Below are 47985 nucleotides of genomic sequence, written 5' to 3'. Positions count from 1 at the left end.
CGCCGCACCGCCATGAAGATCCGCGGCATCAACGGGAAGTGGAACGCCATGTGGCACTCGTCCCCGCCCACCGCCGGGTCACCGAAGTACTCCACGACGTCGGACGGCCACTGGTTCGCCTCGGCGAGCAGGATGCGGCCGGGGTACTCGTCGTCGACGACCTTGCGGCACTTGCGGAGGAAGTCGTGCGTCTCCGCCAGGTTCTCGCAGTTGGTGCCCTCGCGCTCGAACAGGTACGGCACCGCGTCCAGGCGGAACCCGTCGATGCCGAGGTCCAGCCAGAACCGCAGGGTGTCGATCATCGCGTCCTGGACGGCGGGGTTGTCGTAGTTGAGGTCCGGCTGGTGGCTGAAGAAGCGGTGCCAGAAGAACTGCCCGCGCACCGGGTCGAAGGTCCAGTTGGACGACTCGGTGTCGACGAAGATGATCCGCGCGTCGGAGTAGCGCGAGTCGTCGTCGCTCCACACGTAGTAGTCGCCGTACGGGCCGTCCGGGTTCTGCCGCGACTCCTGGAACCACGGGTGCGCGTCACTGGTGTGGTTGAGCACCAGGTCCGTGATCACCCGGATGCCCCGCCGGTGCGCCTCCTCCAGCAGGTAGACGAAGTCCTCCACCGTGCCGAACTCCGGCAGCACCGCGCGGAAGTCGCTGATGTCGTACCCGCCGTCACGCAACGGCGAAGCGTAGAACGGCGGCAACCACAGGCAGTCGACACCGAGCCACTCCAGGTAGTCCAGTTTGGACGCGAGGCCGCGCAGATCGCCGGTGCCGTCGCCGTTGGAGTCGCTGAAGGCCCTGACCAGGACCTCGTAGAAGACAGCGCCCCTGAACCAGTTCGCCTCGTGCTCCATGGCACCTCTCGCTCGCAACGTCGTCGGATTGCGGCAGAGTGGGGCACGAGGGGCGCCAAGATCAAATCCTTCACACGGTCGTGTGAACCTGCCGGCACGCACTTCGCCTGAACCGGCGGAAACGACGACCTTTCAGGCAGAGGTGAGCGGGAAGCGCACCAGCACGTCGCCGAGCCCGGCGAGCGGCCACGCGACCACCAGGTCGAGCCACCCGTCCTCCGGGCGCCGCAGGACGAGCTGCTGGAGGCAGGAGAACGTCTGGTCGCCACCGGAGGCGACCAGCTCCCCCCGCCGCACCCAGAACGCCCCGCTCCCCTGGACGACCGCCACGGCGGCGCCGGGGCCACTCGTCCGGACCCGGGCCGGGTCGTCCGGCGCTGCGTCCTGCCGATCGGAGAAGGCGTGCTCGTTGACCACGTCAGCGGCGTGGCCCCTGGCGACGCAGAGCAGCTCCGCGGACAGCACCGGACCCACGACGGTCAACCGGGTGAGCACCACGGCGGCGCGGTGGACGCGGCGGTGCAGCACGAGCGGTGGCGCGGCGATCGTGCCCGTTTCGAGAGCCGGTGCGTCGTGGTGCGGTGCGACGTGGTGGGTCAGGCCCTGCGGCAGGGGCCGGACGTCCACCGGCGCCCGCCAGATCGAGGTGGTGGTCCGCTCGACGGTGGCCCGGTCCGGCAGCGGCAGGCGAACGACCGTCTCGGGGAAGCCGATCTCCGGCCACGCGAGGACGAGCGACATCTCGTCGAACACCGGCGGGAAGCGGAACACGACCCGATGGCCGGAGGTGCCGCCCACGTGGTCGCCGCTGTCGGACCACGACGAGAGGGCGTACTCCCAGTGCGCGTGCCCGGTCTCGTCGAGCCGGCCCACGCGCAGGTCCACGCCCTCGTCGTGTGCGGGCAGCAACCGGCGGGGTGCGACTTCGGCCGCGCCGCGGTGGTCGAGCGAACGGCGGGCCTGCAGCTCGATCTCCAGGGCCCAGGGCGTGGAGATCGCGCGCACGACGCCCACGACGAGTTCCGGGTGGTGCACCAGCAGGCCGCCCGGATGTGCCACGGCACCGAGAACCTCGGTCGTGTCCACGGGTCCACCGTCCCACGCCGTCACCGCCCGATGTCCTCGACGCCGAGCCGCGACCACTCGTCCCCGGCGAACACGTGCAGGTCGGAGCCCCGGCCGACGACCTCGGCCGTCCTGGGCAGCGACCGGCCGTCGGGCAGGACCAGCCGGAACTTCCCGGTCACCTCGACCCGGCCGTTCGCCAGCACCCCCACGACGAGCCGGTGGCGGTCCGGTCCGTACCCGCCGTACAGGGCGATGCGGTCACCGGCCACGGCGAGCGCCTTCGCGCCGCGCACCTCGTTGTGCCACCCGGACACGGCGTCGTCGTCGATCCGCACCACCGGGAAGTCGGTGTAGTAGCAGGCCCACGCCGCGCTGTCGCCGACGTTGAGCGCGTAGCAGTCGCTGATGGCACCCCACTCGTCTTCCCAGTGCGACGGGTACCGCCACTGCCGGGTGAGGTCGGCGGAGAACCGGATCAGCCCGCAGGACCCGACGGGCGCCGGGGAGTCCGCTTCGCCCCAGCCGAAGTTGCCGTAGACGCCTTCGTCGAAGTACGCCACCCACACCTCGCCGTCGCGCGTGGCCTGCACGTGCTCGATTCCGTCGCCGAAGGTGTGCGCGGCCTCCACCGCGCCGGTGGCGTCGTACACGAACGCGTTGCGCTCCGGGTCGTTCTTCCGCCACCGGCACCGCGCACCCACCACCAGGAAGCGGCCGCCGGGCAACGGCTGCACCGACGGGAAGTCCACCTTCAGGCCGGCGAGCCGGACGGTGAGCACCTGGTCCGGCTGGTGCACGGTCACGTGGGCCGGCACCGAGGGCTTCACCCTGCTGGCGGGTCCTGCGCCCTCCGGCAGGTCACCGGCCGCCACCCACAGCGCCACGGCCTCGCCCGACGGGCCCGCGGACACCGACTTCAGCACGTCGCCGGGTCGTGGCGCGGTGAGGTGCGCGTGGTGCCGGGTCCGGACGGTGGTCGAGGAGCGCTTGCTGGTCACCGGCGCATTCGACCACGCCACCGCTCCCCGTTCCCACCGATTTCCCGTGGTCAGCTCTTCAGGAACCGCAGCAGCTCCGCGGTCACGAACTCCGGGTTCTCCTCCACCAGCCAGTGCCCGGCCCGCGGAACGTCCACCGCCCGCACGATGTTCGTCATCCGGGTCGCCGCAGTGCCGCGGATGGCCTCGACCTGCCCCTGCGCGGCGAGCACCAGTGCGGGCGTGGCGACGGGGGCGGCTGCCGTGGTGTCGCGGACGTCGCGGTCGAGGGTGCGGTACAGGTCGAAGCCGCCGGACAGGGCCGAGGGCCTGCGGTAGGTGCGGGCGTACTCGTCGATCTCGGCGGCGGTGAACGGCGAGCGGTCCGCGGTGCCGCCGAACGCGCTGCCGCCGAAGGAGACCTGCGGGTAGAACAGGGCGAGGTAGTCGCGGACGTCGTTGCCCACCACGGCCTCCGGCACGCGGGGCTGCATGTGGAACGCGATGTGCCAGCTCAGGGAGCGGTAGGCGGCGGCGTCGACGGCGGGACCGGGCAGGGGCAGGTCGAGGTAGCCGAGGCGGGCGGTGTCGGCGGGGAACTGCGCGGCGTACTGGAAGGCGACGGCGGCACCGAGGTCGTGGCCCACGACGGTGGCGTCGCGGACGCCGAGCCGGGTCATCAGGGTGTGGACGTAACGCGCGAGGGTGGCCTTGTCGTAGCTCGCCGGCGTGCCGGTGCTGTCGCCGAGGCCGGGCAGGTCGACGGCGTAGACGGTGTGGTGCCCGGCGAGCGCGGGCATGACCTCCCACCACCCGTACCAGGTCTGCGGCCAGCCGTGCAGCAGGACGACCGGGGTGCCCTCACCGCCGGTCACGTAGTGCATGCGGATGCCGTCGACGTCGGCGAACCCGTGCTGGAACGTGCGGGAGAAGACCGGGTCGTCGTGGGTGACAGCAGCGTGCTCGGGGACTTCGGCGGGTGGTGAGGCGCAGGCGGTGACGAGGGCCAGGACGAGGACGAGAGCGCGGATCATGCCGGGGAGTCTTGTGGCGGACCGGCCGTTCTGGCACGAGAACTTGCTGTATCGGCAAGACCTGCGACGCAAGTACACGATCGAGGAATGTTCGGGCTCAACCCACCGACCGCACAATCGTGCGATGCCGGAGAGAGCCAGCGTGGTCGTGGTCGGAGCGGGTATGGCGGGGCTGGCCGCGGCGCGCGCGTTGCACGACCGGGGGCACCGGGTCACGGTGCTGGAGGCGCGCGACCGGGTCGGCGGGCGGATCTGGACCGATGGGCACGGCGTCGACCTGGGTGCGCACTGGATCCACGGCACCGACGGCAACCCGGTCACCGAGCTGGTCGAGGACCTGGGCATCCCGTACAGCTACGTCGGCGGCGACAGCGCCTACACCGGCGGCTTCGACAGCCTCGACCTGTTCGGCGCGGACAACCGGGTCGTGGGCCACCGCTACAAGAGCCGCACGCTGGAACTGGCCGACGACGTGCTGCACGAGCTCGAACAGCGCGCCGCGCTCGCCCGCAGGGACGAGCTGCCCGACGTCGCGCTCGGCCAGGCGTTGCGCGAGGTCCTCGCCGGGAGGGCGTTGTCCGCCGAGGACGAGCAGGCGGTCCGCTACCACCTCAACGTGCTGCTGCGCGAGGACGCGGCGGAGGACCCGGACCGGCTGTCGCTCCAGCACTGGGAGGAGGGCTACCTGGTGTACGGCTACGGCGACAGCACGTTGCACCGGGGTTACCAGTCCGTTGTGGACGCTCTGGCCGAGGGGCTGGACGTGCGGCTCGGCCACGTGGTCTCGCTGGTCGAACCGGGCCGCGTCACGACGGGGCAGGGGGTGTTCGAGGCGGACAGGGTCCTGGTGACGCTGCCGCTGGGCGTCCTCAAGGCGCGGGCGGTGCGGTTCGACCCGCCGCTGCCCCGCGACAAGCGGACGGCGATCGACAAGCTCGGCTTCGGCACGCTCAACAAGATCGCGCTGCACTACCCGGAGCCGTTCTGGCCGCGCGACCAGTACGTGTTCGGCTACCTGTGCCGCGACACCGACCGCTACCCCACCGTCGTCATCAGCATGTGGAAGTCGCACGGCAAGCCGATCCTGGTGATGCTGCTCGGTGCGTCGCTGGGCCGGGAGCTGGAGACGTGGACCGACGAGCACGTCGAGGCGTACGCGACCACGGTGGTGCGGGACGTCTTCGGCCCGGACGTGCCCGCACCGCAGCACATCTCGCGCACGGCGTGGACGGCCGACCCGTTCGCCCGCGGCTCCTACACGTGCATCGGCGTCGGCTCGTCGTCGAAGGACGTCGCCGCGCTCGCCGAACCGGTCGGCGACTGGCTGCACTTCGCCGGCGAGGGCACGAACCCCTACCACTGGGGCTGCGTGCACAGCGCCTACGAGTCCGGGCGGCGCGAGGCAGCCAGGATCAGCGGTGACGCGACGCTGTTCGCACCGCCGAGCGCCGGCACGCCGCGCCGCCAGACGCGCAACGTCGACCGGATGCTGCGGTTCGTGCGGATGCGGATGACGCACCTGAGCGAGCCCGAGCTGACCGAACGGGTGGCGTGCCTGCGCGACAGCACCGACCCGCACGGCGTCCGCCTGTTCACCGCGCTGGCCGACGCCGAACTGGAGACGCTGGCGTCGATGTTCGACGAGATCCCGTTCAGCGCCGGTGACCGGTTGTTCCGCGAGGACGACCCGGCCCACGGCGTGTTCCTGGTGCGCGCCGGTGAGGTCGAGGTCGACTTCGGCGGCATCTACGAGCGCGCGCGGCTGGGCAGGGGCGCGCTGCTCGGCCACCACGACCTGTTCTTCAACGCCCGCACCACGTCCGCGACGGCGCTGACCGACGACGTGGTCGTGTACTACCTGGACCACTACCGGTACCAGAGCTTCCTGTACGCGTTCCCCGACGTGCTCATGGTGATGATGTCGGACCTGGTGACGCGCTGGGAGCAGCTGGAGACGGCACTCGGCGCCGCTCCGCTGATCAGGCGCTGAACGGTGGTAAGGTCAGGCCCTTGCCCGCCACGGCCAATCAGAGCAGTGCGCGCAGCCCGTCGCGGTCGGCGGGCAGACCGGCCCTGCGCAGCCACAGCACCCGGTTCGCGATCGAGCCCCAGCAGCGGTCGTTGTCCACCACCGCGCCGAGAAAGCGCCGCTGCGCCTCGGAGAGCCGATCACCTGGACCGCCGCGGAACGCCCTGAGCAGCAGCGGTCCCCAGTCCGCGTCCACCGTGTACTCGTTGGTCATCCGGGCGACCGCCACGGCCTCGTCGGCGATCTCGTCGAACTCGGTCGTGCGCCGCAACAGCGCCGCGACCAGCTGGAACCGCAGCTTTCCCTCCAGCTGGGGCGGGTGCTCGCCGAGCAGGTCGTCGGCTGCCTCAGGGTCGCGCAACGCCGCCCGGACCTCCGCGAGCGCCGCGGGATCGCCGTCGTGCACGGTGGTGACGGCCGCGCACGCCCGCACGCCGGGGTGGTCGTCGGTCAGCAGGGCCGGGATGCCCCAGCCGCCCAGGCTCAGCGCGATGCCCGCGCGCTCCGCCGGGGACGCGTCCTGCGCCGCGCGCAGCAACCGGTCGGCCACGGCGCCCCGCCGGTCGGCGAGCTCGTCGGCCTGGAGCAGGTGCGCCACGGCACCGGTGGCCGCCTGGCGCACGGCGGGGTCGGTGTCGTCCAGGAACGGCGCGACCCGGTCGAAGAGGTCCGGCAGGAGGAGCCGGCCGGCCACCCACGGGTCGTCCTCGGCCTCTTCGTCGTCCTCGTCCTCGTCGTCCCACGTCACCGACTCCGCGAACGCGCCGAGCCACTCCAGCAGAGCGGCGCGCAGCGGGCGTTCCCTTTCATCCCACGGCAGAGCGCTCTCACACGGGACACCCACGCGCGGGTCGTCGAGGACCGCGGCCACGAGCTCGGCGGCCGGGAGGGTCGCCGAGCAGACCGAACCCTGGTGCAGCAGCGCCGAGTCGAGGAAGCCGAGGGCGTCTCCGCAGGCCTCCGGGTCCTCGCTGAGCAGGGCCGCCAGCCGACCGAGGGCGTCGGAGGCGGGACCGCAGGCGTGTTCCAGGTCGTCCCAGCCGGTGTCCCGCAAGATCGCTTCCGCTGTGCGCACGGCGGCATCATGTCAGGCCGAATTCCCTCTTGATCGGTCCACCCGGGCAGGCCAGGGTGTGTGCAAGAACCTGAACGACCCTCGCACGCCAACGTTGTCAACGAGGAGACCCGATGCGGAAACGCACGACAGCACTACCTCTGCTGGCACTACTGGGCCTGGTCCTGCCGATTCCGGCGACCGCACAGCCGACGGACACGGTCGTGTCCGGGCAGGCCAGGTTCCAGGTCCTCTCCCCCACCCTGGTGCGCACCGAGTACGCCGGTGACCGCCGCTTCGAGAACGCGGCCACTTACAACGTTGTAAACCGCGCCGGCTTCCCCCGCACTGCCTACCGCTCGCGCACCGAGAACGGCTGGCTGGTCATCACCACCTCGGCGATGACGCTGCGCTACCGGGTCGACTCCGGGCCGTTCCGCGCGGACAACCTGGAGGTCAAGACGGCGAGCACGACCGCGTCCCCGTGGCGGCGGGTCGTGTGCGCGACCGGGCAGCTCTGCGAGGTCGAGGACCAGCAGCGCGAGGGCCTGCTGATCGCGGCCGACCACCCCGGTCACACCGGCAGCGGGTTCGCAGCCGGGTTCCAGTACCTCAACAACGGCGTCACGGCGACCGTCCGCGCCACCGCGGCGGGCAAGCACCGGATCGTCGTGCGCTACGCCAACGGGCAAGGCGGTGACGGCAAGCACGAAAGCCGCACGCTCGGGATCGGCGTCGACGGCAAGGCGCCGAAGCAGGTCACGCTGCCCAGGACCGCGGACTGGCGGGACTGGCAGCTGGCCGAGACCGAGGTCGACCTCACCGCCGGCGAGCACCGCGTCGCACTGACGCGAGGAGCGGGCGACTCCGGCAATGTCAACGTTGACAGCCTCGCGGTCCTCACAGCCGGCCAGGCGTTCCCGACGCAGCGGGCGACCGACGAGTGCCGGTTCGGCACCACCTGCGAGGCCGAGAACAGCGTGACCGACGCCGACATCGCCGACGAGCACGCCGGGTACGCGGGCACCGGGTTCGTCGCCGAGCTGGTCGGCGGCAGGAGCGTGAGGCAGCGGGTCAGCGGGGTCCCGGCGGCGGGCACCCACGCGGTCCAGCTGCGCTACGCCAACGGCGTCGGCGGCGACGGCAAGCACGAGGCGCGCACGGTGTTCGTCAACGGCACGGCGGTCTCGTTGCCGGCCACGGCGAACTGGGCGACCTGGGGCACGGTGACGGCGCAGGTGCCGTTGCCGGCAGGCAGCTCGGAGCTCGCCGTCACGTGCCCGGCGACCGGCTGCCACGTCAACCTCGACACCATCGGGATCGCCTCGACGTCGCAGCACCTCCAGCTCGGCGGCTACCGGCGTTCGCTCGACGGCTACTCCGGCGACGACGGCCCGCCGAGGCTGTACGCCGGTCTGCTGCACCGCGACGGCTGGTACCTGCTCGACGACACGACCTCCGCTCTCGCCACCAGGGCCGTGCGGCCGGACCGGGGCGCACAGCCCTACCAGGACGGGTACGTCTTCGGTTACGGCCAGGACTACAAGGCCGCGCTGGGTGACCTGGCGACGCTGACCGGTGGCCCGAAGCTGCTGCCGAGCTGGGCCTACGGCGTCTGGTACTCGGAGTACATCGACCGGACCGCGGCCGACTTCCGCGACCGGATCGTGCCCGCGTTCCGCGCGAACGGCGTGCCGCTGGACGTCCTCGTGATCGACACGGACTTCAAGGCGCACAACGCGTGGAACGGCTGGCGGGTCGACCCGGCGAAGTTCCCGGCCGACTTCCAGGACTGGGTGCACGGGCAGGGCCTGCACAGCACGCTGAACATCCACCCGAGCATCCAGGCCGACGACCCCGACTTCGCGCAGGCCCAGGCCACCGCGAAGGGCAAGCTGGCGAAGAACGGCAGCCGCGGCGGTGTCGACAGCTACGCGTTCGACTGGGCGGACCCCGACCAGCTGCGCGCGTACCTGGACCTGCACCGGCCGATGAAGACGGACTTCTGGTGGCTCGACTGGTGCTGCGACGGCTCCGGCTCGTCGGCACGCGGCGTCACGCCGGACACGTTGATCAACGAGGAGTACGCGAAGCTGTCCACCCTGGACCGCGGGTTCGCGTTCTCCCGCGGCTACGGCTCGCTGCAGGCGGGCGGCTACAGCGGGTCCGGCCCGCTGCCGACCGGTCCGTGGGCGGAGAAGCGGCACACCCTGCACTTCACCGGCGACACCTCGTCGACGTGGGGTGCGATGAAGGGCACCATCGGCCTCACCTCAGCGGAGGGCGTGGCGACCGGCATGTCGAACATCAGCCACGACATCGGCGGTCACAACGACACCACCGGGCTGCGCGGCTCGGAGACCTACCTCGACAACGGCCAGCTCCGCCACACCACCAAGCTGCCGGACGACCTGTACGCGCGGTGGGTGCAGCTGGGCGCGTTCCAGCCGATCACCCGCTTGCACAGCAACCACGGCGACCGGTTGCCGTGGCAGTACGGGCCGGCGGCGCAGGCCTCGGCGACGAAGTTCCTGAACCTGCGCGAACGGCTCGTGCCCTACCTCTACACGCTGGCGGAGCAGGCCAACCGGACCGGTGTGCCGATGGTGCGTCCCGCGTACCTGGAGTACCCGAGCAGCCCGGAGGCGTACTCCACCGTGGACACGCAGTTCCTGCTGGGGTCTGACATGCTGGTCGCACCGATCACCACCCCGGGTGAGGTCGGCGAGACGCGGGTGTGGTTCCCGCCGGGCCAGTGGACCGACTACTTCACCGGCCGGGTGTACCAGGGCAACACCTGGGCGACGGTGAGCGCGGGCCTCGACACCATGCCGGTGTTCCTGCGCTCGGGCGGCCTGCTGGTGGAGCGCACCGGGAACGTCGCCAACCACGTGCAGAACAAGGCCGACGCGCTGACCGTGCACGTCACGGAAGGCGCTCGCGGTGAGTTCTCGCTCTACGAGGACGACGACCGCAAGCTGTCCGCGCGCACGCGCATCAAGCACGAGGACGGGAAGGTGACGATCGACCCGGCGCGCGGCTGGTTCCCCGGCAAGGTGTCCCAGCGGGACTGGACCGTCGTCGTGCACAGGGCCGACGGCACCACGCGCACCGTGCAGGCGATGGCGAAGTCGGCGCACCGGCGGGTGGTGGTCGACCTCCGCTGACGGTCAGTCCTCCGGGACCCAGTCCAGGAGCCTGACCTTCGCGACCGTCCGCACGTGCCTGCGCATGGCCATCGCCGCCTTCTTCGGTTCACCGGCGGCGATGGCCTCGTAGATCGCGGTGTGCTGGGCCAGCGACCGCGACGGGCGGCCGGGCTGGCGCAGCGACTCGGTGCGGCTCTCGGTGATCTGCGTGGCGATGGTCCGCATGAACTCGGCCAGCAGCGCGCTGTGCGCCGCGGCGGTGACGGCGGCGTGGAACCGGCGGTCGCCCTCCACGCCGGCCCCGCCGTCCGCGATCTCGTCGCGCATGAAGTCCAGTGCCAGCCGGATGTCCTCCAGCTCGGCGGCGGTGCGGCGTTCGGCGGCGAGCTCGGCCAGCTTGGTCTCCATGGCCTCGCGGGCCTCCAGCACGTCCGGGAGGCGCTTGCGGCGTTCGACGAGCTGCTCGACCGGCTCCACGTCGAGGGTGTCGCGCACGAGGTAGGTGCCGCCGCCGTGGCGGGCCTCGACCAGGCCCTGTACCTCCAGCACCACGATCGCCTGCTTGACCGACGCGCGGCTCACCCCGAGGCCGGCGGCGAGGTCGCGTTCGGGCGGCAGCCTGTCCCCCGCCTTCAGACCCGCCTCGGCGACGTGGGCGCGCAGGCGTTCGAGCACCTGCTCGTACAGGCGGGACTTCACCACCGGCCGCAGCGCCTCGGACATCTGCCCAGGGTAACCGGTCAAGTGGCTCAGCCACTAGGCCACCTCTTGACAGCCGGTGGACCGCGGGCGGAAAGTGGCTGAGCCACTCGGCCACTGACCCGGACCACCGGCCCAGCTCGGACAGCACCGACGACGGGAGCCCCGCATGTCCGCCGAACTGATCTCGATCCTCGTGCTGGTCGTGGTGTTCGTGATCGCCACGACCCGGTCGGTCAACATGGGCGCGCTCGCGTTCGCCGCGGCCTTCGGGGTCGGCACGCTGGTCGCCGGCATGAAGGCCGACGACATCTTCAAGGGCTTCCCCGGTTCCCTGTTCGTCGTGCTGGTGGGCGTGACGTTCCTGTTCGCCATCGCGCGCGCCAACGGCACCACGGACTGGCTGGTGCACCAGGCGATCCGGGTGGTCGGCGGGCGGATCGCGCTGATGCCGTGGGTGATGTTCGCGATCACCGGCGTGCTGACGGCGATCGGTGCCGTGAGCCCGGCGGCGGTGGCGATCATCGCGCCGATCGCCATGGGCTTCGCGGCCAAGTACCGGATCAGCCCGCTGCTCATGGGCGTGATGGTCGTGCACGGCGCGCAGGCCGGTGGCTTCTCCCCCATCAGCATCTACGGCACGATCGTCAACGGCATCGTGGCCAAGGAAGGCCTGCCGGGCAACGAGGTCGTGCTGTTCCTGGCCAGTCTCGTGGTGAACCTGCTCATCGCGGCCGTGGTGTTCGTGGTGTGCGGCGGCCTGAAGCTCGCCCGCCAGCCGCTGGAGACACCCGCGCTGGTGCGGACCGGCAGTGGTGGCGACGTCCCCGGCGACAGCGGTGGGACCGAGGAGCGGACCACCCTCACCGCGCCGCGGATCGCCACCCTCGCCGGCCTGGTCGCGCTCGTCGTGGCCGCGCTGGTGTTCGACCTCGACGTCGGCCTGGCCGCGATCACCGTGGCGGTGCTGCTGAGCGTGGTGTGGCCGGAGCAGAGCAAACAGGCGATCAACCAGATCACCTGGCCGACCGTGCTGCTGATCTGCGGCATCCTCACCTACGTCGCCGTGCTGCAGACGATGGGCACGATCAAGTGGGCCGGCGACTCGGTGGCCGGTGTCGGCGCACCGCTGGTCGCCGCGCTGCTGATCTGCTACATCGGCGCGATCGTGTCGGCGTTCGCCTCGTCGGTCGGCATCATGGGCGCGCTCATCCCGCTCGCCGTGCCGTTCCTGCTCCAGGGCGAGGTCAGCGCGGTCGGGCTGATCGCGGCACTCGCGGTGTCGGCGACCGTGGTCGACGTCAGCCCGTTCTCCACCAACGGCGCGCTGGTGCTCGCCGGCGCGCAGGACGTGGACCGCGACAAGTTCTTCAAGCAGCTCATGGTCTACGGCGGGATCATGGTCGCGGCGGCGCCGCCGCTGGTCTGGCTCGCCCTCGTCGTCCCCGGAATCTGGTGAGTGCCTTGTTCTCGTCGCCCTCGAACCGCGTCGCCCTCCGCTTCGGCGACCAAGCCCTGACCCACGCCGAGCTCGCGTCCTGCGCGGGCGCCCTGGCACAGCGGCTCACCGGCCTGCCGCGGGTGGCGGTGTGGGCCACCTCAACGATCGAGACGTGCGTGGCCGTCGTCGCGGCGCTGCTCGCCGGGGTGCCCGCCGTGCCGCTCAACCCGAAGGTCGGCGAACGGGAGCTGGCGCACATCGTCTCGGACAGCGCACCGGCCGCGGTGCTCGCGGCGCCGGGTGTCGAGCTGCCGCCGGGCCTGCGGTCGGTGCCGCGGCTCGACGTGACCCTCGGCGGTGCTTCCGCCGAGACGTTCGCGGAGCCGGGTGACGACGCGCCCGCGCTGATCGTCTACACCTCGGGCACGACCGGGTCCCCCAAGGGCGTGGTGCTGCCCCGCCGCGCCATCACGTCCACGTTGGACGCGGTGGCCGACGCGTGGCAGTGGACGGGGGACGACGTGCTGGTGCACGCGTTGCCGTTGTTCCACGTGCACGGCCTGATCCTCGGCGTGCTCGGGCCGCTGCGGCGCGGCGGGACCGTCGTGCACCTGGGCAAGTTCTCGACCGCCGCGCTCACCGAGGCGTTGTCCGGTGACGGCACGATGATGTTCGGCGTCCCGACCATGTACCACCGCATCGCCGAAGAGGTCGGTGACAACCCGGCGCTGGCGGCGGCGCTGCGGGGTGCGCGGGTGCTGGTGTCGGGTTCGGCGGCGTTGCCGGTGCGCGACCACGAACGCATCGCGGCGGCGACCGGGCAGCGGGTCGTGGAGCGCTACGGGATGACCGAGACGCTGATGAACACCAGCGTCCGCGCCGACGGCGACCGCAAACCCGGCGCGGTCGGCCTGCCGCTGGCCGGTGTGGAGGTCCGGCTGGTCGACGACGGCGGTGCCGTGCTGGACGAGACCGGTGCCATCGGCGAGATCCAGGTGCGCGGCCCGAACCTGTTCACCGAGTACCTCAACCGCCCGGACGCGACGGCGGAGGCGTTCGCGGACGGCTGGTTCCGCACCGGTGACGTCGGCACCCGCGACCCGGACGGCTACTACCGGATCGTCGGCCGCAAGGCCACGGACATCATCAAGAGCGGCGGCTACAAGATCGGCGCCGGCGAGATCGAGAACGCGCTGCTCGAACACCCGGCGGTGAAGGAGGTGGCGGTGACCGGCGAGCCCGACGACGACCTGGGCGAGCGGATCGTCGCCTGGGTCGTGCCGGCCGGTGCCGCGCCGTCCGAACGCGAGCTGGCCGACCACGTCGCCCGGCTGCTCACCCCGCACAAGCGCCCGCGGCGGGTGCGGTTCGTGGAGTCGTTGCCGCGCAACGACATGGGCAAGGTGATGAAGCGTGCCCTCCGGCCGTGAACCGGCCAGGGCGCTGATCGCGGCGCTCACCACGTCGTTCACCGAGCTGCCCGGCGACCTGCCCGGGGTGTCGGACGGTCCGCTGGGGTGGCCCGGCTACGGCTCCTCGCTGACCGCCGCCGCGGACCGCACCGGCGAACGGGAGTCCGTCGTGTGCGGCGTCGCGTCGATCGGTGCCGTCCGCGCGGTGGTCGTGGCGTTCGAGTTCGGCTTCCTCGGCGGCTCGCTGGGCACCCATACCGGCACGCGCATCGAGCAGGCGTTCTCCCACGCCCGCTCGTCGGGCCTGCCGGTCGTGTCCCTGGTCGCCACCGGCGGCAGCCGCATGCAGGAGGGCACCGTCGCGCTCACCCAGCTGCACCGCATCGCGCGCCAGCTCGTCCTGACCCGCGCCGCCGGCCTGCCGCACCTCTCGGTCCTGCGCGACCCGTCGACCGGCGGTGGCTGGGCGACGCTCGGCGCGGGCGCGGACGTCGTGCTGGGCCTGGAGGACGCGCAGGTGGGGTTCGCGGGCTCGCGGGTGCGGCCGCCGGGGTACGCGGTGGCCCAGCAGTTCGCAGCGGGTTCGGTCGACCAGCTGGTGCCGCCGGGCGAGCTCCGGCCGCGCCTGGAGCGGTGGCTGCGCCTGCTGACCACCCCGTCGCCCGTTCCCGCCGCGGTGCCGCCGGCGTTGGGTTCGGCGACGCTGCCGCGGACCGGCTGGGAGGCGGTGGAGAACGCCCGCGCGCCGGGCCGTCCCCGTGCCGCCGAGTACCTCGTAGCGTACTTCGACTGGTACGAGCCGATCAGCGGCGACCGCTGCGGTGGCGTCGATCCGGGTGTGCTGTGCGGCTTCGGGTTCCGCGAGGGCGCTGCCGTCGCGTTCGCGGCCCAGTGCGGCACGGCCACCCGTCCCGCGGGCTTCCGCACGGCGGCACGGCTGGTGCGGCTGGCCGACCGGCTCGCGATCCCGGTGCTGACGCTGGTGGACACACCGGGCGCGGCCAACGACCTGGCCGCGGAGGAGGCCGGGGCCGGGCCGGCGATAGCGGACATGTTCACGGCGGTGGCGTCGGCGTCCGCCCCGGTCACGACGCTGCTGATCGGCGAGGGCGGATCGGGCGGTGCACTGGCGTTCGCGGCACCGGACCGGACGTGGGTGACGCCGGACAGCTACCTCGCCGTGATCTCGCCGGAGCTGGCGGCGGCGATCCTGAAGCGCGACCGGGACCAGGCGCGGGAGACGGCGGACCAGCTGCGGTTGCGGCCGCAGGACCTGGTGGAGCTGAAGATCGCGCGGGGGATCGCGGACCGCTCCTGACTCACCGGCGACAACGTGCGGCACGGGCTCAGCTCCGCCCTCGGGTTCAGCGCCGCCGACCGGGCCGAGAACGTCCGGCGGATCGCCGAGGTCGCCGCGCTGATGGTCGACGCGGGCCTGATCGTGCCGGTCTGGTTCATCTCGCCGTTCCGCACCGAATGCGCGCGCTGGCACGGGACCTCATCGTCGAGAACGAGTTCTACGAGGTCTCCGTCGACACCCCGCCGGCGGTGGCGGAGCAGCGCGACCCGAAGGGCCTGTACCGCAAGGCCCGACGCGGTGAGCTGCCGAACTTCACCGGCATCGACTCCCCTTACGAGGAACCGGAACGACCGGAGGTCCGGATCGACACCGCGGCGCTGACGCCGGAGGCCGCCGCGGCGGAGGCGCTGGCGGGACTGCGTGCGCTCGGCGTCTGTTGAACGTTGTCCAGAATCGGGTATCTTCGACTAGAACACGTTCTAATCGGGAGGTCGGTGTGCCGGATCAGGCGTGGTCGAGGTTCTGCCGGGCGCTGGAGGAGGCAGGCCGGGTGGTGCTGTCGGAGCACGCGCCGGACACCCCGCTCGACCGCGCGGAGGGCTACCGCTACCTCGCCCGGCTGACCCGCGAGATGCTGTACTCCTGCCTGGACAACGCCGACCCCGACTTCCCGCGGTTCCACGAGCTCGACTTGGTGAAGATCGGCGCCGACAACCCGGACAACGTCTACCTGTCCGCGAACATCCGCGGCGACCGCACCTACCGCATCACCGGGACGCGCGGCAGCATCGCGTACTTCAGCATCGGCTCGAAGGCCAACCGCTATGCCAAGGACGGCACGATGGCCTCCACCGGTGAGCTGTCCGACGCCGACCTCGTGACCGCGCCGGACGGCACCGTCGAGATCATCGCGAGCACACAGGAGCAGGGGCCGAACTGGCTGCCGCTGGCCCCCGACTCGACCGGTCTCGTGGTTCGGCAGACCTACCTCGACCGCACGACCGAGGTACCCGGCCGGTGGCACGTCGAACAGGTCGGCGGGCCTGCCGAGCCGGCCCCGCTGACGCCCGAGTTCCTCGCCAAGGCCCTGCACCGGGCGGCCCTGTCGGTGCACGGCACCGCGGCCACGTTCGCGCACTGGACCCGGACGTTCATGGCCCGCCCCAACGAGCTGCCCGACTTCGGCCAGGAGGTGTTCCAGCGCGCGGGCGGCGACCCGGAGATCTTCTACCTGCACGGCTACTGGACGCTGCGGCCCGGCGAGGCCTGGGTGGTCGAGACCGACGTGCCCGACTGCCCGTACTGGAACTTCCAGCTGGGCAACTGGTGGATGGAGTCGCTCGACCACCGCCGCAAGATCACCGTCAACAAGCACACGGCCGTGCTCGACCGCACCGGCCGCCTCACGATCGTGGTGGCCGAGCGCGATCCCGGCGTGGGCAACTGGATCGACACCTGCGGTCACACCTCCGGCACCGCGCTGCTGCGCTGGCTCGGCGCCACCGAACACCCGATCCCGAAGTGCCGTGTCGTCGCCCTGGAGGAGCTCCGATGACGGTCACCACCGCGCTCGACGTCGACGAGCTGCTGACCGGGGCCGCCGCCAAGACCGGCCTGGACGACTTCGGCGACGACTGGTTCCGCGAACCGCTCGGCGTGCTCGTCGCGAGCCTCAACGCGGAGGCCTCCCTGTCAGCGCCGGGGGTGCGGCTCACCCGGCACCGGCTCACCGCGCTGCTGGCCGACCGGTTGCGGCTGCGCGCCCTGCAGCGCGAGCACCCCGAGGTCCTCGACGTCGAGGTGCGGGTCGCCGCGGAGATCTGCGGCCTGCCGCGCACCGGTTCCACGCTGCTGCACCGGCTGCTGGCCGCGTCGCCGCAGCTCACCTCGACGCTGTCGTGGGAGGTCGCCTACCCGGTGCCGTTCCCCGGTGAGGGCTCCGATGCCGCCGAGCGCAAACGCCGTGCCCAGGAACGCATGCGGGCCTTCGCCCAGCTCTCCCCCGAGTTCGGCGACCTGCACACGGTCGTGTGGGACGGGCCGGAGGAGGACGTGCTGCTGCTGGACCGGACGTTCGTGTCCATGAGCTTCGACTCGTTCTACCGGGTGCCGTCCTACGGCGACTGGCTGCGCACCGCCGATCAGACGCCGGCCTACCGCGAGCTGCGCGAGTGGCTGCAGGTGTTGCAGTGGCAGCAGGAGGGGCGCACCCGGCCGTGGGTGCTCAAGTCGCCGCACCACCTCACCGCGGTCGACACCGTGCTGGACACCTTCCCCGGCTGCAAGGTCGTGATGACCCACCGCTCACCCGCGCGGGCCGTGCCGTCGTACGCCTCGATGGTGCGCACGATGTCGTCGCAGTACAGCGAGAACGTCGACCCGCTGTGGATCGGCCCGTACTGGTCCGGCCGGTTCGCGCAGACGCTGCGGGGTTTCGCCGCGGCCCGGCAGGCCCGCCCCGAGCGGTTCGTGGACGTCCGGTTCGCCGACACCGTGGCCAAACCGCTCGTCGTCGCCCACGACGTGCTCGGCGAGCTCGGCCTGCCCGCGGGCCCGGCCGACGACCAGGCGTTCGCCGCCTACCTGCGGCAGAACCGCGCCGAACGGCACGGCGCGCACTCCTACGCCCCGGAGGACTTCGGCCTGACCGAGGACCGCCTCGAACGGGACTTCGCCTTCTACACGGAGGTCTACCCGTGATGCTCCAGGACGAGGTGGTCGTGATCACCGGCGTCGGACCGGGCCTCGGCTCGAAGCTCGCACTCCGCGCCGCCGCCGAGGGCGCCAAGGTCGTGATGGCCGCTCGCTCCACCGACGTGATGGACCGGGTGGCCGAGGACGTGGCGGCTGCCGGCGGCGAGGCCGTCGGGGTGTCCTGCGACGTCCGCAGACCCGACCAGGTGGCGCGGCTGGTCGAGACCGCCGTCGACCGGTTCGGCACGATCACCGGCCTGGTCAACTCGGCGTTCGGCCACCCCGGTTTCGCCGACCTGCTGGACACGCCGGAGAAGGCGGTCCGGCGGTCGATGGACATCATCCTGCACGGCGCGCTGAACGTGACCCGCGAGGTCGTGCCGCACATGAAGGCCGTGGGACGCGGCTCGATCGTGAACATCGGCACGATGACCACCCGCAAGCCGATGCGCGGCGAAGGCGGCTACGCGGTCGCGAAGGCCGCGATGGCCACCGCGACCCAGTTCCTGGCGCTGGAGCTCGGCGAGCACGGCATCCGCGCCAACCAGGCCGTCATGGGCTGGCTGGACGGCCCCGGCGTGCGGTTCTACCTGAAGTTCACCGCCGACGCTCGCGGCGTGAGCGAGCAGGACGTCTACGACGAGATCGCCGCCCGCAACCCGCTGGGCCGCATCCCCACCGACGAGGCGTGCGCGGGTGCGGTGCTGTTCCTGTTGTCCCGCTTGGCCTCCGAGGTCACCGGTGCGACGCTCGACGTCAACGGCGGGGAGCACATGCCGGCATGACCCACCTGATCGAGTCCGTCGTCGTGGAGATCGGCGCACCCGCCGAGTTCGTCTGGCAGGTGCTGGTCGACTACGCCGGCTACCCGCAGTGGAACCCGTACACGCTGAGCGTGGCCACGACGCTGGAGGTGGACTCGCCGATCGACCTCACCCTGCCGCGGCCGGACGGCTCGCCGGGCACGTTCGTGAGCCGGGAGTTCGTGCGTTCCGTCGTGCCACCGAGGTTGTTGCGCTACGACACCGGGGACACGTTCCCGGGACTGCTCGGGGTGCGGGACCAGTGGATCACGCCGCTGGGTCCTGCCCGGTGCAGCTATCACACCTGTGAGACGTTCAACGGCAAGTACGCCGACGCCGTGGTGGCCGCTCAGGGTGCCTACGTGAAGCAGGGTTTCGACGCCGTGGCGCACGCGTTGCGCGACCGGGTGGCCGCACTGGTCAAGGCCTGATGCCCACGAGCCACGCTGCGAGGGAAACCTGACTCAGCACGGTGTGCTCGCCTGTGGCGACGTCCAAGAGGGTGACCTGGAACGGGCGGCCCGACGTCCAGATGATTCGATTGCCTGCCTTGGACCAGCCGACGAGGCTCACATCTCGGCGGCCGATCATCTCATCGTCTTGCCCGTGCGCGGCGCTGGTGAGCACTTTCCCGTGCGGCACCGACAAGGCGCGGATTTCGTCCCTGTTCGTGACCGCGAGGCTCGCACTGTCGGAGGACCACACGAGTGACGCACCGTCAGACGCCACAGGCACCAGAGTGAACGGTGAGATCGGCTGGCCGTCATCGGCTCTCCACAACTGCACGACCTCTTTAGTTGTGTCCGCCACCGCCAACCAGGTGCTGTCCGGTGACCACTGGAGATCGTCGACGGAGTTCGAATCGCGTGTGAAGCCAAAGTCGGTGCTGGACGTGAAATGGCCGTCCTCGACCTTGTGGAACACCAGGTTCTCGTTCCAGGTGATCGAGGCGAGCCGACTCCCGTCCGGAGACCAGACGACCTTGCGGACGGCGTTGCGGTGGCCGGTGAAGGAATCCACGACCGACAGGTTCGTCGACTCAAGGCGCAGCAAACCGACCGTGCGGCCACCACCCACGGCGATCGTGTCGGAGTCGTGTGGCGCCCATGCCAGTAAGCCGACCCCAGCTCGTTCCCCCAAGACGACGGTCTGACTCACGACCGGGTTCTCCTCATCGGTTCGCCAGATCCGAACAGCACCGAAGCGGTCGCTGGTGGCGATCCTCGAACTGTCGGCGGACCAGGAGATGTCGTTGAGCGATCCCTGGTGCCCTGACAGCGACCGGACGAACTGCAGGCTCGCCGCCTCCCAGAGGTACATCACTCCGTCGGAAGTGTTGGCGGTCACCAGCCAGCGCCCGTTCGGAGACCACCGGATCAGCTCGGCGGCTCCTTCCGCGTGAACGCCCAGATCACCCGCGCTATCGCCCCACACGCCGCGCTCGACGTCCCAGGTCCGCAGCTGACCGCAGAACACGGTGGCGATGAACCGCCCGTCCGGTGACATCTCCGCTCCGCTGATCGCGCGCTGGGGATAGGTGGTCTCCGTCAGATGGCTCCACCCGAACGGGGCCAGCAAGGCCAGCACGAACGCGATGGCTCCAAGACGGTTGGCTCGGCGCGCCCGCGGATCTCTTCTCACGGAGTCGCGCAGGTGTTGTCTCTGCAGGTCCTCCACCTGCAGAGACAACTGGTGGCAGTCGTCGGCGAAGTGCTTGTCGCTTCCGAGTTTGACCGACTGCTGGTACGGCAACACGCCGATGCTCTTGGGCAGGTCGGCAACCGATGGGAGGTCGGCCCCGTCAACCAGAACCGGGGCGACGGGTATGGCGGCGGAGAGCGCCTCCTCGATTTCGATCAGAACGTAGTCCTCTTCGCGCCCTTCACGGTCTCGTAGCAGTTCCAACCACCTGGGTCCGATCACCACCAGCATCACGTCACACCGTTTGATCACGTCCACGAGGTGGGGTCGGAAGTCGCGGCCCAACGGTAGTGCGTGCCGATCCAGGAAGACCCGATGAGTGCCGTAGTAGTCGTTCACCAGGCAGGCGTACAACCGCGTGGCGATGGATTCACTGTCCGCACGCCGATAGCTGATGAAGACCTTGGGCTTCCGCCGCAGCAGAGCGTCATCGCCGAACCACACCACGACGAACGCGCTGATCAGACCGAACACGATGCCGAGGACCGGGCTGTACGCCCATCCGCCTTCGCTGATCACGAACAGGAAGACTCCGGTGGCACCGGGGACCAACAGGTTGAACGAGAACGCGGCGATCGGACCGAACGTGCCCCTGAACCAGGTCAACTGCACAGCCGTGAACAGACCTGCTACCACCAGCACGATTGTCGACACACTTCTCGAATCACCGAATTCGACGCTGTCGAAGTGGAAGAACCACACGGCCGCCAGGTACGGGACGAGCACCACGGCCAGCCGCACGCGCAGGGTGCTGCGGACAGGTCCAGAAACCCGCTTCACACCGGATCTTCGCAACACGGGGACGACATCGGTCCTGAGATGTCGTCCGTTATCAAAATTCGTCGTCGCATGGATTCGGCAGCGGTTCACACGGCGGTCACACGGACGCGCGACCGCACGAAACGCGGAGTTCCTAGCGTCAACCGGTGTGACAGCTGACGTGGTGGAGCGCAGCCAGACTTCCGGTACCTCCGGGGAAACCCTGGAGGACTACACCCTGCGGTTCGCGCCGCGCACCTACCGCCGCTGGACGCCAGGGGTGGTGGGCGCGTCGGCGCTGGGTGGCATCGCCTACATGGCGGACTTCTCGATCGGCGCGGGCATCGGGCTGACCCACGGCACCGCCAACGCGTTGCTGGCCATCGGGTTCGCGGCACTCGTGATCTTCGTGACCGGCTTCCCGCTGGCGTACTACGCCGCGCGGTACAACATCGACCTCGACCTGATCACGCGCGGGTCCGGGTTCGGCTACTACGGGTCCGTGCTCACGAGCGTGATCTTCGCGAGCTTCACGTTCATCTTCTTCGCGCTCGAAGGCTCGATCATGGCGCAGGGCCTGCGGTACGCGCTCGGGCTGCCGCTGTGGCTGGGCTACCTGCTGTCGACGCTGGTGATCATCCCGTTGGTGGTCTACGGGATGAAGGTGCTGGCGAAGCTGCAGAGCTGGACGAACCCGCTGTGGCTGCTGCTGATGGTGGCGCCGCTGCTGTTCCTGGTCGTCACCGAGCCGGAGTCGGTGCGGCGGTTCCTCTCCTACGACGGCGGCGGCAACGGGGTCGGCACCGCCGCGGTGGTGCTGGGGGCCGGTGTCTGCCTGTCGTTGATGGGCCAGATCGGTGAGCAGATCGACTACCTGCGGTTCATGCCGCCGCGCACCGCGGCGAACAAGCGGGTGTGGTGGACGTCGGTGGTGCTCGCCGGACCGGGCTGGGTGGTCTTCGGCGCGCTCAAGCAGGCCATCGGCGTGTTCATGGCGGTCTACGTGCTGGACGCGGTCGGCGCGGTGGCGGCCGTCGAGCCGATCGAGCAGTTCACCGGCGTGTTCAAGCAGTTCATGCCGGCGTGGCTGGTGGTGCCGCTGGCGCTGGTGCTCGTGGTGCTCAGCCAGGTGAAGATCAACGTCACGAACGCCTACTCGGGGTCGCTGGCGTGGACGAACTCGTTCACGCGCGTCACCAAGCGGTATCCGGGACGGCTGGTGTTCGTGTGCGTGAACCTGGCGATCGCGCTGGTGCTGATGGAAGCGGACATGTTCAGCTTCCTCAACAAGATCCTGAGCTTCTACTCCAACTGCGCCATGGCGTGGGTCGTCACCGTCGCCACCGACATCGCGGTCAACAAGTACCTGCTGAAGCTGTCGCCGAAGCAGCCGGAGTTCCGGCGCGGCATGCTCCACGCGGTCAACCCGGTGGGCGTGGTGTCGTTCCTGGCGTCCTCGGGGCTGTCGATCGGCGTCTACTTCGGACTGTTCGGGCCGGCGGTCCAGCCGTACTCGCCGGTCGTGGCCGTGGTGGTTCCGATCGTCGTGACACCGCTGATGGCGGTGCTCACGCGAGGCCGGTTCTACCTGCGCCGCACCGACGACGGGATCGCGGAGCCGCTGCTGGACGCGGACGGCAACCCGAGCGGCAGCAGGTACGACTGCGTGGTCTGCGGTGAGTCCTACGAACGGCCGGACATGACCGCGAGTGCGCAGGGCGGTGAGGTCTGCTCGCTGTGCCTGAGCACGGACCGCACGGGCGCACACGTACTGCCCGCCACTACCAACGTATAGCGCACGGGGGGTCTTGCCGCAAGACCCCCGGTGTGCAGCACACTCTCCCGTCGAAGGTCACGACCTGCGGAAATCCGGCGTCGGCAGGATGCTGGATCCCCGCAGGCGAAACGGGGGAACCGAAGTTGACGTACAGCAGTTTCGTGCTCGGGCTCGACGAGGTCGACCAGGCACAGGTCGCGGTCGTCGGCGGCAAGGGCGCGCACCTCGGCGCCCTCACGCGCATCGACGGGGTGCGCGTGCCGGCCGGCTTCTGCGTGACGACGGAGGCGTTCGAACGCGTCGTGCGGGACGCGGCGGTCGGTGACCTGCTGGACCGGCTGGCCCGCCTCTCACCGGACGACCGGGAGGAGATCCGCCGGGGCAGCGCCGAGGTGCGACGGGTGCTGGAGGGCGTCGCCGTCCCGGACGAGGTGACCGCGGCGATCACCGGCGCGGTCACCCGGCTCGGCGCCGAGCACGCCTACGCCGTGCGGTCGAGCGCCACGGCCGAGGACCTGCCGACGGCGTCGTTCGCGGGCCAGCAGGACACCTACCTGAACGTGGTGGGTGCGGAGGAGGTGGTCCGGCACGTCAGCCGGTGCTGGGCGTCGTTGTTCACCGAGCGGGCCGTGACGTACCGGCTGCGCGGCGGTTTCAACCACCACCGGGTGCGCATGGCCGTGGTGGTGCAGCGGATGGTGTTCCCGCGGGCGGCGGGCGTGCTGTTCACCGCCGACCCCACGACCTCGAACCGCAAGGTCGCGTGCGTGGAGGCCACCTTCGGCCTCGGTGAGGCGCTGGTCTCCGGCCTGGTCAACACCGACGTGTACCGGGTCCGCGACGGCGAGGTGCTCAGCCGGTCGATCGCCGCCAAGGACGTGGCCGTCGAGGCCCTGCCGTCCGGCGGCACCCGCGAGCAGCCGGTGGACCCGGCGCGGCGCGAGCTGCCGGCGCTGACCGACGCGCAGGTCGTGGAGCTCGTGCGGCTCGGCCGGCGGATCGAGGCGCACTTCGGCCGCCCGCAGGACGTCGAGTGGTGCCTGGCCGACGACGGGTTCCAGGTGGTGCAGAGCCGCCCGATCACCACGCTGTTCCCGGTGCCCGGCGGCGACGGCGACGGCGACGGCGACGGCAACCGCGTCTTCGTGTCCGTCGGCCACCAGCAGATGATGACCGACGCCATGAAGCCGCTGGGCCTGTCGGTGTGGCAGCTGACGACACCACGCCCGATGGTCGTCGCGGGCGGCCGGTTGTTCGTCGACGTCACGCCGATCGTCGCCGCACCGGCGAGCCGTGCCGCGTTCCTGGGCGTGGCGGGCAAGTCCGACCCGCTGATGGGTGACGCGCTGCAGACCGTCGTCAACCGCGAAGGCTTCCTGCCCGCACCGGACGACACGCCGGTGCCACCGATCCCCGGCGCGACCCCGGCCACGATCGAGACGGACCCGGCGGTCGTCACCGAGCTGATCACCGCCGCCGAGGCCTCTGTCACCGCACTGGAACGCGACATCGCGCCGCTGTCCGGTGTGGACCTGGTCGACTTCGTCCTCGCGGACTTCCAGGAGCTGCGCCGCGTCCTGTTCGACGCGCGCAGCACCCAGGTGATCATGGCCGGCATGCAGGCGAGCTGGTGGCTCAACGGCCACCTGCACGAGTGGCTGGGCGAGACGAACGCCGCCGACGCACTGAGCCTGTCCGCGCCGCACAACGTGACCTCGGAGATGGGCCTGGCCCTGCTCGACGTGGCCGACGCGATCCGCCCGCACCCCGAGGTCGTGGCGTTCCTGGAGAAGAGCCCCGACTCGCTCGACGGCCTGGCCGAGGTGCCCGGTGGTGCCGAGGCCCTCGCCGCGTTGAACGGGTACCTGGACCGGTACGGCATGCGCTGTGTCGCCGAGATCGACATCACCCGGCCGCGGTGGAGCGAGCGTCCGTCCACTCTGGTGCCGATCATCCTGACCAACGTCCGCAACTTCGCGCCCGGTGCCGGTGAGCAGCGCTTCGAGCAGGGCCGCCAGGAGGCGTGGGCGAAGGAGCAGGAGCTGCTGGAGCGGTTGCGCGCGCTGCCGGACGGCGAGGCCAAGGCCGCGGAGACCAAGCGGATGATCGACCGCGTGCGGACGTTCATCGGCTACCGGGAGTACCCGAAGTACTTCATGGTGAGCCGGTACTTCGTGTACAAGAAGGCGTTGCTGGCGGAGGCCCGCCGCCTCACCGGCGTGCTGGAGTCCGAAGAGGACATCTTCTTCCTGACGCTGCCGGAGTTCCGCGACGTCGTGCTGACCGGCCAGGCCGACCTCGCGCTGATCCGCAGGCGCCGCGAGGAGTTCCGCTCGTTCGAGGCGCTGACGCCACCGCGGGTGCTGACGTCGGACGGCGAGGCCGTCACCGGCACCTACCGGCGGTCGGACCTGCCCGCGGGCGCGCTGGTCGGCCTGGCGGTGTCCGGCGGCACGGTCGAGGGGCGGGCGCGCGTCCTGCTGGACCTCGCGGAGGCCGACCTCGAACCGGGCGACGTCCTGGTCACCGCCCACACCGATCCCAGCTGGTCACCGCTGTTCGTGGCCATCGCCGGACTGGTGACGGAGGTCGGCGGGCTGATGACGCACGGCGCGGTGGTGGCACGGGAGTACGGGCTGCCGGCCGTGGTGGGGCTGGAGAACGCCACCCGGCTGATCCGGGACGGCCAGCGGATCCGGGTGAACGGGACCGACGGGTACGTCGAACTGCTCGACTGACCCCCGGCATGATGTCCACGTGACGAACGACGCCAACCTGTGTCCCGCCCGCATCCCGGGATACGACGGCGGCCCTCTGACGCACCAGCCGGAACTGCTCGGCGAGCCGCTGTTCTGGCTGGGGCACCTCTACTCCTGCGTGCACAGCGAGGAGGCCGATGAGCTGCTGTTCGGGGCGGACGACGACGCTGCCGGCGAATACCAGCGGCGGTTGTGGGAGCGGGCGGAGTGGCCGGCGTTCACGATCCCGCTCGCCGCCGGTCACCGCCTGCACGTCGTCTACCGCACGTTCGAGGACGACCCCGGCGTCGACTACCTGCTGCACCACCGCGACTGGGACCGCGCCGAGCTGCTCGCCCAGGCCGACGGCCACTTCACGGGTCCGGCCCTGTCCTGGCCCGAGCTCGTCGCCGCGGTGGACACCACGCCCGGCGGCAGCACGTCCGATCCCGGTGAGCGCCTGCTGCTCCTGCTGCCGGCGTTCGGCGACGACGCGGTGCCGGCCGACGCCACCGACCGGCTGGCGGACGCGTTGCGCGCCCTCACCGCCGTCGAGGACGCGGAGACCCTTGCCGCTCTTCTCCTGGAGGGGCAGGGGGCTTCGGGCCCCGTGCGCTGGACGACGGGCTTCTCCGCGAACAACGGCAGGTACTCGTTCCGCAACCCCGCCAACCACTTCGCGCTGCCGGCCGACCGCTCGGCACGGGTGGCCGCCGCGCTGGCACCGTGAGGGCGTGCCGGGTCAGGAGTGGTGGTGCCGCGCCGGCCTGTTCTCCCCCACCCACCGGTAGCCCCGCATTGCGGCGGTTGGGGTACGCGCCGCGTGGTGTGCTGCGGTGGAGCTCCAGAGGCGGTGCCGGGGGTGGGCTGAAGCGCTGGCCGTGCACGGCTTCGCCGACGCCGCGGGACGGTCAGCGCTTCGGGCGGCGGTCCACGATGCGCTTCATCTTCCCCACCGACCGCTCGATCCCGCCCGGCGCCACGACCTCGACGGCCACCGTCACGCCGATCGAGCTCTTCACCAGCTGCCGCAACGTCTCGCCCGCCGCACCGGGGCCGGTGTCCTCGCGGTGCTCGACCACCACGGTCAGGTCGTCGAGGTTGCCGGTGCGGTTCAGCACGCACTGGAAGTGCGGTGACAGCGCGGGGACGCGCAGGATGAGCTCCTCGATCTGGGTCGGGAACAGGTTCACGCCGCGCAGGATGATCATGTCGTCGGTGCGGCCGGTGATCTTCTCGATGCGGCGCATCGTGCGGGCCGTGCCGGGCAGCAGGCGGGTCAGGTCGCGGGTGCGGTAGCGCAGGACCGGCATGGCCTGCTTGGTCAGGGAGGTGAACACGAGCTCGCCCTCCTCGCCGTCGGGCAGCACCTCGCCGGTGACCGGGTCGATGACCTCCGGGTAGAAGTGGTCCTCCCACACGTGCAGGCCGTCCTTGGTCTCCACGCACTCGCTGGCGACGCCGGGGCCGATGACCTCGGAGAGGCCGTAGATGTCGACGGCGTGCATGTCGAGGCGGCGTTCCATCTCGGCGCGCATGTCGTTCGTCCACGGCTCGGCGCCGAAGATGCCGACCTTCAGCGAGGTGCCGCGCGGGTCGATGCCCTGGCGCTCCATCTCGTCGATGATCGAGAGCATGTACGACGGGGTGACCATGATGACGTCCGGCTCGAAGTCGCGAATGAGCTGCACCTGGCGTTCGGTCATGCCGCCGGAGACCGGGACGACGGTGCAGCCCAGCAGCTCGGCGCCGGCGTGGGCGCCGAGGCCGCCGGTGAACAGGCCGTAGCCGTAGGCGTTGTGCAGCACGTGACCGGCGCGGCCGCCGGCGGCGCGGATGCTGCGGGCCACGACCGAGGCCCAGGTGTCGAGGTCGGCCCTGGTGTAGCCGACGACGGTGGGGCGGCCGGTGGTGCCGGAGGAGGCGTGAACGCGCAGGACGTCGGTGCGCGGGACGGCGAACATGCCGAACGGGTAGTTGTCGCGCAGGTCGGCCTTGGTCGTGAACGGCAGGCGGGCCAGGTCCTCCAGCGACTTCACGTCGTCGGGGTGCACGCCGGCCGCGTCGAGGGAGGCGCGGTAGTGCGGCACGTTGTCGTAGGCGTGCCGGACCGACCACCGCAGCCGTTCGAGCTGCACCGCGCGCAGCTCGTCGACCGAGGCGGTCTCGATCGGCTCCAGGTCACCGGGCCGCGGGCTCAGGTCCAGCATCAGGTCCTCCTCCAACCGTTGCCCGCACGGTAGTTGATCGCCGGAAGTACCGGTCTTTTGCACATCTCAGTCAACATCTTGCGGACTTCTGATTCAGAGTTGCACCCTGATGTCGGATCGCCGACAAAGGAGTTCGCGATGTCCCTGTCTCGTCGCACCCTGCTCAGCTCCGCCCTCGCCGTGCCCGCGCTCGGTCTCCTGCCCACTGCGGCGCGTGCCGCCAGCCCGCCGGGCGACGTGGTCGGCAAGATCACCGTCGGCTACCAGGGCTGGTTCGCCTGCCGCGGTGACGGTTCGCCGATCGACGGCTGGTGGCACTGGAACGACGACTGGAGCCGGCCGCCCGCCCCGGCGACCAGCTCGGTCAAGGTGTGGCCGGACGTGCGCGACTACGCCCGCACCTACCCGACCGCGTTCGCGAACCTCGGTGACGGCCGGCCCGCCGCGGTGTTCTCCAACCACGACCGGCAGACCGTGGACGTGCACTTCGCCTGGATGCGCGACAACGGCTGCGACACCGCCGCCCTGCAACGGTTCAACCCCACCGGCGGTGAGGGTCCGGTCCGCGACGCCGTCACGGCGCACGTGCGGGCCGCCGCCGAAGCCACCGGCCGCAAGTTCTACATCATGTACGACGTCACGAACTGGCAGAACATGCAGTCGGAGATCAAGACCGACTGGCAGGCCAAGATGGCGGCGCACACCTCGTCGCCGGCCTACGCGCGGCAGAACGGCAAGCCCGTCGTCGGCATCTGGGGCTTCGGCTTCAACGACCCCGGCCGCCCGTGGGGACCCGAGCCCTGCCAGGACGTGGTGAACTGGTTCAAGGCGCGCGGCTGCTACGTCATGGGCGGCGTCCCTACGCACTGGCGCACCGAGGTCGAGGACTCCCGGCAGGGGTTCGGGAACGTCTACCGCTCGTTCGACATGATCTCGCCGTGGATGGTCGGCCGGATCGGCACCGCCGCGGACTCGGACCGCTTCCACACCAACGTGAACCTGCCCGACCAGGCCGAGTGCAACGCGCGGGGCATCGACTACCAGCCGTGCGTGCTGCCCGGTGACCTCAACGCGCGGCAACGGGTCCACGGCGACTTCATGTGGCGGCAGTTCTACAACATGGTCCGCCTTGGCGCACAGGGCATCTACATCTCGATGTTCGACGAGTACAACGAGGGCAACCAGATCGCGAAGACCGCCGAGTCGCAGGCCGACGTGCCGGTGGGGTCGGGTTTCCTGGCACTGGACGAGGACGGGACCCGCTGCTCGGCCGACTACTACCTGCGGCTCACCGGTGACGGCGGCCGGATGCTCAAGGGGCAGCTCGCGTTGACCGCCACCCGCCCGACCGTGCCGTGGGTCGGCGGACCGCCGGCGCCGGACGTGGACCTGGCGGCGGGCCGGCCGACCGCGCAAAGTTCGCAGAACAAGCACTACGGCAGCGGCAACGTGGTCGACGGCGACCCGAGGTCCTACTGGGAGAGTGCGAACCACGCGTTCCCGCAGTGGGTGCAGGTCGACCTCGGGTCCGCGGTGGCGGTGCGGCGGGCGGTGCTGACGTTGCCGCCCGACCCGGCCTGGGGACGGCGCACGCAGGTGGTCGCGGTCGAGGGCAGCGTGAACGGGCAGGCGTTCGGTCCGCTGGCCGGGGCGAGCGGGCGCGTGTTCGACCCAGCGAGCGGCAACAGCGCCACGATCACGTTGCCCGGCAGCCAGGTCCGGTACGTGCGGCTGGTGTTCAGCGGCAACACCGGCTGGCCCGCGGGACAGCTGTCGGGGTTGCGCCTCTACGCGTGACGCAGGTGGCGTCGCGCCAGCTCGACGAACGCCGCGGTGGACGGGTGCGCGGGCAGTGCGGGCCAGGCGAGGTGGACGGTGACCGGGTCGGCGTCGGTCAGCGGCAGGTACGTGACGCCTGCGTGCGGGTGGTGGTGGATCGTGCCCGCGGCCGTGACGCCGACCGTCGCCCCGGTCGCGATCGAGGTCAGCCACTCCTCCACGCCCGGCACGTCCACCGTGCGCGGGCGGGCACCGGACGGCCACAGGTCGGCGGTGGTCGTCGCCGCGGTCTCGCACACGGCCACCGCCTCCCCCACCAGGTCGTCGAGGGTGAGGGCGGTTCGGGCGGCGAGCGGGTGGTCGTCCGCCACGGCGGCCACGCGCGGTTCCTCGATCAACGCCGCGTGCTCCACGTCGGGTGACACCGGGTGGGTGCGCAGCACGGCGATGTCCGCCTCACCGCGCCGCAGCGCCGCCTCGGGGTCGTCGGCGCGGCGGATGCGCACCAGCACGTCCGGGTGCCGGGCCCGCCACTCGCGCAGGAACGGGATCGTGAACCGGCCGAGCGCCGCCCACGCGAACGTCAGCCGCAACGGCTGCGGCCGGACGGCCTCGGCGAGCGCGCTGTCGAGCTGGGTGAGGATGCGGTGGCTGTGCTCCCACAGCCGCTGCCCGCTGCCGGTGAGCGCCACGTGGCGGGTGGTGCGGTCGACGAGGCGCACCCCCAGCCGCCGTTCGAGCTGGTCGAGCGTGCGGGACAGCGCGGGCTGGGTGACGTGCAGCGACCGGGCTGCGGCGGTGATCGACCGGTGGTCGCCGATAGCGGCGAGTGCCCGCAGGTGGCGCAGCTCGACATTCATGACTGCCGATCATAAGTGCTGCACGATCGGCATTTCACCGGCGCGCGGAACGGGCCTAGCGTCGTCGGCATGAGGATTTTGCTCGTGGGAGCCACCGGACTGCTGGGCACCGCCGTGCACGAGGAGCTCGTCGCACGCAAGCACGACGTCGTCACCGTGTCCCGCACCGGCGGTGACCTGCGGTACGACGTGACCGACCCGGACCGGGTGGCCGACCTGTACGCGGCCGTCGGACAGGTCGACGCCGTCGCCTCGGCGGCGGGCTCGGTGCCGTTCAAGCCGCTGACCGACCTGACCACCGCCGACTACCAGGCCGGGATCACCGGCAAGGTGCTGTCGCAGGTGTCACTCGTGCGGGAGGGCCTCTCGCACGTCACCGCCGACGGCTCGTTCACGCTGATCACCGGCGTGCTCGCGCGCGAGCCGATCGTGACCGGGGCGGCGGCGTCGCTGGTCAACGGCGCGGTGGAGGCGTTCGTGCGGGCCGCCGCCATCGAGATCGCACCGCGGCGGATCAACGCGGTGAGCCCCACCGTGTTCACCGAGGCGCTCGACACCTACGGCGACTTCTTCCCCGGCATGAGGCCGGTACCGCTGGCCGAGGTGGTGCGGGCGTACGTGCGGTCGATCGAGGGGCGGCAGACCGGCCAGGTCTACGTCCCCTGACCGGACCGGCCGGAGTGGCCGGGCCCGTGGACGTGGGTGCGCAGCCCCTGCGGGTCGAACAGGATCAGCAGCTCGACCGCGTTCCCGTCCGCGCTGCCCAGCCAGTGCGGCTGAGAGGTGTCGAACTCGGCGGCCTCACCGGGCGGCAACGTCAGGTCGAGGTCGCCGAGGAGCAGCCGCAACCGCCCGTTGAGGACGTAGAGCCACTCGAACCCGTCGTGCGTCTGCGGGGTCGGCTCGACGAGCCCGCTCGGGATGAGCATCTTGAACGACTGCACACCACCGGGGCGCCGGGACAGCGGGATGAACGTCATCCCGAACCGGTGGATCGGGGTCAGGTGGATGCGCGGGTCACCGGTGCGCGGGGCGCCGACGAGGTCGTCCAGCGGCACGTTGTACGTGCGCGCCAACGGCAGCAGCAGCTCCAGCGTGGCCTTGCGCTGCCCGCTCTCCAGCCGCGACAGGGTGCTCTCCGAGACGCCGGTGGTCGTGGAGAGCTCGGCGAGGGTGATGCCGCGGTGCCGGCGCAGGGCACGCAGCCGCGGCCCCACGCCGGTGAGCACGTCGTCGGTGTCCACGACCGGCATCTTGCCAGGGCAGGCCGCGGTGGCTGCCGCGCCGGGCGCTAGGCCGGGTCCTCGCTGAACGGACCACCCGGCGCGAAGGCGTGCTCCGCGAACCGCTCCCCGATCCGCCGGTGTGCCGCGGTGTCCGGGTGCAGCGCGTCCGGCAACGGCAGCTCGGCCGCGTCCTGCTCGCCGTACAGCCGCAGACCGTCCAGGTAGGACAGGTTCGGGTCGTCGTCCCTGCGCTCCACGACGGACTCCAGCGCCTCCCTGACCACCCGCAGCGTCAACCGGCCCGGCTCCGGCACCCCGGTCGCGGTGAACAGCCGCCGCCCGGACGCCAGCGCGTCGAGGTCGATCGCACCCGGACCCGGCGTGTCCTCGTGGATGCCGCAGAAGATCGGCGAGATCAGCACCAGCGGCGTGTCCGGGTGGCCGTCGCGGATCGTGTCGAGGAACCCGTGCACCGCGGGCACGAACGCGCGCAGCCGCATGGCGTCGAAGTTCACGACGTTGATGCCGAGCTTCACGCTGATCAGGTCGGCCGGTCGGTCGCGCAGGACCCGCGCGGTGAACGGGTCGACCAGCGCGCTGCCGCCCAGGCCCAGGTTGTGCAGCTCGACACCACCGTGGCGGGCGGCGACGGCGGGCCAGATCGCGGTCGGCGTGGCGGCGTTCGAGCCGTGGCTGATGGAGCTGCCGTGGTGCAGCCAGATCCGCCGGCCCGGGTCGTGCGGGCGCAGCGGGGCGTCGGCGCGCACCGCGACCAGGTCGACGACCTCGTTGTGCGGCAACCAGAACTCGATGACCTTGGTGCCCTCGGGGAGCTCGTGGCGCTCGGTGTGCGGCCGGCCGGGGACCAACCGGACCTCACCGGTGCGCAGGTCGACCTCCTTGACGTCGCCGGCGGCGAGCACGGTGCTCGCCGCCGGCACCCCGTCCACCACGAGGTCGACGCTGCCGCGCGGCCGGTCGAGTCCGGCGTAGGCGGTGCAGGTCGGGTGCAGGACCAGCTCGACGGTGCGCGCCTCGGTCTCCGCGACCAGGCGCACACCGGACGGGTGGCTCTCCACCGACAGCAGCTGCGGGTCCGGGTACCGCTCGCGCACCCACGCGGGCAGGCGGTGCGGGCGCAGGCCGCGGTCGGTCTGCTCCAGTTCGGCGGCACCGCGCACGAGCGGCGCGACGGGTTCAGATCGGAGCGACACGGTCACCCCACGGCAGCGCCTGTTCGAGCTGGGCGGCGAGCCTGATCAGCAGCGACTCGCCGGCCAGCGGTGCGACGAACTGGACGCCCAGCGGCAGGCCGTCGGCGGTCCAGTGCAGCGGCAGCGAGATGGCGGGCCTGCCGGTGAGGTTCGCGAGCTGGGTGTAGGGCACCCAGCCGAGGTTGTCGCGGATCATGTTCTCCACGATGCCGGTGTTGCGCAGGAACCGCGCGGTGCCGGTCTTGAGCAGCACGTCGGTGGCGCGCTGCAGGTTCACCGGCAGGTCGAACGCACCGATCTTGGGTGGCGGGGTGGCCAGCGACGGCGTGAGCAGCAGGTCGTAGGTGTCGAAGAACGTGCTGAGGCGGCGGGTGTGCTCGTGCCGGCGCTGCACCGCGTCCACGTAGTCGACGCTGCTGGTCGCCCGGCCCAGCGCGGCCATCAGCAGCGTGTCGCGTTCGAACGCGATGTCCGGCGCACCGGTCTGCCGCTTCGCGTCGCCGACCTTCCAGGCCAGGTTCACGAACCAGGTCAGCAGGAAGTCGCGGGCCAGCGCGGCGTCGTCGAACGGCGCCTCCGGCAGCTCCTCGACCTCATGACCCAGCGACGTCAGCACCTCGATCGCGCCGTCGACCGCGGCGCGTGCCTCGGGGTGCGGGTTCGGGTTGATCGCCGACGGCACGCGCACGCCGATGCGCAGCTTGCCGGGTTCCTCGGTGACGCACGACGCGTAGGACGCCTCGGGCATGCCGGGGGTGAACGGCCCGTACGGCTCACCGCCGCAGATCACGTCGAGCATCGCCGCCGTGTCGCGGACCGTGCGCGAGACGACGCCCTGCACCGCCGCGCCGTGCATCATCTCGGCGGTGCCCGGTCCGAACGGCGTGAGCCCGCGCCCCGGCTTCAGCCCGACCAGGCCGCAGCACGCCGCGGGGATGCGGGTGGAGCCGCCGCCGTCGTTCGCACCGGCGCACGGCACGATGCCCGCCGCCACCGCGGCCGCCGAACCGCCGGAGGAGCCGCCGGGCGTGTGGTCGAGGTTCCACGGGTTGCGCGCGGGACCCCACACGGCCGACTCGCTGATGGCCTTGGCGCCGAACTCGGGCAGGTTCGTCTTGCCGAAGATCACCAGGCCGGCGTCGAGCCAGCGCTGCACGACCGTGGAGTGCTCGGTGACCGGGAACGACCGCAGTGACCGCGACCCGTTCGAGGTCGGCAGGCCCGCGTAGTCCTGGCCGAGGTCCTTGATCAGGAACGGCACGCCGGCGAACGGACCGGTGAGGTCGTCGGAGGGCGTCGCGGGGACGTCCCTGACGATCGCGTTGAGCCGCGGGTTCACCGCGGCGGCGCGTTCCCGCGCCACGGTCAGCAGCTCGGCCGCCGACACCTGCCTGGAAGCGACCAGCTGCGCCAGCCCGGTGGCGTCGTGTTCGCGGTACTCGTCGAAGTCCACGCGATCAAGGTAACCGCTCGTCGCGCCGCTTTCTGCCGAGCGGAGCAACGCCGGGAGCTGCTACCGTTGACCGGGTAGAGATCAACCTCCTCGAAGGAGCTCGACGTGCTGGTGGGTGAAGACGACATCTCCGGGTGAGCCCGGGGTGTGACAGGCCATCGCCTCCGATGGCCGTTTCGTCGTCCCCTCTTCCACCCGCGCGGGTGGCCCGCGCGTTCGCACCTCCCGAGGTCTCACCATGTCTTCCGACGCCTACGTCGTCGTGTCCGGCCTGTCCTTCTCGTGGCCGGACGACACCGTCGTCTTCGACGATCTGTCCGTCTCCTTCCCCGGCGGCCGCACCGGTCTGGTCGCCCCGAACGGTGCCGGCAAGTCGACGCTGCTCAAGCTCATCGCGGGTGCGTTGCCCCCGGCCGGCGGCAGCGTGACCGTCGACGGCGTGCTCGGCTACCTGCCGCAGGACCTGCCGCTCACCGCGGACGTGACCGTGGCCGAGGTGCTCGGCGTCGCGGCGGTGCTGCGCGCCATCAGTGCCGTCGAGTCCGGTGACGTCGACGAGGAGCACTTCACCGTCATCGGCAACGACTGGGACCTGGAGGAACGCACCCGCGCCCAGCTCGACCGGCTGGGTCTGGGCGACCTGGCGCTGGACCGGAAGCTGGGCACGCTGAGCGGCGGCCAGATCGTGTCGCTGGGGCTGGCGGCCCAGCTGCTGAAGCAGCCGGACGTGCTGCTGCTCGACGAACCGACCAACAACCTCGACCTGGACGCCCGGCACCGGCTCTACTCGGTGCTCGACGACTGGCGCGGCTGCCTGCTCGTGGTGAGCCACGACCGGGCGTTGCTCGACCGGGTGGACCGCGTCGCCGAGCTCGACGCCGGCGAGATCCGGTTCCACGGCGGGAACTTCAGCGCCTACGAGGAGGCCGTCGCCGCCGAGCGCGAGGTCGCGGAGAAGAACATCCGCAGCGCCGAGCAGGAGGTCAAACGCGAGAAGCGGGAGATGCAGCAGGCCCGCGAACGCGCGGCCCGGCGTGCCTCGAACGCCCAGCGCACCCTCTCCAGCGCCGGACTGCCGAAGATCTTCGCGGGCACCATGAAGCGCAACGCCGAGGTGTCCGCCGCCAAAGCCGACGGCACGCACGCCGCGCGGCTCAGCGCCGCGAAGACCCGCCTCGACCAGGCGGAGCGGTCGCTCAAGGACGAGCAGCGGATCAGCCTGGAGCTGCCGCAGACCGCCGTGCCCGCCGGGCGCACGCTGTTCCTGGGCACCGGCATCCGGGTGCGGGACCTGTTCGACGACGCCGACCTCGCGATCCGCGGCCCTGAGCGGATCGCCCTGTCCGCACCGAACGGCGCGGGCAAGTCGACGCTGCTGCGGGTGGTCGAGGGCTCGCTCACGCCCGAGGCCGGTGAGGTGAAGCGCGCGGACGGCCGGATCGCGTACCTGTCGCAGCGGCTGGACCTGCTCGACGACAGCCGCACGGTGGCGGAGAACCTGGCCGCGGCCGCACCGGCGATGCCGCAGGCCGACCGGATGAACCTGTTGGCGCGCTTCCTGTTCCGCGGCGCGCGGGCCCACCTGCCGGTCGGGGTGCTGTCCGGTGGCGAACGGCTGCGCGCCACGCTGGCGTGCGTCCTGTTCGCCGAGCCGGCACCGCAGTTGCTGCTGCTCGACGAACCGACGAACAACCTCGACCTGGTCAGCGCCGCGCAGCTGGAGAGCGCGTTGAACGCCTACCAGGGCGCGTTCGTCGTCGTGAGCCACGACGAGCGGTTCCTGGGCGAGGTGCGGATCGACCGCTGGTTGCGCCTGGAGGGCGGCAAGCTGCTGGAGGCCGCTCGTGGCTGAGGCGGTGCCGGCGCAGGCGTTGGTGGCGCACGAGCTGGTGCGCGGGTTCGGTGGGCGCCGGGTCCTCGACGGGGTGTCGCTCACCGCGGCACCCGGCCGGCGGATCGGCCTGATCGGGGAGAACGGTGCGGGCAAGTCGACGTTGCTGCGGCTGCTCGCCGGGGTCGACGAGCCCGACGGCGGCCGGGTGGACCGGCCGCGGGACCTGGGTTTCCTGCACCAGGAGATGCCGTTCCCGGCGTCGGCGACGGTGGCCGAGGTGGTCGGCGACGCGCTGGCCGACGCACGCGAGGACCTCGCTTCGCTGGACCGGCTCGGTGCGCTGCTGGCCGCCGCGCCCGACGACGTGGAGCTGCTCGCGGCGTACGCCGACCAGCTGGAGGTGGCGCAGCGGCACGAGGCGTGGGACGCGGACCGCAGGGCCGAGATCGTCCTGAGCGGACTCGGGCTGGGCGGTGTGCCGTGGGAGCGCACGCTGGGTTCGCTGTCGGGCGGGCAGCGCCGGCGGCTCGCGCTGGCGGCGCTGGTGGTGCGGCGGCCGGCGGCGTTGCTGCTGGACGAGCCGACGAACCACCTCAACGACGCGGCGGCGGCGTTCCTGGAGGAGCAGCTGCGCGCGTTGCCCGGCGCAGTGGTGCTCGCAAGCCACGACCGGGCGTTCCTCGACGCGGTGTGCACGGACCTGGTCGACCTCGACCCGGCCGTGGAGGGCCCGGTCCGGTTCGGCGGCACGTACAGCGAGTACGTCGGGCAGAAGCGGGCCGACCGCGAGCGCTGGGAACGGCGGTACGCCGAGGAGCAGGAGGAGCTGACCGGGCTGCGCACCGACCTGGAGCTGACCGCGCACCGGGTCGCGCCGAACCGGGCGATGCGCGACAGCGACAAGATGGGCTACGGCGTGCGCGCGAACCGCGTGCAGAGCCAGATCTCCCGCCGCGTCCGCACCACCGCGCGGCGGCTGGAGGAGCTGGAACGCCGGGCCGTGCCCGCTCCCCCGCCCCCGCTGCGGTTCCACGCCGAGCCGACGTCGGCGGCCGAAGAGGTCCTCGTGTCGCTGCGGGAGGTCCACGTGCCCGGCCGGCTCGACCTCGACCGGCTCGACGTGCGCGAGGGCGACCGGGTGCTCGTGAGCGGTCCCAACGGTTCCGGCAAGTCCACGCTGCTGCTCGCCCTGGCCGGCCGCCTGGCGGTCACGGGGGTGCGGCGCCGTCCCGATCTGCGGGTCGGACTGCTCGACCAGGACACGGTGTTCGAGCACCCGCGGCGCACCGCCCGTGCCACCTACGGGCGGGCGCTCGGGGCGGAGCGGGCGGCGCGGGTCCCGCTGGAGTCGCTGGGGTTGCTGCACCGGCGGGACCTGGGCAAGGCGGTCGGCACGTTGTCGGTCGGTCAGCGCCGCCGGCTCGCCCTGGCGTTGCTGGTGGCCGACCCGCCGCAGCTGTTGCTGCTCGACGAGCCGACCAACCACCTGTCGCCGACGCTGTGCGACGAGCTGGAGGACGCGCTGGGGCCGGGTCCGGGGGCGGTCGTGGTCGCGAGCCACGACCGGTGGCTGCGCAGGCGGTGGGAGGGCGAGGAGCTGGTCGTGGCCGCCCGGGGCTGACGCGGCCCTAGTGCAGCAACTGCACGAGCTCGTCGACGACCGGTTCGGGACCGCCGTTCGCGACGTGGGCGACGACGGAGAACGGGGCGAACGTGCGCGCCCAGGCGAACAGCCGGTCGCCGTCGAGCCCGCAGGCACCCGCGACCGCAGCGCACCGGGCAGTGACGCCCTCCCGGCCGGCGCCGGCGAGCACGAGGTCGACGGCGTCGAAGCAGGGATCTCCCAGGCACGCCTTGGGATCGACCGCCACGAGGCCGCGTGCGGGACCGCCGTCGAGGGCGTTGCCGGGGTGCAGGTCGCCGTGCAGCACCACGGTCGTGCCGGTCGTGTCGAGCAGGCGCGCGCACTGCTGCATCGCCCGCGCCCACTCCATCGGCCCGATGCGCGCGGCCACGACGGGGTCGTGCAGCCGGCGCCCGATGCGGGCGAAGGCCTCCTCGCACCGCGCCCGCAGCGTGCCGAGCGGGTGTGCGGGCGGCTCGGTGGCGTGCAGCCCCGCCAGCAGGTCCGCCCACAGCGCGGGCAGCGCGTAGGCGGGCAGATCCTCCGCGAGCGTGCCGGGGAGCACCTCCTCCAGCACGAGGGCACCGGCCTCCTCGTCGGCCGCCAGCACGGCGGGCACCTTGCCCGACGGGGCGAACAGGGCGAGGGCGGCGGCCTGGGCGGCGATCAGCGAGCGGTCCTCGCTGACCTTGAGCACGGCGGGTGTGCCGTCGGACCAGCGGCAGCGCACGACGGTGGCCGACGAGCCGCCGTCGAACGGGGGGCCGAGGGTGAGGTTCCAGCGGGTGGCGAGGTGGGCGGTCGTGCGGTCCAGGTCCACCTTGATCACCTTGCCGCCTTCCCGGTCAGGGCCGGGTGAAGGCGCGCAGGAAGGTGTCCAGCAGCTCCTCGCGGCCCTCGACCGCCACCTGCCCGGACCGCGCGGCGCGGACGACGGCGCGGTAGGAGGGCAGCTCGTCCTCGGCGATCAGGGCGGTGGGCCTGCTCCAAGGCCCATGACAGCCTGAGCCGTCTCCTCTGCCTCTGATGGCATCTGCAAGTACCACCAACTCAACATCAACAAGCACTTTTCTACTACCAACAGCGCCTCCACCCGCCCGAAGGACTCAGGACTGGTTCGGCGAGTGGCGAACAGGTTGGTGGTAGTCAGCGGCGATTTGATCATGTGTTGGTGGTGCTTGCAGATGCCATGGGCGACAGCAGGGGCGGCGGTCAGCCCCGGTCGAACTCCGGGATCAGCTCCCCCACCAACCGGATGCTGGTCATCACCTCGTCCGCCCCGATCGGCCCGATCTGCTGCAGGCACATCAACCGGTCGATCCCGAGGTCGGCGTACGCGCGCAGCTTCTTGCGGCACGTGTCCGGGCTGCCCACGATGAGCGACTGCTGCGCGGAGAGCACCTCGAACAGCTCGTCGTCGGGCACGTCCTCGCCCTGGAGGATCCGGCCGATCACGAGCTGCGCGTCGGTGGGAGCGGCGTCGGCCTCGGCGCGCAGGAACTCGCCGGTGAGGCCGGTGCCGCCGGCGGCGAGGATGTCCTGGTGGCGTTGCATGGTGGCGGCGAACTCGGCGGCGGCGTTGAAGAAGCGCAGCGCGGTGACGGTGTACCAGGCGGCGGCCGCGGCGGCGCCGTTGCGCATGGCCTGCTCGTCGGTTTCGGCGCAGTGCACGAAGGTGAAGTAGGCGACCTGGTTGTTGACGAACTCGCCGACGGGTGCGGTGCACTGCGCGGCGGCGGCGCGGTAGAGGTCGATCATGCGGGCCACCCGGTCGAGTGACTCCCAGATGGTGGTGCCGAGCACGCCCACACCGCGGCGGCCGGCCTCCTCGAACGACGTCGGGGACGCGGCGGCCTGCCACAGCGGCGGGTGCGGGCGCTGCAGGGGCTTGGGGACGATCGAGACGTCGGAGATGTCGTAGTGCTCACCGGTGTGCGAGAAGCGGTCGGTGGTCCACATCTTCGGGATCATCTCGAACGCCTCCGCGGTCTGCGTGCGGGCGTCGGCGGGCTCGATGCCGAACAGGTTCCACTCGGGGATCGTTGACCGGGTCAGGCCGAGCTCGACACGGCCACCGCTGAGGTGGTCGAGGGTGGCGGCGCGTTCGGCGACGCGGATCGGGTGGTTGAACCGGCCCGGCGCGAGGACGGCGGCGTGGCCGAGGCGCATGCGGGAGGTCTGCTGGGACAGCGCGGCGAGCATCAGCTCGGGAGCCGACGAGAGGCTGAACTCGCCGGCGCCGTGGTGCTCCACCTGCCACCAGCAGCCGTAGCCGAGCTCGTCGGCGAGACGGGCCTGGTCGAGGGCCTGGCGGAAGCGGAACTGCTCGGGAGCGGCACCGGGGTTCTGGATCTCGTTGAACAGGTCGATCTTCATCGGCACACCTCACGTCGCGCGGACACCACGGCTGATGTCTCCCCCGGCGGCCAGGTCGTTACCGTCCCGATGCACATTCGCGCGAACGGACGGGTGCCGGTCAGCCCACCGGTGGGTTCACGTTCTGGTTCGCGTTTTCGAAAACCATTGGACGTCAACACGAATCGAGACGAAAGGACCGGGAAAACCGGCATCACCGTTGACCGTCCACCCACGAGCGCAGGTCACGCCGCTGCCGCCGTTCACCGTGAATATGCCGGTGAACACAGTTCGCAGAAGCGGGCACGGGCGCTCACGTGGTCGAATGCCCGCGCCGCCGCGATCGGTCGCGGAGATCGACAGCTCGGCACCGGGTCGGTGATCTGTCCGTCTCCCCCGCTGCGTGCGATTCTGGCGAAATGCGGGGGAACTCCAGGTCCTGGCAGGCACATCCGTTCCGGCTGCTGCTCGTCGAGGACGACCGGGAGCTGGCCGAGCTGCTCGCCGCCGTGCTGCGCGGTGAAGGGTACTCCGTGGACATCGCGCGGGACGGGCATCGGGGGCTGCACCTCGCGCTCACCCAGGCCTACGACGTGGTGGTCGTCGACCGCGGGCTGCCCGTGATCGACGGGCTGGACCTGGTGGTGCGGATGCGGTCCCGGTCCGTGCGCACGCCGGCGCTGGTGCTGACCGCGATGGGCGGGGTGGACGACCGGATCGACGGGCTCGACGCCGGTGCGGACGACTACCTGGTGAAGCCGTTCGACCTGGGCGAGCTGAGCGCGCGGCTGCGGGCGCTGTGCCGGCGGGCGGTGGAGCTGGCCGCCGTGCTGCGGATCGGGTCCGGTCAGCTCGACCTGCAGCAGCACGAGGTGGTGCTGCCCGACGGGGAACGGGTGCCGCTGACCACCAGGGAGTTCGCGCTGCTGCGGGCGCTCGCGAGCCACCCGGAGACGGTGCACACGCGGGCGGCGTTGCGCCGCACGGTTTTCCAGGACGCCCCCTCACCCTCCATTGTGGACACCTACGTGCACTACCTGCGCAGCAAGGTCGGGCGCTCGGTCGTCCGAACGGTCCAGGGCGTCGGCTACCGGTTGGGGGCCCTGTGAGGGCGTGGGCCGAGGCGGAGCGCGCGGAGCTGAGGCGGGCGCGGTTGCGGATCAGCCTGCTGGTGGGCGTGGCGATCTCGCTGATGATCGCGTTCGTCGGCGGCATCGCGTACGTCGTCATGGAGCAGGGCCAGAAGTCGCTGGTGGCCAGGGAACTGCGGTACAACGCCGAGTTCGGCGTGCCCGGCACCGCACCGCGGTGCGCCTGGGTGTTCACGCTGCGCGGCGGTGAGCTCGACCTCGGCGTGCTCGACGTGCCGAGCGGCTTCCCGCTGCACGACGACCTGGCGGCGGTGCGGGCGTCCGGCGCACCGGTCGAACGCGCGGTCGCCGCCAACGGCACCGAGTACCTCGTGCTCACCCGGTCCGGCCGCGACGGCGCGGCGGTGCAAGCGGTGTTCGACACCCGGTACCAGCTCGCCGACCGGCGACACCTGTTGCAGGCGCTGGGGATCGCGCAGCTGGCCGGTCTCGTCGCCGCGGCGCTGGTCGGCCTGGGCGTGAGCCGCCGGACGGTCGCGCCGCTGGCCGAGGCGCTGGCGCGGCAACGGCGGTTCGTCACCGACGCGAGCCACGAGCTGCGCACGCCGATCGCGCGGGCGTACACGCGGGCGCAGGTGCTCGTCCGGCTGGCCGCGGCGCACGACCTGCCCGACGACCACCGCGACAGCCTCGGCAAGCTGGCCGAGTCGATCCGCGGTCTCGGCGACGTGGTCGACGACCTGCTGCTGTCGGCGCGGCTGCGCCGTGAGCTCGACGGACGGCAGGTGGACCTCGCCGCCGTGGCGGACGCGGCGGTGGCCGGCGAGGGCGACCGCGCCGCGGAACGGCGGATCAGGCTCGCGGTCGACCGCCCCGCCGAGCCGGTGGTCGTGACCGGTGTGGAGACGGCGTTGCGCCGGGCCGTGGACGAGCTGCTGGCCAACGCGGTGCGGCACACGCCGGAGGGCGGGCGGATCGACGTGCGGGTCGGGTCGGGTGCCGGGTACGCCGTGGTGGAGGTCGCCGACACCGGCGAGGGGTTCGCCCCCGCCGACGCGGACCGGATCTTCGAGCGGTTCCGGCACGGCGCGGGCGAGCAGCGGTTCGGCGTGGGGCTCGCGCTGGTGCGGGAGATCGTCACGAGCCACGGCGGCGCGGTCGAGGCCGCCGGGAACCCGGGACGGGGTGCACGGTTCACACTGTTCCTCCCGATGGCGGGTGCGTCTCCGCGCTCGGTCCCGCCGCGGGTCGCGACCGCGTGCCCGTGACGAGGTCGGCGGCCACCCGCACGTCCTCGTCCAGCGGGCGGTCCGGGTCGACCGGCTCGACCGCCCCGGCCAGCGCGTCCAGCAGGTCGGCGCAGCCGGGCGCCGTCGGCCGCCGCCCGCCCACGTGCACCGCCTGCCGCAACCCCAGTGCCAGCGACCCGCACAGCAACCGCAGCAGCTCCGCGAGGTCGTAAGCGCGCAGCGCGGCCTGCGTCCCGAACGGCACCACGTCTTGGTTGTGCAAGTTCGTCGGCAGGCTCTGAGTGGACGCGGGCACGGTGCCGCGCCGCATCTCCGCGACGAACGCGGTGGTCGCCAGCTGCACGCCCTGCAACCCGTGCTGCTGACCGGGTCCCGCCGCGAGCATCGGAGGCAGGCCGGTGTTGCGCACGGGGTCGACGAGCAGGTCGAGCTGGCGTTCCGCGAGGTTGCCCAGCGACGTCGTCACCATGGCGAGCACGTCACCGGCGAACGCGGCCGGCTGGCCGAAGAAGTTGCCGCCGTGCGCCACGAGGTCGTCGTCCGGGAAGAACAGCGGGTTGTCGCTCACCCCGGCCAGGTCCGAGCGGACCACGCCGTCCACGTACCGCAGGGCGTCCTCGCACGCGCCCAGCAGCTGCGGTGAGCAGCGCAGGCTGTACGGCTCCTGCAACGGGCGGTCGCCGCTGGGCCGGATGCCGTCCAGCAGAGCACGCATGCGCGTGGCAACAACCCGAGCGCCGTCGTGTCCGTAGGCGTCGATCAGCCGCGGGTTCACGAAACCGGGGTCGGCACCGAGGACGTCCGCGAGCAGACAGGTCAGGTCCTGCACGGCGATGTGCGACGCGCGCACGGACGACAACGCGAGCGAGAGCGCGGCAGTGGTGACCGAGGTGCCGTTCACCAACGCCAGCGCATCGCGTCCGTCCAACGACAACGGCGTCAGCCCGGCCTCGGCCAGCGCCTCGGCCGCGGGCACCCGCACGCCGTCCAGGTAGGCGAACCCCCTGCCGCGCAACGCCTGCGCCGCGTACGCCAACGGGATCAGGTCCCCGCTGGCACCGACCGACCCGTAGCGCGGCACGGCGGGCACGAAGGACGTGCCGAACATCGCGGCGAGCCCGTCCACCACGTGCGCCGAGACACCGGACAGGCCCTGCGCCAGCGACCAGGTCCGCACCAGCAGGGCCGCGCGCACGACGTCCGGCGGGAGGTCGGGACCCTGGCCCGCACCGAGGTGCGCCAGGGTGTTGTCGCACTGGTCCGCCTCGGACGCACGACCGGCGAAGCCCACGAGAGCACCGAAACCGGTCTTGGCGCCGTAGACGGGGCGTTCGTCGTCGGCCAGGACCCCGCGCAGGTGGTCGCGGCCGCGGTGCAGGCGCTGCGCGACGGTCGGCCCGACGAGCACCTCCACGGGTGCGGCCGCGCGGAGGAGGTGCTCGCCGGTCAGCGGCGAGGCGAGGTCCACGGTGGTGCGGGAAGCGGTCGTGGTCACGGCGTCGAAGGTAGGGAGTCGATCTCAGAGAGTTCTGAGATCGCGTGGGTAGCTTCCTCGGCCATGGCGCACGACTACCTGATCATCGGGGCCGGACCGGCCGGGTTGCAGCTCGCGGCACTGCTGGAGCGCGACGGTCGCGACTACGCCGTCCTCGAACGCGGCAACAGGGCGGGCGCGTTCTTCACCCGCTACCCGCGGCACCGCAAGCTCATCTCCATCAACAAGGTCCACTCGGGGTACGCGGACCCGGAGCAGCGGATGCGGATGGACTGGAACTCGCTGCTGCTCGACGATCCGGACCTGCTGTTCACCCGGTACAGCCCCCGGTACTTCCCCGCGGCCGACGACATGGTCCGCTACCTCGAAGACGTCGCCACCGGCCTGCGTGTGCACTATGACGTCGAGGTCGCCCGGATCGCCAAGCAGGGCAACGCGTTCGTCGTCACCGACCACAGCGGACGGACGTGGCAGGCCGCGCACCTGGTCGTGGCCACCGGTGTGTCGCAGCTGCACGTGCCGGACATCCCCGGCATCGAGCACGTCGAGCGCTACGACACCTTCGACACCGACCCGGAGGGGTTCACCGGCCAGCGGGTGCTGGTGATCGGCAAGGGCAACTCCGGGTTCGAGACCGCCGACGCGCTCGTCGAGCACGCCGCCGTCATCCACGTCGCCGGGCCGCACTCGGTGAAGCTGGCCTGGCAGACGCACTACGTCGGGCACCTGCGGGCGGTGAACAACAACTTCCTCGACACCTACCAGCTCAAGTCGGAGAACGCCGTCCTCGACGGCACGATCGAGCAGATCGACCGCAGGCCGGAAGGCGGTTTCCGGATCCGGTTCCGGTACGCGCGCACGCAGGAGCAGCTGCGTGAGCTGGACTACGACCGGATCATCGCCTGCACCGGGTTCCGGTTCGACAGCTCGATCTTCGCCGGCAGCGCACGGCCGCGGCTGGTGGTCGACGACCGGTTCCCGGAGCTCACCTCGGCGTTCGAGTCGACCACCGTGCCCGGCCTGTACTTCGCCGGCACCATCACGCAGTCGCGCGACTTCAAGAAGTCGACCAGCGGGTTCATCCACGGCTTCCGCTACGGCGCCCGCGCACTGCACCGCATCCTCTCCGCCCGCAACCACGGCACGCCGTGGCCGGGGCGGGAGGTCGACGCCTCTCCGGAGTCGATCAGCGACGCGCTCATCGCCCGGCTGAACCGCTCGTCGTGCCTGTGGCAGCAGTTCGCGGTGATCGGCGACGTCGTCACGGTCGACGGTGGCACGGCGCGGTACGAGGAGGAGGTGCCGGTCGCCTACGTCCACGACGGCGGTCTCGACGCGGCCGAGCACCGGTTCGTCGCGACGCTGGATTACGGCCCGCACCACGACACCGTCGACCCGTTCGACATCGACGTCCCCCGCGTCGCCGAGAACGACGCCGCGCACGCCGCCGACGCGAGCTACCTGCACCCGGTGGTCCGCTACCACCGCAACGGCGAGCTGGCCGCGACCCACCACCTGGCGGAGAACCTGGAGAACCACTGGGACCTGCCGGGCGTGCACCAGCAGCCGCTGGCCGTGTTCGTGAAGGAATGCCTTGCCGGCGCGTGAGGCCAGGCCGTTCCCGCGGGCGGTGCTCGACGTGCTCGCCGTCGCCGCGGACCGGCCGGTCTTCGAGCACGGCACCCGCGTGGTGACCGGCGACGAGCTGCTGGACCTCACCGCGCGGATCGCGCACGGACTGCGCTCCCGCGGCATCGGTCCCGGTGACGGGCTGGCGCTGCTGCTCGGCGTCACCCCGGAGGCGTTCGCCACGATCCTCGCCGGGCACGCGGTGGGCGCGCGGGTCGTGGGCGTGCGGCCGGGCCTGACCGACGCCCAGGTCCGGCACCTGCTCGGCCTCGACATCGCGCTCGTCCTCGAAGACGCCGACGTGGACGCGTTGCGGCGGCACGGGAGCGCCGAGCTCACCTGCGCCGGCCGCCCGGACGACGTCGCCCGGCTCATCCACACCAGCGGCAGCACGGGTGCGCCCAAGGCCTGTGCCCAGACCTACGCCGCGATGACCCGCGCGTGGACCGCACGGCCCGAGGCGTGGCCACCGGCGATCCGCGACCTGGCCGGCCGCCTCGACCGCTACCTCGTGTTCGGGTCGCTGTCGAGCCAGGTCATGTTCGAGTACACGGTCCTCACGCTCACCGCGGGCGGCACGGTCGTCGTCGCCGACACCCCCGCGCCGGTCGAGTCGATCACCCGCCACCGCGCCACCGCGCGGGTGATCACCGTGCCCGGACTGGCGAAGCTGGTGCGCGGCCAGCGCGAGCGGCCCGCTGACCTGTCGGCGTTGCGCGCGCTGCTCGTCTCCGGGTCACCGCTGACGGCCGAACGCCACCGCGAGGCACTGGAGGTCCTGGGACCGGTGCTGTTCCACGGCTACGGCCAGACCGAGACCGGCATGATCTCGATGGCCACGCCCGCCGACCCGCCCGGCACGGTCGGCCGGCCACCGGTCGACGTCGAGGTCCGCGACGGCGAGCTGTTCGTGCGGACACCCGGCCAGGCCGGCTCCTACTGGGCGAACCCGGCCGAGTCGGCCGAGGTGTTCGTCGACGGCTGGGTCCGCACCCGCGACCTCGGCCACCTCGACGCCGATGGCTTCCTGCACCTCACCGGGCGGGCCCGCGACGTCGTGATCGTCAACGCCAACCTGCACCACATCGGCCCCATAGAACAGGTGCTCGCCGAACACCCGGACGTCGCCGAGGCCTACGTGGTCGCCGTGCCGGACGAGGACACCGGCGAGGCCGTGCACGCGTTCGTCGTCCCCCGCGCCGACCGCGTGCCCGCCCTCGCCGAGCTGCGGCACCTGGTGACCGAACGGCTGGGCGCCGCCTGCGCTCCGGTGCGGGTCACCGCCATCGCCGAACCCCCCGTCGCCCCGAGCGGCAAACCCGACAAGCGCCGGTTGGTCGAACCGGTCGGCACCGCGTGAAGGAGAAACCCTTGTCCAGCGAGGTTTCCACCGACTGTCTCGTCATCGGCGCCGGTCCTGCCGGGCTGCAGGCGTCCGCCCTGCTCAAGCAGGCGGGACGCGACCACCTGGTGCTCGAGTCCGGTGCGGCGGCCGGGACGTTCTTCACCCGCTTCCCGCGCCACCGGATGCTGATCTCCATCAACAAGGTGCACACCGGCTGGGACGACCCAGAGCTGAACCTGCGCACCGACTGGAACTCGCTGCTCACCGACGACCCGGACCTGCTGTTCACCGCCTACACCCCGCGCTACTTCCCCGGTGCCGACGACATGGTCCGCTACCTCGGCGACTTCGCCGTGAAGAACGACCTGCCGATCCGCTACGACACCACGGTCGTCTCGGTGACCCGGCCGGACGACTTCGTGGTGCACGACCAGCACGGCGGCACGTACCGGGCGAAGCGGCTCATCGTCGCCACCGGCGTCTCGAAGCAGTACGTCCCCGACATCGAGGGCGTCGAGCACGCAGAGCCCTACTACGACGTGTCGGTGGACCCGGCCGACTTCACCGGCAAGAAGGTCCTCATCATCGGGCGCGGCAACTCGGCGTTCGAGACCGCGGACAACCTGGTCGAGACCGCTGCGGTCATCCACGTCGCCGGCCCCGGTTCGCTGAAGCTCGCCTGGCAGACGCACTTCGTCGGCCACCTGCGGGCGGTGAACAACAACTTCCTCGACACCTACCAGCTCAAGTCGCAGAACGCGGTGCTGGACGGGCACATCGCGGGCATCCGGCGCGACGGCGACGACTACTGGGTGAAGGTCAGCTTCCAGCGGGTGAACGAGGTGGTGAAGGAGATCCGGTACGACCGGGTGATCCTCGCGACCGGGTTCCGGTTCGACGCCTCGATCTTCGCGCCGGAGTGCCGCCCGCAGCTCACGATCAAGGACCGCTTCCCCGACCAGACCGCGGCGTGGGAGTCGGTGAACGTGCCCGACCTGTTCTTCGCCGGCACGATCACGCAGGCCAGGGACTTCAAGAAGTCCACAAGCGGGTTCATCCACGGCTTCCGCTACGGCGTGCGCGCGTTGCACCGCATCATCGAGCACCGCTACCACGGCGTGGACTGGCCCAGCC

General features: G+C 71.6%; 38 protein-coding genes and 1 pseudogene (1 of these 39 running past the window's edge). 23 read left to right on the top strand and 16 right to left on the bottom strand.

Annotated features, from left to right (window positions below):
- The 4 genes from ACZ7CH_RS11985 to ACZ7CH_RS11970 all read right to left on the bottom strand — a co-directional run.
- Positions 1-851 (bottom strand): alpha-amylase family glycosyl hydrolase (locus ACZ7CH_RS11985; RefSeq protein ID WP_470370609.1); only part of this gene is annotated, 851 nt, incomplete at its 3' end.
- Positions 852-983: 132 nt separating this feature from the next.
- A complete protein-coding gene (locus tag ACZ7CH_RS11980) occupies positions 984-1937 on the bottom strand; it encodes a hypothetical protein (RefSeq protein WP_470373833.1) in 954 nt (317 codons plus the stop codon).
- Positions 1938-1957: 20 nt separating this feature from the next.
- Positions 1958-2917, bottom strand: a complete 960-nt coding sequence (locus tag ACZ7CH_RS11975) for a hypothetical protein (RefSeq protein ID WP_458432031.1) — start codon at positions 2915-2917, stop codon at positions 1958-1960.
- A 50-nt stretch (positions 2918-2967) separates the two neighbouring features.
- Positions 2968-3930, bottom strand: a complete 963-nt coding sequence (locus tag ACZ7CH_RS11970; protein WP_470373832.1) for an alpha/beta fold hydrolase — start codon at positions 3928-3930, stop codon at positions 2968-2970.
- Positions 3931-3976: 46 nt separating this feature from the next.
- On the opposite strand from ACZ7CH_RS11970, the gene ACZ7CH_RS11965 reads away from it, so the two are divergent.
- Positions 3977-5920: an FAD-dependent oxidoreductase gene (locus tag ACZ7CH_RS11965; protein WP_470373841.1), complete on the top strand. Its 1944-nt coding sequence runs from the start codon at positions 3977-3979 to the stop codon at positions 5918-5920.
- A 37-nt stretch (positions 5921-5957) separates the two neighbouring features.
- Here ACZ7CH_RS11965 and ACZ7CH_RS11960 read toward each other — a convergent pair whose 3' ends face one another.
- Positions 5958-7034 carry a HEAT repeat domain-containing protein gene (locus ACZ7CH_RS11960; RefSeq protein ID WP_470373831.1) on the bottom strand — a complete coding sequence of 359 codons (1077 nt, stop codon included), beginning with the start codon at positions 7032-7034 and terminating at the stop codon, positions 5958-5960.
- A gap of 113 nt (positions 7035-7147) precedes the next feature.
- On the opposite strand from ACZ7CH_RS11960, the gene ACZ7CH_RS11955 reads away from it, so the two are divergent.
- A complete protein-coding gene (locus tag ACZ7CH_RS11955; RefSeq protein WP_470373830.1) occupies positions 7148-10180 on the top strand; it encodes a TIM-barrel domain-containing protein in 3033 nt (1010 codons plus the stop codon).
- A gap of 3 nt (positions 10181-10183) precedes the next feature.
- Here the strand turns inward: ACZ7CH_RS11955 and ACZ7CH_RS11950 are convergent, their stop codons facing one another.
- Positions 10184-10885 (bottom strand): FadR/GntR family transcriptional regulator, encoded by a 702-nt coding sequence (locus ACZ7CH_RS11950; RefSeq protein ID WP_458432028.1) that lies wholly within the window; start codon positions 10883-10885, stop codon positions 10184-10186.
- A gap of 145 nt (positions 10886-11030) precedes the next feature.
- Between ACZ7CH_RS11950 and ACZ7CH_RS11945 the strand changes: the two genes are divergently transcribed.
- The 9 genes and pseudogenes from ACZ7CH_RS11945 to ACZ7CH_RS11905 all read left to right on the top strand — a co-directional run bounded on the left by ACZ7CH_RS11945 (position 11031) and on the right by ACZ7CH_RS11905 (position 18942).
- Entirely contained in the window at positions 11031-12320 is a 1290-nt protein-coding gene (locus ACZ7CH_RS11945) for an SLC13 family permease (RefSeq protein WP_470373829.1), read from the top strand.
- The gene (locus ACZ7CH_RS11940) at positions 12317-13732 is read left to right on the top strand and encodes an acyl-CoA synthetase (RefSeq protein WP_470373828.1); all 1416 of its coding nucleotides are present in this window, start codon (positions 12317-12319) and stop codon (positions 13730-13732) included. The genes ACZ7CH_RS11945 and ACZ7CH_RS11940 overlap by 4 nt, the downstream gene beginning before the upstream one ends.
- The gene (locus tag ACZ7CH_RS11935) at positions 13716-15032 is read left to right on the top strand and encodes a carboxyl transferase domain-containing protein (RefSeq protein WP_470373827.1); all 1317 of its coding nucleotides are present in this window, start codon (positions 13716-13718) and stop codon (positions 15030-15032) included. Before ACZ7CH_RS11940 ends, ACZ7CH_RS11935 begins: the two co-directional genes overlap by 17 nt.
- A 15-nt stretch (positions 15033-15047) precedes the next feature.
- Positions 15048-15131, top strand: a pseudogene (locus ACZ7CH_RS11930) (adenylyl-sulfate kinase); the annotation flags it as partial.
- Positions 15132-15190: 59 nt separating this feature from the next.
- Positions 15191-15454 carry an adenylyl-sulfate kinase gene (locus ACZ7CH_RS11925; protein ID WP_470373826.1) on the top strand — a complete coding sequence of 88 codons (264 nt, stop codon included), beginning with the start codon at positions 15191-15193 and terminating at the stop codon, positions 15452-15454.
- Positions 15455-15510: 56 nt separating this feature from the next.
- Complete coding sequence (locus ACZ7CH_RS11920) at positions 15511-16569, top strand: DUF1214 domain-containing protein (RefSeq protein ID WP_470373825.1); 1059 nt, start codon at positions 15511-15513, stop codon at positions 16567-16569.
- Complete coding sequence (locus ACZ7CH_RS11915; protein ID WP_470373824.1) at positions 16566-17714, top strand: sulfotransferase family protein; 1149 nt, start codon at positions 16566-16568, stop codon at positions 17712-17714. Before ACZ7CH_RS11920 ends, ACZ7CH_RS11915 begins: the two co-directional genes overlap by 4 nt.
- Complete coding sequence (locus ACZ7CH_RS11910) at positions 17714-18493, top strand: SDR family oxidoreductase (RefSeq protein ID WP_470373840.1); 780 nt, start codon at positions 17714-17716, stop codon at positions 18491-18493. Before ACZ7CH_RS11915 ends, ACZ7CH_RS11910 begins: the two co-directional genes overlap by 1 nt.
- The gene (locus tag ACZ7CH_RS11905; protein WP_470373823.1) at positions 18490-18942 is read left to right on the top strand and encodes an SRPBCC family protein; all 453 of its coding nucleotides are present in this window, start codon (positions 18490-18492) and stop codon (positions 18940-18942) included. Before ACZ7CH_RS11910 ends, ACZ7CH_RS11905 begins: the two co-directional genes overlap by 4 nt.
- Here ACZ7CH_RS11905 and ACZ7CH_RS11900 read toward each other — a convergent pair.
- The gene (locus tag ACZ7CH_RS11900; protein ID WP_470373822.1) at positions 18932-20953 is read right to left on the bottom strand and encodes a toll/interleukin-1 receptor domain-containing protein; all 2022 of its coding nucleotides are present in this window, start codon (positions 20951-20953) and stop codon (positions 18932-18934) included. The two genes, ACZ7CH_RS11905 and ACZ7CH_RS11900, sit on opposite strands and share 11 nt — an antisense overlap.
- A 187-nt stretch (positions 20954-21140) precedes the next feature.
- Between ACZ7CH_RS11900 and ACZ7CH_RS11895 the strand changes: the two genes are divergently transcribed.
- The 3 genes from ACZ7CH_RS11895 to ACZ7CH_RS11885 all read left to right on the top strand — a co-directional run bounded on the left by ACZ7CH_RS11895 (position 21141) and on the right by ACZ7CH_RS11885 (position 26216).
- Positions 21141-22766, top strand: a complete 1626-nt coding sequence (locus ACZ7CH_RS11895) for a purine-cytosine permease family protein (protein ID WP_470373821.1) — start codon at positions 21141-21143, stop codon at positions 22764-22766.
- Between the two features lie 125 nt (positions 22767-22891).
- Positions 22892-25486, top strand: coding sequence for a rifamycin-inactivating phosphotransferase (gene rph, locus ACZ7CH_RS11890; RefSeq protein WP_470373820.1), 2595 nt, complete (start codon positions 22892-22894; stop codon positions 25484-25486).
- 19 nt (positions 25487-25505) lie between these two features.
- The gene (locus ACZ7CH_RS11885) at positions 25506-26216 is read left to right on the top strand and encodes a hypothetical protein (protein ID WP_470373819.1); all 711 of its coding nucleotides are present in this window, start codon (positions 25506-25508) and stop codon (positions 26214-26216) included.
- Positions 26217-26397: 181 nt separating this feature from the next.
- Here the strand turns inward: ACZ7CH_RS11885 and paaK are convergent, their stop codons facing one another.
- Positions 26398-27696 carry a phenylacetate--CoA ligase PaaK gene (paaK, locus tag ACZ7CH_RS11880; protein ID WP_458432016.1) on the bottom strand — a complete coding sequence of 433 codons (1299 nt, stop codon included), beginning with the start codon at positions 27694-27696 and terminating at the stop codon, positions 26398-26400.
- A gap of 138 nt (positions 27697-27834) precedes the next feature.
- On the opposite strand from paaK, the gene ACZ7CH_RS11875 reads away from it, so the two are divergent.
- Entirely contained in the window at positions 27835-29493 is a 1659-nt protein-coding gene (locus ACZ7CH_RS11875; RefSeq protein WP_470373818.1) for a glycoside hydrolase family 99 protein, read from the top strand.
- On the opposite strand, the gene ACZ7CH_RS11870 is transcribed toward ACZ7CH_RS11875, so the two are convergent.
- Entirely contained in the window at positions 29484-30335 is an 852-nt protein-coding gene (locus ACZ7CH_RS11870) for a LysR family transcriptional regulator (RefSeq protein WP_470373817.1), read from the bottom strand. The two genes, ACZ7CH_RS11875 and ACZ7CH_RS11870, sit on opposite strands and share 10 nt — an antisense overlap.
- Before the next feature lie 69 nt (positions 30336-30404).
- Between ACZ7CH_RS11870 and ACZ7CH_RS11865 the strand changes: the two genes are divergently transcribed.
- Positions 30405-31001, top strand: coding sequence for a short chain dehydrogenase (locus ACZ7CH_RS11865; protein ID WP_458432013.1), 597 nt, complete (start codon positions 30405-30407; stop codon positions 30999-31001).
- Here the strand turns inward: ACZ7CH_RS11865 and ACZ7CH_RS11860 are convergent.
- From ACZ7CH_RS11860 to ACZ7CH_RS11850, 3 genes are read right to left on the bottom strand one after another with little or no spacing between them, the layout of a single operon-like run.
- Positions 30989-31588: a helix-turn-helix domain-containing protein gene (locus ACZ7CH_RS11860; RefSeq protein WP_470373816.1), complete on the bottom strand. Its 600-nt coding sequence runs from the start codon at positions 31586-31588 to the stop codon at positions 30989-30991. The genes ACZ7CH_RS11865 and ACZ7CH_RS11860 overlap by 13 nt on opposite strands.
- Before the next feature lie 38 nt (positions 31589-31626).
- Positions 31627-32775 (bottom strand): GDSL-type esterase/lipase family protein, encoded by a 1149-nt coding sequence (locus ACZ7CH_RS11855; RefSeq protein WP_470373815.1) that lies wholly within the window; start codon positions 32773-32775, stop codon positions 31627-31629.
- Positions 32759-34228 (bottom strand): amidase, encoded by a 1470-nt coding sequence (locus ACZ7CH_RS11850; protein WP_470373814.1) that lies wholly within the window; start codon positions 34226-34228, stop codon positions 32759-32761. Before ACZ7CH_RS11850 ends, ACZ7CH_RS11855 begins: the two co-directional genes overlap by 17 nt.
- 238 nt (positions 34229-34466) lie before the next feature.
- Between ACZ7CH_RS11850 and ACZ7CH_RS11845 the strand changes: the two genes are divergently transcribed.
- Complete coding sequence (locus ACZ7CH_RS11845) at positions 34467-36080, top strand: ABC-F family ATP-binding cassette domain-containing protein (RefSeq protein WP_360388691.1); 1614 nt, start codon at positions 34467-34469, stop codon at positions 36078-36080.
- The gene (locus tag ACZ7CH_RS11840; protein WP_470373813.1) at positions 36073-37683 is read left to right on the top strand and encodes an ABC-F family ATP-binding cassette domain-containing protein; all 1611 of its coding nucleotides are present in this window, start codon (positions 36073-36075) and stop codon (positions 37681-37683) included. Before ACZ7CH_RS11845 ends, ACZ7CH_RS11840 begins: the two co-directional genes overlap by 8 nt.
- 7 nt (positions 37684-37690) lie before the next feature.
- Here the strand turns inward: ACZ7CH_RS11840 and ACZ7CH_RS11835 are convergent, their stop codons facing one another.
- The 3 genes from ACZ7CH_RS11835 to ACZ7CH_RS11825 all read right to left on the bottom strand — a co-directional run bounded on the left by ACZ7CH_RS11835 (position 37691) and on the right by ACZ7CH_RS11825 (position 40062).
- Positions 37691-38515 (bottom strand): aminoglycoside phosphotransferase family protein, encoded by an 825-nt coding sequence (locus ACZ7CH_RS11835; protein WP_470373812.1) that lies wholly within the window; start codon positions 38513-38515, stop codon positions 37691-37693.
- Between the two features lie 16 nt (positions 38516-38531).
- Positions 38532-38732 (bottom strand): hypothetical protein, encoded by a 201-nt coding sequence (locus ACZ7CH_RS11830; protein WP_470373811.1) that lies wholly within the window; start codon positions 38730-38732, stop codon positions 38532-38534.
- Between the two features lie 166 nt (positions 38733-38898).
- Complete coding sequence (locus tag ACZ7CH_RS11825) at positions 38899-40062, bottom strand: LLM class flavin-dependent oxidoreductase (protein WP_470373810.1); 1164 nt, start codon at positions 40060-40062, stop codon at positions 38899-38901.
- A gap of 398 nt (positions 40063-40460) precedes the next feature.
- On the opposite strand from ACZ7CH_RS11825, the gene ACZ7CH_RS11820 reads away from it, so the two are divergent.
- The gene (locus tag ACZ7CH_RS11820) at positions 40461-41150 is read left to right on the top strand and encodes a response regulator transcription factor (RefSeq protein ID WP_470373809.1); all 690 of its coding nucleotides are present in this window, start codon (positions 40461-40463) and stop codon (positions 41148-41150) included.
- Positions 41147-42400: a sensor histidine kinase gene (locus ACZ7CH_RS11815; RefSeq protein ID WP_470373808.1), complete on the top strand. Its 1254-nt coding sequence runs from the start codon at positions 41147-41149 to the stop codon at positions 42398-42400. The genes ACZ7CH_RS11820 and ACZ7CH_RS11815 overlap by 4 nt, the downstream gene beginning before the upstream one ends.
- On the opposite strand, the gene ACZ7CH_RS11810 is transcribed toward ACZ7CH_RS11815, so the two are convergent.
- Positions 42327-43877, bottom strand: a complete 1551-nt coding sequence (locus ACZ7CH_RS11810) for an aromatic amino acid ammonia-lyase (RefSeq protein ID WP_458432004.1) — start codon at positions 43875-43877, stop codon at positions 42327-42329. The genes ACZ7CH_RS11815 and ACZ7CH_RS11810 overlap by 74 nt on opposite strands.
- A gap of 63 nt (positions 43878-43940) precedes the next feature.
- Between ACZ7CH_RS11810 and ACZ7CH_RS11805 the strand changes: the two genes are divergently transcribed.
- The 3 genes in view from ACZ7CH_RS11805 to ACZ7CH_RS11795 are tightly spaced (at most 11 nt apart) and all read left to right on the top strand, a layout consistent with a single transcriptional unit that may run on beyond the window.
- A complete protein-coding gene (locus ACZ7CH_RS11805) occupies positions 43941-45485 on the top strand; it encodes an NAD(P)-binding domain-containing protein (protein WP_470373807.1) in 1545 nt (514 codons plus the stop codon).
- On the top strand, positions 45472-46866 hold the full coding sequence (locus ACZ7CH_RS11800) for a class I adenylate-forming enzyme family protein (protein ID WP_470373806.1): 1395 nt from the start codon (positions 45472-45474) through the stop codon (positions 46864-46866). The genes ACZ7CH_RS11805 and ACZ7CH_RS11800 overlap by 14 nt, the downstream gene beginning before the upstream one ends.
- Before the next feature lie 11 nt (positions 46867-46877).
- Positions 46878-47985, top strand: the 5' portion of a protein-coding gene (locus ACZ7CH_RS11795; protein WP_360388721.1) for an NAD(P)-binding domain-containing protein. 437 nt of this gene lie beyond the right edge of the window; 1108 of the gene's 1545 nt are visible here — the first part of the coding sequence; its start codon is at positions 46878-46880; the stop codon falls past the right edge of the window.

This window comes from Lentzea sp. NPDC037011, assembly GCF_055607425.1.
This window is presented reverse-complemented; position numbering and strand designations above follow the sequence as displayed.

Bases quoted from the DNA above. Each gene is read 5' to 3' on its own strand.
- ACZ7CH_RS11970 (WP_470373832.1), bottom strand. From the start codon at position 3,930: ATGATCCGCGCTCTCGTCCTCGTCCTGGCCCTCGTCACCGCCTGCGCC.
- ACZ7CH_RS11955 (WP_470373830.1), top strand. From the start codon at position 7,148: ATGCGGAAACGCACGACAGCACTACCTCTGCTGGCACTACTGGGCCTG.
- ACZ7CH_RS11950 (WP_458432028.1), bottom strand. From the start codon at position 10,885: ATGTCCGAGGCGCTGCGGCCGGTGGTGAAGTCCCGCCTGTACGAGCAG.
- ACZ7CH_RS11945 (WP_470373829.1), top strand. From the start codon at position 11,031: ATGTCCGCCGAACTGATCTCGATCCTCGTGCTGGTCGTGGTGTTCGTG.
- ACZ7CH_RS11925 (WP_470373826.1), top strand. From the start codon at position 15,191: ATGCGCGCGCTGGCACGGGACCTCATCGTCGAGAACGAGTTCTACGAG.
- ACZ7CH_RS11915 (WP_470373824.1), top strand. From the start codon at position 16,566: ATGACGGTCACCACCGCGCTCGACGTCGACGAGCTGCTGACCGGGGCC.
- ACZ7CH_RS11910 (WP_470373840.1), top strand. From the start codon at position 17,714: ATGCTCCAGGACGAGGTGGTCGTGATCACCGGCGTCGGACCGGGCCTC.
- ACZ7CH_RS11905 (WP_470373823.1), top strand. From the start codon at position 18,490: ATGACCCACCTGATCGAGTCCGTCGTCGTGGAGATCGGCGCACCCGCC.
- paaK (WP_458432016.1), bottom strand. From the start codon at position 27,696: ATGCTGGACCTGAGCCCGCGGCCCGGTGACCTGGAGCCGATCGAGACC.
- ACZ7CH_RS11875 (WP_470373818.1), top strand. From the start codon at position 27,835: ATGTCCCTGTCTCGTCGCACCCTGCTCAGCTCCGCCCTCGCCGTGCCC.
- ACZ7CH_RS11870 (WP_470373817.1), bottom strand. From the start codon at position 30,335: ATGAATGTCGAGCTGCGCCACCTGCGGGCACTCGCCGCTATCGGCGAC.
- ACZ7CH_RS11865 (WP_458432013.1), top strand. From the start codon at position 30,405: ATGAGGATTTTGCTCGTGGGAGCCACCGGACTGCTGGGCACCGCCGTG.
- ACZ7CH_RS11860 (WP_470373816.1), bottom strand. From the start codon at position 31,588: ATGCCGGTCGTGGACACCGACGACGTGCTCACCGGCGTGGGGCCGCGG.
- ACZ7CH_RS11845 (WP_360388691.1), top strand. From the start codon at position 34,467: ATGTCTTCCGACGCCTACGTCGTCGTGTCCGGCCTGTCCTTCTCGTGG.
- ACZ7CH_RS11825 (WP_470373810.1), bottom strand. From the start codon at position 40,062: ATGAAGATCGACCTGTTCAACGAGATCCAGAACCCCGGTGCCGCTCCC.
- ACZ7CH_RS11820 (WP_470373809.1), top strand. From the start codon at position 40,461: ATGCGGGGGAACTCCAGGTCCTGGCAGGCACATCCGTTCCGGCTGCTG.
- ACZ7CH_RS11805 (WP_470373807.1), top strand. From the start codon at position 43,941: ATGGCGCACGACTACCTGATCATCGGGGCCGGACCGGCCGGGTTGCAG.